Here is a 56084-nt window from a genome sequence, read left to right as displayed (position 1 = left end):
CTCCTCGTCGGCCGGGTGGGACTTGCCCGCGATGACGATCTGGATCGGGTGCTGCGGGTGGGTGAGCAGCGCGCGCAGACGCTCGGGGTCGTGGAGCATCAGGGTCAGCCGCTTGTAGGTCGGCACCCGCCGCGCGAAGCCGATGGTGAGCACGTCCGGGTCCAGCAGCTCGTCGAGCCAGGCCGGCGGGAGGCCGCCCGGGTTCTGCTCGCGCCAGGAGCGGGCGGCCCGGCGGCGGGCGTCCCGCACCAGCTGCTCCCGCATCGCCCGGCGCGCGGCCCACAGCTCGGTGTCGCCGAGCGAGCCCGAGGCCCAGCCGGCCCGCGTCGTGTCGTCGGTGCCGAGCCGCTCCTCCGCGAGCCGCCGGAGGATCGGATCGGTCCAGGTGGCCGCGTGGACGCCGTTCGTCACCGAGCCGATCGGCACCTCCGCCGTCTCGAAGCCGGGCCAGAGGCTCGAGAACATCGAGCGGCTGACCTCGCCGTGCAGCGTCGAGACGCCGTTGGAGCGCTGCGCGAGCCGCAGGCCCATGTACGCCATGTTGAACGCCGTCCCGGAGTCCCCCGGCTCGGCGCCCAGCGCGAGCACGTCCTCGACCTGCACGCCCGGGAGCAGCTCCGTGGAGAAGTACTCCTCGATCATCCCGCGGTCGAAGCGGTCGATGCCCGCCGGCACCGGAGTGTGCGTGGTGAAGACCGTGCTCGCCCGCACCACCTGGAGAGCCTGGTCGAAGTCCAGGCCCGCGCCGATCAGGCCGGAGATGCGCTCGAGCCCCTGGAAGCCGGCGTGCCCCTCGTTGGTGTGGAACACCTCCGGGAGGACGCCGCCCGAGACCTCGGCCCAGAGTTCGAGCGCGCGGACCCCGCCGATGCCCAGCAGCAGCTCCTGCAGCAGGCGGTGCTCGCCCCCGCCGCCGTAGAGGCGGTCGGTGACGGAACGGAGCGAGTCCTCGTTCTCGGGGATGTCGGTGTCGAGCAGGAGGAGGGTCACCCGGCCGACCTCCGCGCGCCAGACCCGGGCGTAGAGCGCGCGTCCCTCGGGGAGCGCCAGCACGATGCGGGCGGGCGAGCCGTCGGCGAGACGGACGACGCGCAGCGGCAGCCCGTCGGGATCGAGCGAGGGGTAGGACTCGAGCTGCCAGCCGTCGGCGGAGAGCTTCTGCGAGAAGTAGCCCGACCGGTAGAAGAGGCCCACGCCGGTGAGCGGCACGCCCAGGTCCGAGGAGGCCTTCAGGTGATCGCCGGCGAGGATGCCGAGTCCGCCGGAGTACTGGGGCAGCGCCGCCGCGATGCCGAACTCCGGCGAGAAGTAGGCGATCGAGCGCGGGGCGGACTCCGGCAGCGACTGGTACCACCGCGGCTCGGTGCGGTAGCGCTCCAGCTCGTCACGGAGGCGCCACGCCTCGTCGACGAAGCCATGGTCCCCCGCCAGCTCGGCGAGGCGCTCGGGGCTCACTGCTCCGAGCAGAGCGGTGGGGTCCGCTCCCCCGCGCCGCCACAGCTCCGGATCGACCCGCTCGAACAAGCGCCGGGCGGGCTCGTGCCAGGCCCAGCGGAGATTGCCCGCCAGATCGCCCAGAGCCGAGAGCTCGGGCGGGAGGACGGAGCGGACGATGAAGCGGCGGATCGCCTTCACGGCACCCCTCGACTCTCTGCGGACCCCGGAGCGCCCGGTCGCGGAGCACCGGGGCGGTCGCGCTCGGTCACCCTAGCGGACCCCGACCACCGCGGATCGGCCGGACGCGGACCCGCCGCGACCCTCCGGCACGCGCTCCCCGGGTCCGTTTGCACAGGCCCGAGCGCGGGCGCAAGCGTCGTGTGCGAGCCGCCGCCGGTCGCTACTGTCGTGACGTGGCTCAGATACCTTTCGGCAAGGCTCAGAACGGCAAGGACGCACGGCGAGCGGGTCGCGGACGCGCACCCCAGGAGGCGTCGGCGCCTCCCGAGACGGCCGCTCCGGCGCCCGCCGCCGCCCCCGAGGCGACTCCTGCTCCCCCCGCGGCCGACAGTGCTCCTGCCGCCCCGGTGACCGCGGACGCACCCGAGGCGTCGCCGGCGCCCGCGACGACCGGGAGCGGCTACCGCGTCCGCGCCGAGCGCCTGCCGATCATCGACCCGCAGCCCCGGCTCGAGGACGACCGCTGGCCCGCGAAGGCGTTCGTCGGCGAGGTCGTCCCCTTCGCCGCCACGGCCTTCCGCGAGGGGCACGACCTCATCGGCGTCGACCTCCTGCTGCGCTCGCCGTCCGGGGCCGAGTCGGAGCACCGCATGTCGCTCCTCGCGACCGGCACCGACCGCTACGGCCGTCTCGTGGCCCTCGACGAGGAGGGCGACTGGAGCTACCGCATCCGCGCCTACGCCGACGACTGGGCGACCTGGCTCCACACGGCCGAGGTCAAGATCCCGGCCGGCCTGGACATCGACGTCACCTTCGCCATCGGCGAGGGCCTGCTGCGCAGCGGCGCCGACGACTCCGCGCGGCCCGAGGGCGAGCGCAGCCTGCTCTCCGACACCGCCGCCCGCGTCGGCGACACCACGCTGAGCGCCGAGGAGCGCCTCGCCGCGGCGACCGGTCCCGCCGTTCACGGCGCGCTCGACGCCCGCCCGGTGATGAGCCTCACGAGCGTCTCGGAGCCGCGCACCGTCCACGTCGAGCGCACCCGCGCCGGCGTCGGCGCCTGGTACGAGTTCTTCCCCCGCTCCGAGGGCGCCGTGCGCCACGAGGACGGGACCGTGACCAGCGGATCCTTCCGCACCGCGATCGACCGCCTTCCCGCGGTGGCCGCGATGGGCTTCGACGTGCTCTACCTGCCGCCGATCCACCCCATCGGCCGCTCCTTCCGCAAGGGCCCGAACAACACGCTCGACGCCGGCGAGAACGACCCCGGCTCGCCGTGGGCGATCGGCTCGGCCGAGGGCGGCCACGACGCGATCCACCCGGACCTGGGTACCGAGGACGACTTCCGCGCCTTCCACGCCGCGGTCGAGGCCGCGGGCCTCGAGCTCGCCCTCGACTTCGCCCTGCAGGCCTCGCCCGACCATCCCTGGGTCACCAGCCACCCCGAGTGGTTCACGACGCTCCCCGACGGCTCGATCGCCTACGCCGAGAACCCGCCGAAGAAGTACCAGGACATCTACCCGATCAACTTCGACAACGACCCCGAGGGCATCCGTCAGGAGTCGCTGCGGGTCCTGCGGCACTGGATCGACCTGGGCGTGCGGATCTTCCGCGTCGACAACCCCCACACGAAGCCGCTCGACTTCTGGGAGTGGATCATCCACGAGGTCAACGCCGAGCACCCCGAGGTCGTCTTCCTCGCGGAGGCGTTCACCCGCCCCGCGATCATGCGCGCGCTCGGCAAGGTCGGCTTCCAGCAGTCGTACTCGTACTTCACCTGGCGCAACACCAAGGAGGAGCTCGGCGAGTTCTTCACGAGCATCTCCCACGAGACGGCCGACTACATGCGGCCGAACCTCTTCGTGAACACTCCGGACATCCTCACCGAGTACCTCCAGTACGGCGGCCGCTCGGCGTACAAGGTGCGGGCGGCCCTGGCCGCGACCGCGTCGCCGCTGTGGGGGGTCTACGCCGGCTACGAACTGGTCGAGAACGTCGCTCGCCCCGGCGCCGAGGAGAACATCGACAACGAGAAGTACGAGTACAAGACGCGCGACTGGGCCGGCGCCGAGGAGTCGGGCCGCTCGCTGGCGCCGTACATCACGCGCCTCAACGAGATCCGGCGCTCGCACCCCGCGCTCGGGCAGCTGCGGAACCTGCACGTGCACGGCAGCGACGACGACGCGATCCTCGTCTACTCCAAGCACCTGCAGGCCGCGTTCACGGGTACCGGGACCGACGACACGATCATCGTCGTCGTCAACACCGACCCGCATTCGGCCCGCGAGACCACGGTCCACCTCGACCTGCCCGCGATCGGGCTCGACTGGAGCGCGACCTTCGAGGTCGAGGACCTGATCACCGGCGCCGTCTGGACCTGGGGCAGCGACGACTACGTGCGGCTCGACTCGTTCGTCGAGCCCGTGCACATCCTGAGCGTGAAGGCGGACGAGCGATGAGCGGAACCACCCCCGAGGGCACGAGCCCGGCCGAGGAGGCGGGCCTCGGCGCGCACGCCGAGACGGTCCCGACGACCGGCACCAGCTCGGCGACCACCTCCGGCCACGGCGCGCACATCGCCGACGCGGCGCTCGACGCTCGACAGCACCCCGGAGCGGAGGGCGAGAACGCGCGCAGCTACGCGGTCGAGACTGTCCCGGAGGCGCCTCAGCCGGTCGCGGCCGACGACGCCGTGACCGTCGAGCCCGACGCCGACGACACGGACGCCGCTCCGGTCGGCAGCGGGGCCGAGGGCGACCTGCCCGACGACACGGACGCCGCCGATTCCGTCGCAGCGGACAGCGCCGCTCCCGTCGAGACGACCGCGGACCCCGCGTCCGCTTCGGGCCCCGTCGACGGCACCGCTGCGATCGCGCTGCCCGACATCCCCGAGTGGGTGCTGCAGCAGCTCGCCACCGGCAGCAACGCGCTCCCCCACGACGTCCTGGGCCAGCACCTCGTCGCGGCCCCCGGCGTCTCCGACCCGGTGACGGTCGTCCGCGTGCGCCGCCCGCTCGCCGAGAAGGTCGCCGTGGTGCTCGCCACCGGCGCCCGCGTCGAGCTCAGCCACCTCAGCGACGGGATCTGGCAGGGCTTCCACGTCCTCGGTCCGCAGGCGTACACCGTCGAGGCCCGCTACGGCGGCGGTGGCGAATGGACCGCGGAGGACCCCTACCGCTTCTCGAAGACGGTCGGCGACTTCGACCTCTACCTCATCGGCGAGGGCCGCCACGAGCGCCTCTGGGAGGCGCTCGGTGCCCGCCACCGCGAGCACGAGGGGGTCTGGGGCACGAGCTTCGCCGTCTGGGCCCCGCACGCCCAGGCCGCTCGGGTCGTCGGCGACTTCAACGACTGGAACGGCGAGGGCCACTCCCTCCGCAACCTCGGGACGACCGGGGTCTGGGAGATCTTCGTCCCGGGCGTCGAGCCCGGAGCCTCCTACAAGTTCGACCTGCTCTCGCGCGACGGCCACTGGGTCCGCAAGGCCGACCCGATGGCCCGCGCCACGGAGGTGCCGCCTGCGACCGCCTCGAAGGTCCCCGTCTCGCACCACCAGTGGGGCGACTCCGGCTGGATGGAGAAGCGAGCCTCGGTCGATCCGCACACGCAGCCGCTCAGCGTCTATGAGATGCACCTCGGCTCCTGGCGTCCGGGACTGGGCTACCGCGACCTCGCGGACCCGCTGATCGAGTACGTCACCGAGCTCGGCTTCACGCACGTGGAGTTCATGCCGCTCGCCGAGCACCCGTTCGGCGGCTCCTGGGGCTACCAGGTCACCGGCTACTACGCCGCCTCGAGCCGCTTCGGCACGGCCGACGACCTCAAGTACCTGATCGACCGTCTGCACCAGGCCGGCATCGGCGTCATCGTCGACTGGGTGCCCGGGCACTTCCCCAAGGACGACTTCGCCCTCGCCCGCTTCGACGGCGAGCCGCTCTACGAGCACCCGGACTGGCGCCGCGGCGAGCAGATGGACTGGGGCACCTACGTCTTCGACTTCGGGCACACCCAGGTGCGCAACTTCCTCGTCGCGAACGCCCTGTTCTGGCTCGAGGAGTTCCACGTCGACGCCCTGCGGGTGGACGCCGTCGCCTCGATGCTCTACCTCGACTACTCCCGCAAGGAGGGCGAGTGGCTGCCGAACCAGTACGGCGGACGCGAGCACCTCGAGGCGATCAGCTTCCTCCAGGAGGTCAACGCCACGGCCTACAAGCTGCACCCCGGCATCATGATGATCGCCGAGGAGTCGACGAGCTGGCCCGGCGTCACCCAGCCCACCAGCTCCGGCGGCCTCGGCTTCGGGCTCAAGTGGAACATGGGCTGGATGCACGACTCGCTCGACTACATGGCGAACGATCCGCTGTGGCGCCAGTACCACCTGGGCGAGATCACCTTCTCGTTCGTCTACGCCTTCAGCGAGAAGTTCGTCCTGCCGATCAGCCACGACGAGGTCGTGCACGGCAAGGGCTCGCTGATCCAGAAGATGCCGGGCGACCACTGGCAGCAGCTCGCGAACGTGCGCGCCTACCTCGCCTTCATGTGGGCGCACCCCGGCAAGCAGCTCCTCTTCATGGGCCAGGAGTTCGGCCAGTACTCCGAGTGGAGCGAGGAGCGCGGTCTGGACTGGTGGATCCTCGATCAGCCGAGCCACCGCGGTCTCTGGAGCCTCGTCGGTCAGCTGAACCGCGTGTACCGCGACTCGCCGTCGCTCTGGGAGCTCGACCACGAGCAGTCGGGCTTCGAGTGGATCGACGGCGGCGCGGCGGCGGCCAACGTCGTCTCGTTCCTGCGCAAGGACAGCGAGGGTCGCCCGATCGCCGTCATCGCCAACTTCTCGGGTTCGCCCGTGCACGGCTACCGCGTGAGCCTGCCCACGGCCGGCCGCTGGGAGGAGCTCGTCAACACGGACGCCGAGATCTACGGCGGCAGCGGAGTCGGGAACTTCGGAGCGGTCGAGGCTCGCGAGGAGCCGTGGGCCGGCCGCCCGGCTTCCGCCGAGCTGGTCCTGCCCCCGCTGGCCGTGCTCTACCTGCGACCCGCCGACTGATCGGTCCCCGCACGGAAGAGGCCGCCCGCCGCGACGATCGTCGCGAGCGGGCGGCCTCTCGGCGTTCCGGCCGGCGTCAGTAGAGCAGGCCGGTGAGCCGGGCCCGAGCCTTGGTGACGCGCGGGTCGGTCTGACCGACGATCTCGAAGAGCTCCAGGAGACGAGCCCGGACGGCGGCCTTCCCCTCGGCGTCGAGGCGCGGGAACATCGAGAGCAGCCGGTCGAAGGCATCCTCGACGTGGCCGCCAGAGACGTCCAGGTCGGCGACGGCGAGCTGCGCGTCGAGGTTCGACGGCTCGGCTGCGGCGGTCGAGCGGATGTCGTCGAGCGTGCGGCCCTGGAGGCGGGCCAGCAGCCGCACCTGCGCGAGACCGGCGACGGCGAGGTCGTCGCGCGGGTTCTGCGCGATGGCGGTCTCGTACTCGGTGATCGCCGCGGCGTAATCGCCCCGGTCGATCGCGTCGTAGGCCTCCTGGTGGTGCGGCGGCAGCGGCTCGGGCTCGGGCTCGCCGCCCTCGGCGGGAGCGGCTCCCTCCACCGGCACCGTGCCCGTCACACCGTTCTGAGCGGCGAGCTGGAGGACCTGCTCGAGCAGGTCACGCAGCTGCTCCTCGGCGACGAGGCCGCTGAACAGGGGCACCGGGCGGCCGCCGATGATCGCGGCGACCGTCGGCACGGACTGCACCTGGAACGCCTGCGCCAGCTGCGGGCTCGACTCCACGTCGACCCCGACGAGCACGAACGCGCCGGCGTACGAGACGACGACCTTCTCGAGCAGCGCGGTCATGCTCTGGCTCTGGTCCGACCAGGAGCCGCGCAGGTCGACGATCACCGGCACGCGCGAGGAGAGCTGGACCACCTGGTCGAACTCGGCGTCGCCGGCGGTCAGCAGCAGCGGATTCGCGCCGGGCGCGCCTCCGGGAGCGGCGGGCGCGGCCGGGGCGCCGGCGGAGGCGGCGGGCGGGGTGCGGCGGTTCACCAGCGACGAGAGGTCGACGGCGCCGCGGAGGCTTCCAGGCAGGGGCGGGACGGTGCTCACGGCAGCTGCACCACCGAGACGAGTCCCTGGCTCCATCCGAGCATCACGATCTTCTCCTCCGATCCGACGGGCGGTACGTAGAACAGCAGTTGGTATCCGTAGGTGGTCTCGATGCCGGTCGTCGACTTGTCCGTGCCCAGCAGGGTCTGCGAGGCGCCGGAGGTCGAGACGGTCGAGCCCTCGGCAGTGGGGCGGACGGTCGACGTCTCGGCGATGCTCGCCGCGACCAGGGCCCCCGAGTCGTTCGTCGCGAGCGCGATCGTCGGCGACGTGCCGGCGGCGTTCGAGAACTCGATCGAGGCGGTGTCCGGCAGCGCCTCGCGGTCGGCGTTCTTCTTGTCGACGCCGACCTGCCCCCGGAGGGTGTCGCCGTCGGCCGCGAAGAGCTCGGCGTACTGGCTCGAGTCGCCGTTGGCGAGCACGTCCGCGTACGCGGAGCCGACGGTCTGCGGGGCGAGCTTCATCAGGCGCGAGTCGGGCGCCACGATCGACGTGCCGACGGTGACGGGCGCGACGTCGGGGATGCGCGCGTTGGCCTCGAGCGAGATGGCGTAGTCGACCTTGTAGTCGACGCGCGGGCTCGCCTGGCTCATCATCAGCGCGATCGGGGCCTGGGTGGAGTCCGTCGAGTTCTGCACGACGGCGGTCACCAGGCGCGGCCACGACTCCGTGTCCTGCGGGAGCACCAGGCTCACCGGGGAGGCCGGGATCGTCTGCGGCGGGTCGATCGTCCCGCCCTTGGCGACGACGTCGTAGTTGGTGGTGCGCTCGGTGAGCGCCTCGCCCTGGAAGCGCTCGGCGAGGATCCCAGCGTCCCGGGCGGCGTCGGCGCGCGACGCGACATCGGCGACCTCGGCGACGACGGCCTCCGCCTGCTGCGTGGTGACCACGGGGGTCGGCTCGGCCGAGACCGGCTCTGCCCCCGCGGTCGCCGTGGCGGACGCGGTCGGCGCCTCGCTCGCGCCCGCGGCGAGATCCGGCCAGTAGTCGGAGCTGCAGCCGGAGAGGAGGACCGTCGTCCCGAGGACGACGGGCAGCACCAGGGCGGCCCGGCGGCGCGAGGGCGCCGGCGACGCCGTGGAGGCCTGGATCCCGGCACGCGGCCGGGGGCGGCGGGCGCCGCGGGGGATCCGACCCTGCGGTCCCTTCCGGCGCGGGCCGTGCTGGCGGCGCAGGTGGACGAAGGCCCAGATGTAGAGGACGAGGCCGAGGAGGAGGAACACGGCTCCTCCGAGCAGCAGCGGGCCGGCGAGGGGCGTCGCGGTGTCCACGGGCCAGCTGACGCGCACGGAGTCGGCTGCCGGCGCGGTGCCGTCGCTCGCGATGAGGATGGAGACGTCCTCCGGCACGTCGAGCGCCAGGGTCACGCTGCCGCTCCCCTCGAACTCCTCGAGCCAGAGGTCGGAGCCGCGCGGATCGACGACCGCCGCGTCGGCGGTCTCGACGTCGGAGGAGAGCTGGACGCGCTCGCCCGTCTCCTCCGCGGAGGTGAGGGTGTCGTCGGCGCGCTCGTAGCCGATGGCGTCGTAGCTCGAGCCGCCCACCCAGCCCAGCACGTCGGAGGTCCGGGCGTAGGCGACGACGAGGTCGCCGCTGCCCTCGACCGTGATCGTCTGGCGTCCCGGGTTGGCGCCCAGGGTGCTGCCGTCGATCACCGCGTAGGGAGTGGAGGAGTCGAGCGCGGTCTCGGCGGTGAGGGACTCCGGAGGAGCCCAGACCGTCCGCTGACCGATGCCGAGCACGATCATCGCGGCAGCGATGACGGTGGCGATGATGGCGAAGACGAACCGCACGAAAGTACTCCTCCTGCGTTGCCGGATCGGGGTGACGGCCGGGGCCGGCTCGGGGTACGCAGCCGGACCGGGGCGCGACGGCAACAGACAAAGACAGTCCACGATAGCCGATGCCCTCGCTCCGATGCCCGGGAGAAGCCGAGAGTGCGGCCCGGGCGGCGCGCGGTGCGGGTGTCGCCCCGGCCGCGGCCTCCGCGCTGAATACACTTTCCGAGTGCCGCGAGCCCCACCGCGGTCCTGCTCTGAAGGAGACGACGTGGCGAACGACGAGGCCGAATTCACCCAGGTGTTCCGTGGCTACGACCGGGACGAGGTCGACAAGGCCGTCCAGGGCCTGCGCCGCGAGCTCATCCACTCGAACACCCAGGCGGCCGAGAGCGGCCGCGAGGTGAAGCGCCTGTCCTCCCGGATCGAGGGCCTCGAGAAGGAGCTGCAGCAGGTCGGCACTCCCACCTACGCCGGCCTGGGCGCCAAGCTCGAGCACACCCTGCGCGTGGCCGAGGAGCAGTCCGAGCGGATCATCGCCCAGGCCGAGAACGACGCCTCCGCCCTCCGCCGATCCACCCGCGACGACGGCGACCGCATCCTCCAGGAGGCGCGCGACGAGGCCGAGCGCCTGGTGACCGAGGCGCGCCGCCGTGCTGACCGGACCCGCGACGAGTCCGAGGCGCAGGCCGCGGCGACGCTCGGCAAGGCCGCCGACGACCGCGACGTGATGACCCAGGACGCCGTCCGCGAGGCCGCCGCGATCCGCGGCACCGTGGCGACCGAGGCCGCCGAGACCCGCGCCACCGCGAAGCGCGAGGCCGCCGCGATCCGCTCCGAGGCCGAGCGCGAGGCTGCGGAGATGCGCGCCGTCGCTGCCCGCGAGATCGAGGTCGCCCGCGCCGAGGCCGCCCGCCTCGCCCAGGCCAACGAGCTCCTGCGGGCCGAGGTCGCCTCCGAGGTGGACCGGCTCCGGGCGGCCGTCGAGGCCGAGGTCGCCCAGGCGCGCGCGGCGGTCGAGGCCGAGGTGCTCTCGACCCGCGCCGCGCTCGACGCCGAGGTCGCCGCAGTCCGCGCCGAGGGCGCGCGCGAGATCGCCGACCAGCGCACCCGGCTCACCCAGGAGCGCGCCGAGGCCGTCGCCGTGCTCGACGCCGAGCTGGCGGGCCTGCGCGCCGCGTCCGCCGACGAGGCCGCTGCGCTCTCGCGCGAGGTCGAGCAGGCCCGGATCGACCTGGTGGTCGAGCTCGCCGCGCGCCGCGAGGAGGCCGACCGCGACGACCTGCTCCGCCACCAGGAGGCCGTCGCGCAGACCCAGCGCTACCTCGACGAGTCGAACCTGCAGCTCGCCGACGCCATCCGACGCGCGAACGACAAGCGCCTCGAGGCGGACGCCCTCCGCAGCGACGCCCTCGACGACACGACGCGACTGCGCCGGAAGGCCCAGGACGACTCCGACGCCCTGCTCGACGACGCGCGCGACCAGGCGCAGAAGCTCGTCGCGGACGCGGAGCGCCGCAGCCGCGAGCTGATGGACACCGCCGAGCGGCGCCTCGACGAGATCCGCACCGAGCGCGACGCGATCGCCGGCTACGTGTCGGGACTGCGCGGGCTCATCGGCCACATCGACGGACTCGCGGACGACAGCGACGGCGACGGCTCCGACGGCAGCGGCTCCGACGGCGACGGCTCCGACGGCGGCTCGTCCGGCCGCTAGGCGGTCGCTGGGCGGGCGGGCTCAGCCGAGCTCGCCCGCCCACTCCGTCGGCAGCGGGGATGAGGCGGGCGCGACCACGCGCACGATCTCGTCGAGGACCCGGCGGGTCTGCGCCTCGCCGACCCAGAGGTGCTTCCCGCCCTCCACGGCCACGAGGTCCAGCTGCGGCACGCTCGCGAAGCGCTCGGCGGCCGCCTCCGGCCGCAGGTAGTCGTCGAACTCCGGGACGAGCGCCACGAGCGGTCGGCCGTCCTCGCCCCAGGCGGCGACCTCCTCCGCGCTCGTGCGGTGCAGCGGCGGCGAGAGCAGGATCGCTCCCTCGACGGGGTGCTCCCTCCCCCACTTCAGCGCGAGCTCGGTGCCGAAGGACCAGCCGACCAGCCAGGGGTGCGGCAGTCCGCGCTCCGCGACGAGCGCCAGGGCTGCGGCGACGTCGGCGCGCTCCTCGGTGCCGTGTCCGAACGCGCCCTCGCTCGTGCCGCGCGGCGACGCGGTGCCGCGGGTGTTGAAGCGGAGGACCGCCAGATCGGCGAGCGCGGGCAGGCGGGCGGCGGCCTTCCGCAGGATGTGCGAATCCATGAAGCCGCCGTGGGTGGGCAGCGGATGCAGGGTGACCAGGGTCGCGACCGGCTCGTGCTCCAGGGGCAGCGCGAGCTCCCCGACAAGGGTCAGCCCGTCGGCGGTGTGCAGCTCGACGTCCTCGCGGCGGGCGGGGAGGTCGACGCCTCCGCGGATCTCGTGGGTCATCGTGCTCCTCGGATTCTCCAGCAGTGCGTGTGCCAGTGACGGCGGCCGGCCAGGTCGGCCGCGTCGCCGAGCGCGCCGTCGGCCCGCCAGGTGACCAGGTGCGGCTGGCCGATGTCGATGGTGAGCCCGCAGCCCGGGCAGAGGTAGTTCTTCACGGCCCGCGCTGCGGAGACGGGCTGGACGTTCCACTCCCGGCCGGCGTGGGACTCGGTGCGCCGGAAGCCGGCGAGCATCTGCGAGAGGTCGCGCTGCTCGTCGTCGTCGTCACGGCGGCCGCCCCGGGGTCTGTTGCTGCGCGGCATCCCCCCAGTCTAGGAGGCCGCCGCCGTGCCCCTCCCGTCAGTGGGAGCTGTCGTCCATCTCGAGCCGGGTCTCCTCGGCGTCGAGCATCAGCTGCGCCCGCCGCAGCGTCCGCGAGGAGTAGACCCCGCGCCCCCGGGCGTCCAGCAGCGCCTCCCGCTCGGCGAGCAGGACCGCTCGGCGCAGCCGCAGGTACTGCGCGTGCGGGCCGAGCGGCGCGTCCTCCGCGCGGCCGACCTGCTCCCACGCCACCTGCGAGCGGGTCAGAGTGTCGCGGCGCACGCGCTCGAGGACGCGCTCGCCCGCCTCGCCGTCGGGCAGCTCAGCCACTGCCTCGGGGAGGGCCTGGATGCCCGTGGCCGCGACCTCGTCGAGCAGCGTCGCGAGCTCGCGGCGGTCGGCCTCTCCGTCGGTGCCCTGGATGCCGGTGAGCCGGATCAGCGCGGGCAGCGTCGCACCCTGCAGGAGCAGCGTCACGACGGCGACGGTGAAGGCGATCAGGATCAGCTGGGAGCGGTAGGGAGTCTCGTCCGGCAGCGACTGGGCCGCGGCGAGCGTGACCACGCCGCGCATCCCGGACCAGGACAGGACGACTCCTCCGCGCCAGCCGAACGCCTCGCTCGTGGTCGCGGCCAGATCGGTCTCGCGCCGGAGGTAGAGCCGCTCCGCTCTCACCTGCCGCCGCCGGAAGCGCTCGTCGCTGGTGGCGCTGTTGCGCAGTCGCATGAGGCCCACCGCCAGCCGCCGGTTGATCCGCTCCGCCCGCCGACCGGAGCTGCGCAGCCACAGGAGCAGCGGCCACACGAAGAGGGCCCGCAGCATGATCAGGATGACCACGGTGGCCAGACCCAGCAGCACCGCGGTGCCCACTCCGAACTCGCCCGGGTCCACGACCCCGGAGACGATCGCCTTGATCTCGGCGCCCATGAGCAGGAAGACGCCGTTCTCGAGCAGGAACTGCGCCGTCCGCCAGTTCACCCGCTCGCTGATCCGCGACTGCGGCGAGAGGAAGCGCGCGCTGTTGTGCCCCGTGTAGATCCCGGTGACCACGACGGCGAGCACCCCGGACGCGCCCAGCTCCTCGGCCGGGATGTAGGCCAGGAACGGCACGGCGAAGGACACGGCGGTGTCGAGCACCGGGTCCCGCAGCGTCGAGCGCACGAAGACGGTGAGCACGCCCATCACCAGTCCGAGGACGATCGCCATCAGGACGGAGTAGACGAAGAGGACCCCCACCTCGCCCACGTCGATCGCGTCGGTCGTGACGGAGGCGCCGACCACGGCCGCCGCAGCCGTCGCGGCGCGCAGCAGCACCAGCGCCGACGCGTCGTTCACGAGGCTCTCGCCCTCGAGCACCGTCACCAGGCGGGGCGGGAGTCCGAGCTTCTTGCCGATCGAGGTCGCTGCCACCGCGTCGGTCGGGCTCACGACGGCGCCCAGAGCGATCGCTGCGGGCAGGCTCAGATCGGGGAACACGAGGTAGAGGAAGCCGCCCACCACGAGGGCGGTCACGACGACCAGCAGCACCGAGAGCCCGAAGATCGAGCGCAGGTTCCGCCGGAAGTCGGTGAGGGGCACCTGGATCGCGGCCGAGTACAGCAGCGGCGGCAGCACGCCCGCGAGGATCAGCTCAGGCTCGACCTCGATGTCCGGGACCCCGGGGAGGTAGGACGCGCCGATACCGATGACGACCAGGAGCAGCGGTGCGGCGATCCCGAGGCGGCTCGAGAACCGCGCGACGGTGACGACCGTGATGATCCCGACGACCCCGAGCAGCGCGTAATCCACGGCACCAGGGTAGCGAGAGCCTCAGCCCGCCGGACGCGGTGCCGAGCGGAGGGGAACGATCAGTACCAGCCGACCGACTCGGAGTGGGCCCAGGCACCGCAGGGAGAGCCGTAGCGGCCGGAGATGTAGCCGAGGCCCCAGGTGATCTGGGTGCTCGCGTTGGTCGCCCAGTCGGAGCCGGCCGACGCCATCTTGCTGCCGGGGAGTGCCTGCGGGATGCCGTAGGCACCGCTGGACTTGTTCTCGGCGTAGACGTTCCAGCCGGACTCGCGGTTCCAGAGGAGGACGAGGCAGTCGTACTCGCTGTCGGCCCAGCCGCGCTGCACGATCATGTCGTACGCGATCGCCTTCGCGGATCCGGGATCCGGAGCGGCGGCGCGCTGGACGGGAGCGGCGGTCTCGGCCTCGGCGGAGCCCGACTCCTCCTCGTCGACGGTCGCGGAAGCGGTCTGAGTCTCGGTCGGAGTGGGCGTCGGGGTCGGAGTGGGCGTCGGCTTCGGCTTCGCCTCGGCGCCGAACGAGTCGCGCTGGACGGTCCGCTCGACGGCGTCCGCGACGACGAGCCGCTGCGCGGAGTCGCCGTTGAAGCGCGCCGGGGCCTGGTAGTAGGGGGAGGCGACCGCGCCGCTGGACGGATCGACGACGTTCACCATGGCGAACGCGATCGACGCCGTGAAGGCCAGCACCGTCACCGGGATCCGAGCCCAGGAGCGCCGCACCGGGGTCTGGTGCGGGACCGCCGGGCGACCGCTGGTGCGGTTCGCGGGCGTGTGGGCGACGGAGGTCTGAGGATGCTGAGCCACGATTACGAAAGCATAACGGACGATGACCTGATCGGCCAGCAGATCCGGCTCCGGTCAGCGGACCGCCAGCATCACATCGACGACCGTGTCGAGCAGCAGGTCGACCTGCGCCTCGGCGTACCCGCCGCGCTGCGGGGCGAAGGAGACGGTCCGCACGTCGTCCACGGTCAGCACCGATCCGTCGCGGAAGTACCCGGAGATCCGGTCGGAGAAGGCGTCGACCTGGCGGATGTTGTAGCCCGTCGTGAGAGCGCCGGCCCGGGTGAACCGCTCGCGGGGAGCGCGGGCCAGCCGGTTCACGATCTCCTGGGCCGTCGACCGCGCGTCCGCGAGCCACGCCTCCTCGCCCCGGGCCGCGATCGCGTACTGGCGCTCCCGCAGGGCGAAGGCGTCCTCGAGGCGCTCGAGCGCCGCATCGACGTGGGGCGCGGAGTAGCCGCCCTTGCGCAGGGTGAACGCGGTGTGGCGCAGGTCGGCGGCGCGGAGGTCCGCCGGTCCCCCGGAGAGCTGCGAGTAGGCCTCGCGCGCCGATGCGAGGAAGGAGTCGACCTCGGCCGTGTCGTAGCCGGGACGGGACTCGCGGGCTCGGGGGAAGGGAGCGGTCATCCCGACATCATGCCAAGCCGCGCGCCGGGAGCGGAATCGGCACGCCCCGGTGAGGCGCCCGCTCAGTGGGCGAAGACGAAGTACAGCACGTAGGCCGCGGCGGCCGACGGCAGGATCGAGTCCAGCCGGTCGAGGACTCCTCCGTGGCCGGGCAGCCAGGAGCTCATGTCCTTGATGCCGATGTCGCGCTTGATCAGCGACTCGGCGAGGTCGCCGAGCGTCGCGGTGAGCAGCACCACCGCCCCGAACACCGCGCCGACCCACCAGGGCTGGCCGAGCATCAGCAGGGCGAGCAGGACGCCGACGCCGATCCCCGCGACGGCCGCACCGGCGAACCCCTCCCAGGTCTTCTTCGGGCTGATCCGCGGTGCCATCGGGTGCTTGCCCCAGGTGAGTCCGCTCACGTAGGCGCCGGTGTCGACGACGATCACGAGCACCAGGAACGCGAACGCCCAGAGCTGGCCGCCGGGCTCGGCGACGAGACGGATCGCGAAGGCGCCGAGGAAGGTCGTGTAGCCCTGGACGAACGCGCCGAGGCCGATGTCGAGGGCGAGGTCCCTCCGGCTGGAGGCGGTGCGCCGGAAGAGCTGCTCCCCCAGCCGCCAGAGGCCGACGAGGACGGATCCGCCGAGGACCGTGGCCCACGCGGCGCCGAGGCCGCCGTAGTAGGCGGCCGGCACGGCGACGACCGCCACGATCCCGGTCGGGATGCGCGGGATGTCCCGACCGGCGTGGCGCAGAGCGTTCGAGAGCTCCAGCGCCGCGAGCAGCACCACCACCCCCGCGAGCACCATGAAGAGCTCCTTGACCAGGAGGAGGCTGACGACCATCGCGCCGCCGCCGAGGAGTCCGATCGCGGTCGCCGACACGAGGTTCCGGCCGGAGCGCGCGGTCAGGCGGTCGTTCGTCGCCTCGAGCTGGGCGCGGGTCGCCTCGAGCTGGCGCTCGACGTCGGCCCGGCCCTGCTGGGCGCGCGCACGCAGCGCGTCGCGGGTGACCATCCGGGATCCCCGGGCACCCGGGACGTGCGGAGACGGTCTCTTCTCGCCGCCCTCGGGTCCTTCGGGGATCTCGGGCACCGCTACACCTCGAGCAGTTCGGATTCCTTGCGCTTGAGCGCCTCGTCGATCGCGTCGACGTGCTGCTTCGTGAGCGCCTCGAGCTCCTTCTCGCCGCGGGCGAGCTCGTCGTCGCCGATGTCGCCCTTCAGCGCGTCGAGGTCGTCCTTGCCCTTGCGGCGGATGTTGCGCACCGCGATCTTGGCGTCCTCGGCCTTGGTGCGGACGATCTTGACGAACTCCTTGCGGCGCTCGGCGGTGAGCTCCGGCAGGGTCACGCGGATGATCGTGCCGTCGTTGGTCGGGTTCGCGCCGAGGTTCGGCATGTCCCGGATGGCCTGCTCGATGTCGCGCAGCGAGCCCTTGTCGTAGGGCGTCAGGACGAGCGTGCGGGCCTCCTGGTTCTGCATCGAGGCGAGCTGCGACAGCGGCGTCGGGGTGCCGTAGTAGCTCACCAGCACCTTCTGGAACATGCCGGGGTTCGCGCGTCCGGTGCGGACCGTGGAGAAGTCCTCCTTGGCGACCTCGACGGCCTTGCCCATCTTGGTCTTCGCATCGGCCAGTACATCCGAGATCACAGGGAGCTCCTTAAGAGAGGGAAGTGGTCAGTCTAGTTCGAGACGAGCGTGCCGAGCTCGGCGCCGCGGATGGCCTTCGCGACGTTGCCCGAGGGCTCCATGCCGAAGACCTGCATCGGCATGCCGTTGTCCATGCAGAGGCTGAACGCGGTGGAGTCGACCACCTTGAGGCCCCGCTGGAGCGCCTCCTGGTAGGTCAGTGCGTCGAGCTTCTTCGCGTCGGGGTTCGTCCGCGGGTCGGCGTCGTACACGCCATCCACGCCGTTCTTGGCGACGAGGACCACGTCGGCGTGCGTCTCGAGCGCGCGCTGCGCGGCGACCGTGTCGGTCGAGAAGTACGGGAGTCCGGCGCCGGCGCCGAAGATGACGACGCGGCCCTTCTCCATGTGCCGGATCGCCCGGCGGGGGATGTAGGGCTCCGCGACCTGCGTCATCGCGATCGCGGACTGCACGCGCGTCTCGGCGCCCGCCTGCTCGAGGAAGTCCTGGAGGGCGAGGGCGTTCATCACCGTGCCCAGCATCCCCATGTAGTCGGCCCGGCCGCGGTCCATGCCGCGCTGCGAGAGCTCGGCTCCGCGGAAGAAGTTGCCGCCGCCGACGACCACCGAGATCTCCACCTCGGTCGCGGCATCGGCGATCTCGCGCGCCAGGGCGCTGATCACGTCCGGGTTCACGCCGAGCGTGCCGGCTCCGAACGCCTCCCCCGACAGCTTCAGAAGCACCCTGCGGCGCTTGCCGGTCGTCATCGCATCCGTCTCCGTCATGGACGTTTCCTCCCGTAGACCCGTACAAACCTATCCCGCGCGGAGCGGGCCCCGCGACCACGCCCGGGGCCGCCCCGGGCAGAGCGAAGGGAGCCCGGGTCGACTGAACGACCCGGACTCCCTCCTGCAGTGCTGTTAGGCGCCGACCTTGAAACGGGCGAAGCCCGACACGGTCAGGCCCGCGTCGCTCAGGACCTTGCTGACGGACAGCTTGTTGTCCTTCGCGTAGTCCTGGTCGAGCAGCGCGACCTGCTTGAAGTACGCGTTCACGCGTCCCTCGATGATCTTCGGCAGGGCGGCCTCGGGCTTGCCCTCGCCGCGCGAGATCTCCTCGACGATGCGGCGCTCGTTGTCGACCTCGGACTGCGGCACGTCCTCGCGCGAGAGGTAGGACGGGTTCGCGAACGAGATGTGCTGGGCGACGGAGCGCGCGGTCTCGGCGTCCTCGCCCGCGTAGCCGACGACCACGCCGACCTGCGGGGGCAGGTCCTTGTTCGTCTTGTGGAGGTAGATCGCGAAGTGCTCGCCCGAGACGGAGGCCACGCGGCGCAGCTCCACCTTCTCGCCGAGGATTGCGGCCTCGTCGTTGATGAGGTCGGCGACGGTCTTGCCGTCGGCGGGGGCCGCGAGGGCCTCCTCGACCGTGGTGGAGCCGGCGGCGACGACCGCGGCGAGCACGGCGTCGGCGAGGGCGATGAACTTCGTGCCCTTGGCGACGAAGTCGGTCTCGCACGCGAGCTCGATCATCGTGGCGACGCCGTCCTTCTCGGCGGCGGCGACGAGGCCCTCGCTCGTCGAGCGGTCGGCGCGCTTCGCGTTGCCCTTGGCGCCCTTGAGGCGGAGGATCTCGACCGCCTTGTCCAGGTCGCCGTCGGCCTCGACGAGCGCGTTCTTCGTGTCGACCATGCCGGTACCGAGCTGCTCGCGCAGCGTCTTGACGTCAGCGAGGCTGAAATTTGCCATGTTCTCGGAACTCCTCTTGGTTCGGAAACCCTGTGGCGCCGTCACTCGCGGCGGGCTCACGGGAGGAGCCCAGCACGCCGAGGTGACGGCGGTTCTTACTCGTGGTGAACGTGCACCGACCGAGCGGGGGCCGGACGACCGCGGGTGCGGCGTCCGACCCCCGTCACGGAACGGGGTGTCAGGCGGTGGCGGTCTCGTCGGTCGAGGTCGCGGCGGCGTCGGCCTCGGGGGCCTCCTCCGCGGCGGGGGTCTCGGCCTCGACGACGGCCTCGTCGGCGGTCTCGGCCTCGGCGTCGGCGACCTTCTCGGTCTCCGCGCCGGCCTGCTCGTTCGGCTCCTGCACGTCGGCGGCGGGCGCACCGGTGGAGAGCAGCTCCTGCTCCCACTCGGCCAGCGGCTCGACGGCGGAGACGTTGCCCTCGGCCTCGGGCTTCTGGTGGCGCTGGATGAGGCCCTCGGCCGCGGCGTCGGCGACGATGCGGGTGAGCAGGCTCACCGAGCGGATCGCGTCGTCGTTGCCCGGGATCGGGTACTGGACCTCGTCCGGGTCGCAGTTCGTGTCGAGGATGCCGATGACCGGGATGCCCAGCTTCTTGGCCTCGTCGATCGCGAGGTGCTCCTTCTTGGTGTCGACGACCCAGAGGGCCGACGGCGTCTTCGAGAGGTTGCGGATGCCGCCGAGCGACTTGTGCAGCTTGTCGAGCTCGCGCTTCTTGATGAGGAGCTCCTTCTTGGTGAAGCCGCTCTTCGACGTGTCGTCGAAGTCGAGCTCCTCCAGCTCCTTCATGCGGGCGAGGCGCTTCGAGACCGTCTGGAAGTTGGTCAGGAGGCCGCCGAGCCAGCGCTGGTTCACGTAGGGCTGGCCGACGCGGGTCGCCTGCTCCGAGATCGCGTTCTGCGCCTGCTTCTTGGTGCCGACGAAGAGGATGGTGCCGCCGTGGGCGACCGTCTCCTTGACGAAGTCGTAGGTCTTGTCGATGTAGGCCAGCGACTGCTGAAGGTCGATGATGTAGCTGCCCGAGCGCTCGGTCAGGATGAAGCGCTTCATCTTCGGGTTCCAGCGACGGGTCTGGTGCCCGAAGTGGACGCCGCTGTCGAGCAGCTGGCGCATGGTGACGACTGCCATGAGTCGTTCTCCTTGTCTCGGGGCCCGGGCGCACGACGGCGCCGAACTCCCGTTCGGTTGTCTGCGACGGCCGGTCGGCACGTCGCCCTGGCGCCCGGCGCACTCCCGCCCCGGCCGCGTGAGCGGAAAGGGACCGTGGGGAGCGGAGGCCGAATGGGCGCGCGTAGTCACCCCGACGAGCGAGGTGCTCCGTGGAGTCTAGCACCAGGACGGCCGCCTCCCCCGCTGCTGCGGGAGGGCGGCCGTCGGGGCGCGGGAGGCCGGTGCTACTTGCGCGCCGACTTCATCACGGTGCGGATGTGCAGGGTGTCCATCTCCTCCAGCGAGCGGCCCTTGGTCTCGGGCACGAACATGAAGACGAACACGAACGAGATCGCCGCGAAGGCGGCGTAGAGGCCGTAGGCCAGGGTGAGCGACACGTCCTGCGAGAGGATCGGGAACGTCACCGTGATGGCGAAGTTCGCGATCCACTGGGCCGAGGCCGCCAGGCCGAGCGCGGCCGCTCGGATCCGGTTCGGGAAGATCTCGCCGAGGAGGACCCACACCAGCGGGCCCCAGGTCGCACCGAAGAAGACGACGAACGCGTTCGCCGAGACGAGGGCGATCGGCCCCCACGCGCCGGGCAGCGAGACGTCCTCTCCGCTGATCGTCGACTGGCTGAAGGCGATGGCCATCAGTGCGAGCGAGACGGCCATGCCGGCCGATCCGACCAGCAGCAGCGGCTTCCGGCCGACCTTGTCGACCAGGAAGATCGCCACGAAGGTGACGACGACGTTCACGACCGAGGTGAAGACCGAGATCGCGAAGGAGTTGGACTCGTCGAATCCGACCGCGCTCCAGAGAGAGGTGGAGTAGTAGAAGATCACGTTGATGCCCACGAACTGCTGGAACACCGACAGCAGGATGCCGACCCAGACCACCGGGAGCAGGCCGAGGGCGGGGCCGCGGAGGCTGGAGCGCTTCGCGTTCTCGGAGTCCTCGTCGATCTTCTTCTGGATGTCCGCGAGCGCCTCGTCGACCTCGTCGCGCGGCGTGACCGTCGCGAGCACCGCGCGGGCGTCCTCGGAGCGGCCGCGGGTCGCGAGGTAGCGGGGCGACTCCGGCAGGGTCAGGGCCAGGAGGCCGTAGATGACCGCAGGCACGGCACAGGCGATGAACATCCAGCGCCACGCGGCGACGCCGAACCAGAAGGGCTCGGAGGCGCCGTCCGCGCCGTTCGCGATGAGGGTGTCCGAGAGCAGGGCGGCGAAGATGCCGAGCGTGATCGCCAGCTGCTGCAGCGACGCGAGGGCTCCGCGGATGGCCTTGGGCGCGATCTCCGAGATGTAGGTCGGAGCGATCACGGAGGCGATGCCGATGCCGAGGCCGCCGACCACGCGCCAGAGCACGAGGTCCCAGACCGCGAACGCTGCGCCGGCGCCGATGGAGGAGATGAAGAAGAGCCCGGCGCCGAGCAGCATGACCTTGATGCGGCCCCAGCGGTCGGCGAGGCGGCCCGCGAGGTACGCGCCGAGTGCGCAGCCGAGCAGCGCGGAGGCGACGGCGAAGCCGATCAGCGCGGCCGAGAGCTGGAACTCGCCCTGCACCGCCTCCACGGCACCGTTCACCACCGACGAGTCGAAGCCGAAGAGGAAGCCGCCGACCGCCGCCGCGATCGCGAGGCCGATCACCTTCCTCTTCAGCTTCGCCGCCGAGGGGTTCGGGATGTCCGCTCTCCCGCTGGTCGTGTCAGATCGTCCGCTGGTCATGGTCGTCTCCGATTCTCGCCGCCGGTGGGGGCGGGGTGCCGCTCCCGAGCCGGATCACCGGCACGTTACTCCTCGCCGCGGCACCGCCGGGACGGGTTGCGCTCTCCCCCGGCCGATGTCCTCCCTCCACAGCCGGGCCCGTCGCGCTCTCCTCCCCTGATCCGCTCGGCCGACCACCGGTCCCGGACCGGCTCCAGGAGGGTGGCCGCATGCTCCGATCCCGACTCCTGCGCCCGGGCGTGTTCGCCCTCGCCGCTCTGCTCGTCGGGGCGCCTCTCGGCACCTCGCCCTCCGGCACCTCGTCCCCCGGCCGGTCCGACCCGCGGTGGACCTCACCCGTCGCGGGCTTCTCCGTCGTGGAGCCGTGGGGCGCGCCGGCCCACCGCTACGCCCCCGGGCACCGCGGGATCGACCTCGCGGCAGCGGCCGGGCAGCCCGTGGTCGCCGTCGCGGCGGGCACCGTGTCGTTCTCGGGCAGGGTGGTCGACCGGTCCGTGGTGAGCATCGTGCACGCGGACGGTCTGGTCTCGACGGTCGAGCCGGTCGACGGATCGGTGACGGCGGGGCAGGTCCTCACCGCGGGCCAGCCCGTCGGATCAGTGGGTGCGGGCGGCCACTGCGACGGGAGGTGCGTGCACCTCGGCGTCCGCGAGGGTGGCGACTACGTCTCGCCGATGCGGTTCTTCGGCGGGATCCCCCGGGCGGTGCTCCTGCCGATGGACGACATGGCGCAGGGTGTTCAGCGAGTGGCGCGGAAGGGTGCGTCCAGCGACTCGCGCGTCCGGTCAGGCGCGGGGGTGGGCGAGGCGGTAGGCGTCGCGGATCCGCTCGGTCGAGACGTGGGTGTAGATCTGCGTGGTGCCCAGGCTCGCGTGGCCGAGCAGCTCCTGGACGGCGCGGAGGTCGGCTCCGCCGTCGAGCAGATGGGTCGCCGCGGTGTGGCGGAGGGTGTGCGGACCGGACGGTCCGGAGCCCTGCCCGCCGTCGAGGAGCCTCGCCACCACGCCGTAGACCGTGCGCGGGGTGAGGCGCGCGCCCCGCCGTCCCAGCAGCAGGGCCCCGCTCCCGTCGCCGGTGGCGAGAGAGGGTCGGGCGCGCTCCAGGTAGTCGACGAGCGCCTCCTTCGCGGGGACGCCGAACGGGACGACCCGCTGCTTGGCGCCCTTGCCGGTGACGAGCACGGTGAGCCGGCCGAGATCGACGTCGCCCAGGTCGACGGCGACCAGCTCGGAGACGCGGATGCCGGAGGCGTAGAGCAGCTCGACGATCGCAAGGTCCCGCAGCGCCACCGGGTCCTCGGTCGCGCCTCGCGCCGCGACCGTGTCGAGCACCTGTTCCGCCTGCGGGAGCGTGAGGACCCGCGGCAGTGTCCGTCCCGACTTGGGCGTCTTGAGGCGTGCGGCGACGTCGACGGGGAGCCGCTCGGTCCGATGCGCCCAGGAGGAGAAGGAGCGGACGGCCGCGGTGCGCCGGGCGAGGGTCGCGCGGGCGATCCCCGACTCCGACTCGCGCCAGAGCCAGTCGCGCAGCAGCTCGAGGTCGAGCTCGGCGGTGAGGAGCCGCCCCTTCTCCTCCGTGTGGGCGATCAGGCGCGCCAGGTCGGAGCGGTAGCCCTTCGCGGTGGCGGGCGAGAGGGACCGCTCATCGAGGACGTACCGGAGGAAGTGCTCGACCGAGTCGGCGAGCGTCTCGCCGGTCATGATCCGTCCGGCATCCGCGACCAGAGGTCGATGCGCCCCTGCTCGTCGAGCCCCTCGAGCCGCTCGATCAGGTCGGTGCCGAACCGCGTCGCGATCGGGGCCGGTGCCGTCGGCACGAACGAGGCGGCCACCGTCTCCGGGTGGACGTGGACGAGCGAGAGGCTCTGCGCTCCGTCGACGCCGGCGAGCTCCCGCTCGGGCGCTCCGAGGTCCATCGTGTAGCTGGTGGCGCCGGCGACGAGCACGGGCACGCCCGCGAAGGTCGCAGCCGTGGGGTAGTGCAGGTGGCCGCCGAGGATCGCGCGGACGTCGGTTCCGCGCACCACCTCCTCGAGGCGGTCGATCCCCCGCAGCTCGAGCACGGTCATCGCGCCGAGCGGCGTGGGCAGCGGAGGGTGGTGCAGGGCGAGGATCGTCCCCAGCGGGGCCGGTGCGGCGAGCTCGTCCTTCAGCCAGGCCAGCTGGGCGTCGGTGAGGTCGCCGTGGTGGAAGCCGGGCACCGCGCTGTCGAGCGCGATGAGCCGGAGCCCGCCGAGGTCGACGACCTGGTCCACGGGTCCCGCGCCCGCCGGGTCCTGCTCGAGGAGCACCCGCCGGAAGGCTCCGCGCTCGTCGTGGTTGCCCATCACCCAGACGATCGGGCAGCCGAACCGCTCGCCCACGGGGTCGAGCTGCTCGCGCACGCGCCGGTAGGCGTCCTCCTCGCCGCGGTCCGCGACGTCCCCGGTCACCACGATCGCGTCCAGGCGTCCGCCGCGCTCGGCCAGCCGGCCGACCGCCTGCGCGAGGCGGGCGACCGTGTCGACCTTCCCGTAGAGCGGAGCGCCGTCGGCCAGCAGGTGCGTGTCGCTCAGATGCGCGATGACCCTGTCGGCGGCGCGGAAGTGCCCGAGCTGCGGGCGCTCTCCGCCGTGTCCTGCTGCCGTAGCGTCCATGCCGCTCCCCTCGCCGATGCCCCTTCAGCGTAGGGCGGACCGCCGACAGCGCCGCGGCGGCGGGGCCGCTCACCCGGGCGCCCGCTCCCAGTCCCCGTCCTCGGAACGGTGGACGCGTCCGTCTGCGAGGAGCGCACCCAGCGCCGACAGTGCCGAATCGAGTGATTCCCCGGAGAGCCGGGCGACGGTTGCGGCGTCACAGCCTCCTTCGGATTCGACGACGGCCAGGACTCGCGCCTCAGCCGCGGTCAGCGCTCGGCACGATCCGTCGGCGTCGCCGACGGCGAGCAGTTCGAGCACATCCGCCGGCGAGGTGACGCAGGTCGCCGCGTACTCGCGGAGGAGCCGGTGGCAGCCGGCGGAGGAGGCACTGGTCACCGGGCCCGGGACCGCGCCGAGGGGGCGGCCCAGGGCAGCCGCGTGGCCGGCGGTGTTGAGGGAGCCGGAGCGGGCGCCGGCCTCGACGACGACGGTGCCGGACGTGGAGGCCGCGATGAGGCGGTTGCGCTGCAGGAATCGCCAGCGGGTGGGCGTTGTGCCCGGCGGGACCTCCGTCGCGACGGCACAGCCGGGAGTGGCGATGATGCGGTGGAGGAGGTCGGCGTGAGCCGTCGGGTAGAGGCGGTCCGCTCCCCCGGCGAGGAAGGCGACCGTCCTGCCTCCCGAGCCGAGGGTGGCACGGTGGGCGACCGCGTCGATCCCGAAGGCACCGCCCGAGACGACGGAGACGCCTCGCGCCGCGACGCCCGCGGCGAGCTCGGCGGCCACGTGCTCGCCGTAACCGGTCGCAGCGCGGGCGCCGACGAGGGCGAGGCGGTGCGGCGGATCGAAGGCGGCGGGATCACCGCGCAGCCAGAGCAGGAATGGCGCGTGCGGCCCGAGGTCGTCGAGCGACTCGGGCCACACGGGAGCCCCGGGCAGGAGCAGCCGGGCGCCGAGTCGCTCGGCGATCTCGAGACGTCGGAACAGGAGCCTGCGGTCCAGGCGCGGTCGCCAGCGCGCCAGCCCCGACTGGAGCGCGGCGACCTCGGAGTCGAGGGGCGCGAGCGCCGCGCCTCCTTCGTCGGAGGGAGCGCGATGCGGGGGCGCGAGGATCTCCTCCGCGGACGACGAGGACACGACGTGGGCGAAGGCCTCGGCCGCGCCGACCCTCTCGATGAGGAGGGCGGCGACGGAGTCGCCGGGCTCGGTCAGAGAGTTCCAGCCGCACCGGGCAGCAGCGTCGACGAGTGCGCTCCGAGCGCAGCCGGACTCACCCGAAGGCTCGCCGTCGGCAGCCGAGTCCGGATCGGCTGCGCCGCTCGGCAGCAGTCGGCGAACAGCATCGAGCTCCGCGCCGTCGAAGAGCGCGTCGGGCCGGATCACGCGGCACCCCCACGGAGGACGAGCGCGCGCGCGAGGTGGGCTGCTGACGGCCGGTCGGCTGCGTCGAGGTCCGCGAGCGTCCAGGCCAGGCGCAGGACCCGGTCGTAGCCGCGCATGGTCACCAGACCTCGCTCCAGAGCCCGGTCGAGCGTGCGGGACTCGGCACTGGTCGGGCGCACCGCGTCCGAGCGCAGCCAGGCGCCGGAGACCTCCGAGTTGAGCGTCCACGGCGTGGAGGCGAGGCGAGCCGCTGCGAGGGACCGCGCCGCGGCGACATGGGCGCGGGCCTGCGCCGTCGACATTCCGGACGTGTCTCGACGTGCGGCCAGCTGAGCCGCGCTGATCCGGCGGACCGTCAGGCGGATGTCGACGCGGTCGAGCAGCGGTCCGCTGAGCCGCGCGAGGTAGCGGCGGCGGACCGAGGGAGCACAGGTGCAGGTCTCTCCGGGGATGCCGAAGCGGCCGCACGGGCACGGGTTCGCCGCGAGGACGAGCTGCACCCGCGCGGGGAACTCGGCGACGGCGTTCGCGCGGTGGATCCGGATCACTCCGGATTCGAGCGGCTGGCGCAGCGCGTCGAGGGCGACGGACGAGAACTCGGGGGCCTCGTCGAGGAACAGCACGCCCCTGGTGGCGCGGGCGACCGCGCCGGGACGGATGCGGCCGCTGCCCCCGCCGACGATCGCTGCGGAGGAGGCCGAGTGGTGCGGACTCTCGAACGGCGGCCTGCGCACCAGCGCGCCACCGGTCGGCGCTCCGACGAGCGAGCGCATGCAGGTGGCCTCGAGCGCTGCATCGTCGTCGAGGTCGGGGAGGATGCCCGGCAAGCGCGAGGCGAGCATCGTCTTCCCGGCGCCGGGAGGCCCCAGCAGGAACACGTGGTGCCCGCCCGCCGCCGCGACGACCATCGCCTCGGCCGCCTCCTCGTTCCCCACCACGTCGGAGAGGTCGAGGCGGGCCTCCGGCTCGGACACCGTCTCAGACGGCGGCGCGGCCTCGGGGAGCACCGGCACTTCCCACTCGGCTCCGTGCCAGACGGCGGCCGCCGCCAGCGAGGAGACCGCGATCACCTCGACGCCGTCGACCAGCTCCGCCTCGAGCCGGTCCTCGACGGGGACCATCACGCGGCGCCTGCCCTCGCGGGCGGCCGCGAGCACCGCGGGCAGCACGCCCGGGACGGAGCGCAGCCGGCCGTCCAGGCCGAGCTCCCCGATGTGGACGACCGCGGCGACCGACTCCGCATCGACCTCACGGAGCGACGCGAGCGCGGCCAGCCCGATGGCGAGATCGAAGGCGGAGCCGTGCTTGGGCATCGCGGCCGGCGAGAGGTTCACGGTGATCTTGTACTCGGCGATGGTGCTGCCGGAGTTGATCGCCGCCGAGCGCACCCGCTCCTTCGCCTGCGCGAGCGCGGCGTCGGGCAGGCCGATGATCACCATTCCCGGGGTGCCGTCGGCCGAGTGCGCCTCCACCCCGACCACGGCTCCCGCGAAGCCGACGAGACCGACCGCCGAGGTCCTTCCCAGGCCCATCAGGCCACCGCCCGCAGGTGCCGGATCTGCGACGGGACTCCCCCGGGCGCGACGATGCCGACCGCGTCGATCCGCAGGTGGCGGGAGCGCTCGTGGTGCTCGTCGGCCCAGGCGTAGGCGAGTCGCCGCAGGCGCTGCGCCTTGGCCCGCGTGATGGCCTCGACCGGAAGCCCGAAGCGCGTCGACGAGCGCGTCTTCACCTCCACCACGACCAGTGCCGACCCGTCGCGGGCGACGATGTCGAGCTCGCCGTCGCGGACCCGCCAGTTGCGGTCGAGGATCTCGAATCCGTTGTCTCTCAGGTGCGCCGCCGCGATCTCCTCGCCGCGCCGCCCCAGTTCGTCCTTGTCCATGCGTCCTCCTGCCGGAAGCGTGCCGGAGCAGAGAGGAGCGTCGGACGGCCGGGAGGGGATCCGGGGAGAAGAGGGCCGAGGAGGCGGGTGGGGAGGGACGTCGGGCCGGGGTCTTCGGACGCCGCCGGGGGCGGCTATGCGACCAGCAGGAGGAATCCGCGTTGCCTGAAGACGAGACCCGCGGAGCCGCGCATCCGAGAGAGCTCCGGAGCGGGGTGGGGCTCCGGGCACCGGGTCTCGATGCGCCGTCGGAGGCGGCTACGCGACCAGCAAGGGGTCCGGAGCCTGCCGCGACAGCGTCCTACTCGTCGAGCGCGAGCTCCTTGGGGAGCTCGAACTCCTTGCGGGAGAGCTCCTCGACGTTGACGTCCTTGAAGGTCAGCACGCGCACCGACTTCACGAAGCGGTCGGAGCGGTAGACGTCCCAGACCCACACGTCGCGCATGGTCAGCTCGAAGTAGAAGTCGTGCTCGGTGTCGCGGCGGACCAGGTCGACCTCGTTCGCCAGGTAGAACCGGCGCTCGGTCTCGACGACGTACGAGAACTGCGAGACGACGTCGCGGTACTCCCGGTACAGTGCCAGCTCGACCTCGCGGTCGTAGTCCTCGAATTCGTCCTCATCCATCGTTGGACAATCCTACGCCGAGCCGACGGGCACGAACGCCGGGAGCGGCTCCTCGACGCTCTCCCGCGACTTCGACAGCCAGGTCACCCGGTGCAGCGGGGACGGGCCGACCCGCTCGATCCCCGCCCAGTGCGCGGCGCTGCCGTAGCCCTTGTTGCTGTCCCAGGCGTAGTCGGCGAAGTCGTCGTGGTGGCGCACCATCTGACCGTCCCGGCCCACCTTCGCGAGCACGGAGGCGGCGGAGACGGCGGCGCAGTCGCGGTCGGCCTTCACGCGGGTGACGATCGTCAGCTCGGCCGCCCACTCGCCCAGCGCGGGCGTCAGCCAGTCGTGAGCGCCGTCGAGGAGGACGACGGCGGTGGCGAGGTCGACGCCCTGGTCGGCGAGGCGCTCGATGCCCCTCGACGCGGCGCGGCCGAGGCCGGCGATGATCCCGGTCTCGTCGATCTCGTCCGCCGAGGACTCGCCGATCGCCCAGGCGGAGACCCACTTCGCTACTCCCGGCAGGAGCGCCTCGCGGCGGGCGGGAGCGAGCATCTTGGAGTCGCGGAGCCCCTCGGGGAAGCGCCCGCAGCGGCTGCCGATCGACACGACGCCGACCGAGACCGGACCGGCGATCGCGCCGCGGCCGACCTCGTCGCAGCCGATGACCGTCTCGTAGCCCTGCCGGAAGAGGCGCCGCTCCTGGGTCAGCGTCGGCTCGGCGACGACCACCTAGCCCTGCCCGCTCTGCGCGTCGTCCGAGCCCTCCTCGGAGGCCTCGGTGTCGACTCCGCGGAACACCGACGGGTAGTCGTCGAGCCACGCCCACTGCTGCACGGGCCAGGTCACGAGGATCGCGCGGCCCACGACGTTGTCGATCGGCACGAAGCCGCCGCCCGGCTTGTCGGTGTTGTAGCGGGAGTCGGCGGAGTTGTAGCGGTTGTCGCCCATCACCCAGAGCGAGCCCTCGGGCACGACGACGTCGAAGGGGGTGGCCGAGACGGCCTGCACCCCGTCCGGCAGCTTCACGTAGGGCTCGTCGATCGGGTTGCCGTTGATCTCGACCTGGCCGAGCGGCGTGCAGCAGGTCACGTGGTCGCCGGGCAGGCCGATGACGCGCTTGATGAGGTGGTCGTTGCTGTCGGGAGCGGTGAGGCCGACGAGCGCGAGGGCGGAGTCGACCGCGGCCTGGAACGGCGGCACGGAGGGCTCGGAGCTCGGCGAGAGCCATCCGCCGGGATCGCGGAAGACGACGACGTCGCCGCGCGAGATCGGCACGACTCCGGGCACGAGCTCGTTCACGAGGATCCGGTCGTTCTCGACGAGCGTCTGCTCCATCGAGGAGGAGGGGATGTAGAAGGAGCGGATCAGGAAGGTCTTCACGAGGAAGGAGACGAGCACCGCGACCACGAAGATGATCAGCACGTCGCGGAGGAAGAGCAGGACTCCCCGGCGCTTGCGCGGGCGCTTCTCGGACGGATCCGCCGAGTGGCGGGCGTGGTCCTCGCCTCCGGGGAGGCGGACCGGGGCCGTGCTGTCTGTCATCGCTCGCCGTCGCCCCTACTGTGCATCACCGGGTGGACTCCCCGGACGGATCGCCCCCGAGAAAGGGAGGAACCCCGGTCCATCATAGGTGGACCGGGGTTCCCGAGAAGTCGTGCGGATGCCGCTCAGGCGTCGCGCTTCTCCTTGATCTTGGCCTTCTTGCCGCGCAGGTTGCGCAGGTAGTAGAGCTTCGCGCGACGGACGTCACCGCGGGTGACGACCTCGATGTGGTCGATGACCGGCGAGTGCACGGGGAACGTGCGCTCGACGCCGACCTGGAAGCTCACCTTGCGGACGGTGAAGGTCTCGCGGACGCCCTCGTTGGAGCGGCCGATGACGACGCCCTGGAAGACCTGGATGCGCGAGCGGGAGCCCTCGACGATGTTGACGTGGACCTTGACGGTGTCGCCGGCGCGGAAGTCCGGGACATCGCTGCGGAGGGACGCCGCATCGACGGAATCGAGGATGTGCATGCTGTATCGCTCTCCGTGCCCGCCACAGGTCGAACACCGTTTCGTTGATGGAAGTCGGTCGTGCCCACGTCGTCGCGGCTCCCCTGTGGCAGAGCCTGCGCGAGGCACAAGCGATCATTCTGCCATGCCGCCTCGATCCGAGTCAAAGCAGGGTCGTGAGGAGGGCAGGGTCACCCGGAGGTCAGAGGCGCGCAGAGGGCGGATCCGTCTAGAGGGCCGAGCCGTGGAGCAGGGCGGGGCCTCGCAGTGGGACAGCGCCTCGCGGGACGCCCGACCCCTCAGAGGACGATGGTCTGCCCGTCCTGCGGGCGCTCCGGATCGAAGCCCTCGCCGGCGACCGGGCGGTGAGCGCCCTCGGCCTGCACGGACGCCGCCTCCGAGAAAGCGAGGAGAGTGGCCCTCGCGTCGGCGAGCAACCGCCACCCCGAGTGCCAGAAGGCCGCCACTCCGAGGACCACCGAGAGCAGGCCCAGCGCCCAGGCGCCGGGCGGGAAGAAGCCGAAGGCGATCAGGGAGAGGTGCCAGGCGCCGACCACGGCCACGTCGCCCCACGCGGGAGTGCGCGTGGGCCGAACGGTCACCCGGAATGCGACGATCGCGGCCACAGCCGCCAGCGCGACCGCCAGAATGGGGAGGGCGATCACCAGGCCGAGCACGGTCCAGCCGCTCGATCCTCCGAAGACCCCGTAGCCGAGGAGGATCCACAAGGGCAGCACGATCGCCGCCGGGAACTGCCAGGAACCGAATGCCCGTCGCGTGCGCATGCACCGACCGTACCCACCACCGCTGAGCGACGGCTCAGCGGACCCCGAGAGGATCAGGATGATCGAGCTACGCACCCCCGCCGAGATCGAGGAGATGCGTCCCGCCGGCCGCTTCGTCGGCGAGGTACTGAAGGCCACCTCCGCTGCCGCCGCGGTCGGCGTGAACCTGCTCGAGCTCGACCGGCTCGCCCACGACATGATCCGCACGGCCGGCGCCGAGTCCTGCTACATCGACTACCACCCCTCCTTCGGCGCGAGTCCCTTCGGCAAGGTCATCTGCACCTCCGTCAACGACGCGGTGCTGCACGGCCTGCCCTTCGACTACCGGCTGAGGGACGGCGACCTGCTCACCCTCGACTTCGCCGCCTCCGTGAAAGGCTGGGTCGCCGACTCGGCCATCAGCGTCGTGGTCGGGACGCCGCGCGAGGAGGACCTCGCCCTCATCGACACCACCACCCGCGCGCTCGAGGCCGGCATCGCCGCCGCGCAGCCCGGGAAGAAGATCGGCGACATCTCCGCGGCCATCGCGGCCGTCGCACACGCCGAGGGCCTGTCCATCAACACCGACTTCGGCGGCCACGGCGTCGGCCGCACGATGCACGGCGATCCGCACATCCCCAACGACGGACGCGCCGGCCGCGGCTACCCGCTCCGCCCGGGCCTCGTCGTCGCGATCGAGCCGTGGTTCCTGCAGACGACCGACGAGATCTACACGGACAAGGACGGCTGGACCCTCCGCAGCCGCGACGGCTCGCGCGGCGCCCACATGGAGCACACGATCGCCATCACCGAGACGGGGAACATCGTCCTCTCCGCGCGGGACTGACCAAGCGGTGGACAGTATTGCTATCCGATAGCGATACTGTCCACGTGCGAATCTCGGAGCTCAGCCGCAGCAGCGGCGTCAGCCTGCCCACGATCAAGTACTACATCCGGGAGGGGCTGCTGCCGCCGGGCGACGCCGCCGGCCCCCAGCGGGCGGAGTACGGGGACGCCCATGTCGCCCGCCTGACGCTGCTCCGGGCGCTCATCGAGAGCGGCGGCGTCGGTATCGCCGGCGCGAAGCGGATCACGGCCGCGCTCGACGCGGGCGTCGGTCCGACAGCAGCGTTCGAGGTGGCGCAGGACGTGGTCTCCGTGAGCGCCGACTCGACCGCGTCCGCCACCGAGGCGTCGACGCGGCGGATCGCCGAGGCCGCGGGCTCCGACCACTGCGGCCACCCTGCCGTCGCGACGGCGGCACGGGCGCTCGACGCGCTCGAGCTCTCCACCGGACCGATGAGCGCCGGCTGGCTCGAGACCTACGCCCGCGCCGCCGCCCTCGTCGCCTCCGCCGACCTCGACGAACTGCAGGCCCGCGAGAGCGTGAGCGAGCAGGCTGCCGTCGCCGCCGTCGGCACCGCGCTCGGAGACGTGGTGCTGCAGTCGCTCCGGCGCGTCGCCCAGGCGCGCGAGACGCAGAGCCGCTTCGGCTCGACGGAGGTGCCCCGATGAGCGCCGCGACCGAGACGCCCGCGCGCACGGCCTCCGCTGCTCCGCACCGGCCGCTCCTGGTGCTCGCTGCCGCGATGGCGGTCGGCGCCCTCCTCTGCGCGATCGCGCTGGTCGTCGATCCCCGCGAGCTCGGCGGGCAGCCGCTCTGGGGCAAGCCGCTGAAGTTCTGCCTCTCGATCGCGCTGTACGCCGTGACGCTCGCCTGGCTGATCGGGCTCGTGCCCCGCCGGCGCCGCCTCGCCCGAGCGCTGGGCACGGTCGCGGCGGTCGGTCTGGCGGTCGAGATGGTCGTGATCGGAGGCGCCGCCCTGGTCGGCGAGCGCAGCCACTTCGACGTCTCCACTCCCCTGCACGCCGCGCTCTGGGCCTCGATGGCCGTCTCGATCGTGGTGGTCTGGCTGGCGACGCTGGTCCTCGCCGCCCTCCTGGCGCGGGTGCCGCTCGGCGACCCTGCGCTGACGCTCGCCGTCCGCGTCGGACTCGTGATCGGGCTCGTCGGGATGGCCCTCGCGTTCCTGATGACGGGGCCCTCGCCCGGCCAGATCAGCGACTACCAGGGCGTCGTCGGTGCGCACGCCGTCGGAGTCGCGGACGGCGGACCCGGCCTCCCCCTCCTGGGCTGGAGCACCACGGGGGGCGATCTGCGCATCCCGCACTTCGTCGGGATGCACGCTCTGCAGGGGCTCCCGCTGCTTGCGCTGCTGCTCGGACGGCTGGCACCCCGGATCCCCGTGCTGCGCCTCGGATGCATCCGGCTGCGGCTCGTCGCACTGGCCTCGGCGGGCTGGGCGGCCGCGGTCGCCCTCACCTGCTGGCAGGCGCTGCGCGGACAGGCGCTGACCGCACCGGACGCGCTGACCCTCGCCGTCGCTACTGTGGCCGTGATCGCCCTCGCCGGAGGGACGATCCTCACCCTCGCACGAACGGAGGCCCGCGCATGAGCCGGCTGCACCGCGGCTGGACGCCGCTCGGGATCGTCTACCTCGTCCTCGCCCTCGCCGGGCTGATCGGGACCTGGACCTGGAACGTGCGGGCGATGCAGGAGGGCGCGGACGTGCTCGCCGGCCTCGCCGCGGGCGGGCCGTGGGTGTCGTCGTTCTCGACCGACCTGCTGGTCGTCGCGATCGCGGCCGTCGCCTTCATGGTGGTGGAGGGCCGCCGGATCGGGATGCGCCGCGTGTGGATCCTGGTGCTGCTCGCGCCGCTGGTCGCCCTCGCGTTCGCGTTCCCCCTCTTCCTCGCCCTCCGCGACCGGCACCTGGCCCTCGCGGCCCGGTGACCGTGCGGCGCGGGGCTAGGGAAGCAGTTCGGGGCGGACGCGGCGCGTGCGCTCGACGCTCTGCTCGTGGCGCCAGGCGGCGATCGCCCCGTGGTTGCCGCTGAGGAGCACCGGAGGGACGTCGAGGCCGCGCCAGGAGGCCGGCTTGGTGTAGCTCGGGTACTCGAGCAGCCCGTCGGAGTGGCTCTCCTCGACCAGGCTCGCCGGATTGCCGACCACGCCCGGGACCAGGCGTCCGACGGCCTCGATCATCGCCATCACGGCGACCTCTCCTCCGTTGAGGACGTAGTCGCCGAGGCTGATCAGCCGGACCCGCGCGCGCTCGGCGGTGTGGTCCACGACGCGCTGGTCGATGCCCTCGTAGCGGCCGCAGCCGAAGACGAGGGTGGACTCCTCCGCGAGCTCGCGGGCGGTCGCCTGGGTGAACAGCTCGCCCGCGGGCGACGGGAAGATCACGACGGGGTCGTCCGCGCCGTCGAGGATCGTGTCGAGCGCCTCGCCCCACGGCTCCGGTCGCATCACCATGCCGGCGCCGCCGCCGTAGGGCGTGTCGTCGACGGTGCGGTGGCGGTCGTGGGTGAAGTCCCGCAGGTCGTGCACGCCGAGCTCGATCAGCCCGCTCTGCCGAGCACGGCCGAGCAGGCTGATGTCGAGCACGCCGAAGAACTCCGGGAAGATCGTGACGATGTCGATCCTCACGACCGGGGCTCCTCCTCGGAGGCGGCGTCGGAGGCGGCCGGGGGCTCGTCGTCGGCGGGCTCCTCGAGAGCGGAGTCCGCGTCATCGGAGGCGTCCGGCGCGTCGGCGTCCGCAGGCGCGCTCAGCGCCGGGTCCGCGAGGTCGACACCGCTGAGGTCGACCGCGGCGGGCTCCTCCTCGGGAGCCTCCTCGAACAGGCCGATCGGAGGCGTGACCGTGACGATCCCGGCCGCGGCGTCGACGGAGGGGACGATCGCGTTCACGAACGGCACCATCACCTCGCCGGAGGGGGTACCGACGATGAGCAGGTCCTGCGCGGGGAAGTGGTCGACGCGGCGGACGGTGCCGACCTCGACACCGTCGCGGACGACCTTCATGCCGACCAGCTGGTAGTCGTACCAGGAGTCGTCCTCGCCCGGCTGGGTCTGCACCTCCTCGTCGATCCAGAGGATCGCCTTCAGGAGGGTCTCAGCGGCGTTGCGGTCGTCGACGCCTCGGAAGAACGCGACGGGGTGGCTGTTGTACCAGCGCAGCTCGACGAGCTCGAGCTTCTTGCCGTGCCACTCGGAGGTGCGCGGGACCTGCAGCGTGAACGTGGATCCGGGGGTGAAGCGCTTGTCGGGCTCGTCCGTGTAGAGCTCGAGCTTGATGGCGCCCTTGAGCCCGTGTGCCTTGGTGAGTCGGGCGACGCGGAGCTGCGTCGTGCCCGGTCCGGTGACCGACACCTCTACTTGTCGGTGTCGACGACGTCGACGCGCACGCGGCGCCCGTCGGCGAGCGCGGCGACGAGAGTGCGGACGGCCTTGGCGGTGCGACCGGAGCGTCCGATCACGCGGCCGAGGTCCTCGGGGTGCACGCGCACCTCGAGGACCTCTCCGCGCGGGGAGCTCGTGGCCACGACACTGACCTCATCGGGGTTCTCGACGATCCCCTTGACGAGGTGTTCGACGGCGGGAGCGAGCACTGACTACGCCTCGGTGGAGGTCTCGTCGGCGGTGTCCTCGACCGGAGCGGCCTTGGCCGGAGCCTCGGACTTCGGCTTGAGGACGGGCTTCTTCTTCGCGTCGACGACGAACGGAGCCTTGGGCTCCTTCACCTGGACGGTGCTGACGGCGTCGGCGTCGCCCTTGAAGCGGCCCCAGTCGCCGGTCAGCTTGAGGATCGCGGCGACCTGCTCGGTCGGCTGCGCGCCGACTCCGAGCCAGTACTGCGCGCGCTCCGAGTCGACCTGGATGAACGAGGGCTGCTCGGTCGGGTGGTACTTGCCGATCTCCTCGATCACGCGGCCGTCGCGCTTGGTGCGCGAGTCGGCGACGACGATGCGGTAGTAGGGCGCCCGGATCTTGCCGAGGCGCTTCAGACGAATCTTGACAGCCACAATTCTCCTGTGTGGTCGTTGACCGGTGTCCGGTCGATGATGGATGAACTGAGCCGTGAGCGTGGGGGCACACCCGGCGGAAGCTCGAGGGGGTTTCGTCGGCGGTGAGTAGAGGGTCGACCGCCTCGGACCCGACGGATCATTCTGCCAGAAAAACCGCCCCGGTGCGGGCCCGGCACGCCGCCGCCCAGCGGCACCCTCGCGGGAGCGGGCCTCGCGGGACCGGGAAGGCCTCCGCCGGGGCTCGGCGTCCGCCCCGGCCGCAGGTGGCAGGATGGCGAGGCGCGTCCCGATCGGCGGACGCCCGGATCCGATGAGGACCACGCCATGGAGATCAGCTTCGCCGCATCAGACCGCTCCACGCTCGGGATCGAGTGGGAGGTCGCGATCGTCGACCGGCAGACGGGCGATCTCGCCAACGTCGCCGATGTGGTGCTGGAGGCGCTCCGCAGCGACGACGGCGCCCCGCACCCGCACATCACCGGCGAGCTCCTGCGCAACACGGTCGAGCTGGTCTCCGGCGTGCACACCTCCGTCCGCGACGCGGTCGCCGATCTGCAGGACCAGCTGCGGCAGGTGCGCGAGATCACCGACCCCATGGGACTCGACCTCGTGTGCTCGGGCACGCACCCGTTCGCGCAGTGGTTCGACCAGGCCATCACGGACAAGGAGCGGTACCACCGCCTCATCGACCGGACCCAGTGGTGGGGCCGGAACATGATGATCTGGGGCATCCACGTGCACGTCGGCGTCGAGCACCGCGACAAGGTGCTGCCGATCCTCAACTCCCTGCTCGACTACTACCCGCACCTGCAGGCGCTCTCGGCGTCGAGCCCGTTCTGGGGCGGAGTCGACACGGGCTACGCCTCGAACCGCGCGCTGATGTTCCAGCAGCTGCCGACGGCGGGCCTGCCTCCGCAGTTCGGTGCCTGGGCGAACTACGAGGAGTACGTCGACGACATGATGCGCACCGGCGTCATCGACGACCACACGGAGGTCCGCTGGGACATCCGCCCCTCGCCGCAGTGGGGCACCCTCGAGATGCGCGCGTGCGACGGCCTCTCCTCCGCGGAGGAGATCGGAGCGGTCGCCGCGCTGATCCAGTGCCTCGTCGAGCACCTCTCGTCGCGGCTGGACGCGGGCGAGGACCTTCCGACGATGCAGCCCTGGTACGTGCGCGAGAACAAGTGGCGCGCGGCCCGCTACGGGCTCGAAGCCGAGATCATCCTCGACGCCGCCGGAGCGGAGCGGCTGGTCACCGACGACATCCGCGACCTGCTCGTCACCCTCGCACCGGTCGCCGAGCGTCTCGACTGCGTGAAGGAGCTCGGCGACGTCGAGCTGATCCTGGTCGCGGGAGCGAGCTACCAGCGCCAGCTGCGGACGGCGGCGGCGAACGACGGCGACCTCAAGGCGGTGGTCCGGGCGCTCGCGGGCGAGCTGCGCGACGGGCTCCGGGATCCCCGCTCATGACGCGTCCCGTCCTCCTCGCCGCAGCCGCGATCGGCGCACTGGCCCTCGGCCTCGCCGGCTGCTCGTCCTCGACGACGACCGGCCCGGCGACCGCGTCCCCCGCCGGCACCGCCACTCCCCTCCCGACCGTCACCGCCGATCCGCTGCCGCTCTCGATCGGTGGCTCCCTGCCCGCCGGCTCCCGAGTGACGATCGTCGGCGACAGCATCGTGCGCGGTCTGACGGTCGATCCGGAGCAGGCCTGGCCCGCACTCGTCGGCGACGACCTCGGCTGGGAGGTCACGAACCTGGGCTGCGACGGCGGCGGCTTCATCGAACCGGGCGACTGCGGCGTCGCGATCGGCGACCGCGCGGAGGAGATCGCCGACACCCGGCCCGACGCGATCGTGCTGATCGCCAGCAGCAACGACCTGGGCTGGGATCCGGAGGACGTGGACGCCGCGATCGGGCCGGCGGTGGACGCGATCGTGTCCGCCTCGCCCTCGGCCCGGCTCATCGCGCTCGACTCGGTCTGGGGCCCCGACCCGCGCCCCTCCGATCTCGACGAGTACGACGCGGCGCTGGTCGAGGCCGTGACGGCCGCCGGCGGCGGTGCGCTGGAGTACCCGGACCCCCTCCGCGAGGACGGGCTGCTCGGCGAGGACGGCGTGCATCCCACCGTCGAGGGCCAGCGCGCCCTGGCCGACGCCTTCGAGGTGGCGGCCGAGAAGTCCGGCCTCGCCCGGGCGGTGCCGACCGGCCAGAAGGCGACGGACGCGCCGGCGGCCTGACTCCGACGCGGGGCGCCGCCGTGACGGCGCCCCGCCGGGTCAGCGCGCGGTGCTGTTCCGGCCGTCGCGCCAGCCGAGCAGGTCGCGCACGGGCGCGAGGTCGATGTCCGGACCGGTGATGCCGAGCGTGAACAGGCGGGCGCCCAGGTCGTACTGCTGGTCGAGCACGTCGAAGGAGGCGTCGCCGACACCGCCGCGCACGCTCGCGCCGGTCGAGATCTCGATCGCGGCCGGGTCGCGGTCGACGCGGCCGCACCACTCCGAGAGCACGCCGAGCTTGCGCTCGAGCGTCGGGACGTCCGAGAAGCTGTGCCAGATGTCGGCGTGCTCGGCGACGATCCGCAGCGTCTTCTTCTCGCCGCCGCCGCCGATCATCACCGGGATGTCGCGGGTGGGCGCCGGGTTGAGCATCGACCACCGACTGCGGATGCGCGGCATCGCCTCGGAGAGCTCGTCGAGGCGGGAGCCGGGAGTGCCGAACTCGTAGCCGTACTCCTCGTAGTCGCGCTCGAACCAGCCCGAGCCGATGCCGAAGATCAGACGGCCCTCGGCGCCCTTGGCGCTGATGTGGTCGACCGTGCGCGCCATGTCGGCGAGGAGGTCGGGGTTCCGGTAGCTGTTGCAGGTGACCAGCGGGCCGAACTCGATGCGGCTGGTCTGCTCGGCCCAGGCCGCGAGCATGCTCCAGCCCTCGAAGTGCAGGCCGTTCGGCTCTCCCGAGAGCGGGAAGAAGTGGTCCCAGTTGAAGGCGATGTCGACGCCGAGGTCCTCGAGCTCGGCGAGCGTGTCGCGGATGACTTCGTAGGGGACGTGCTGCGGTGCGATCTGGACGCCGATGCGGACGGGGCGCGCGTGTGCGGTTGTCATGCCCTCACGCTAGCGAGCGGTGCGCCTCACGGGGATCCCCGCTGCGGCCCCCGGAGGGACGGCGCGCTACTCCCCCGCCGGGTCCGGCGACGCCGAGGGCGCCTCGTCGCTCGTGGAGCGGGCGAGCTTGACGACGGTGGCCCCCTCGTCGTCGAACAGGCGGAGCCGTCCGCCGTCGAGCGAGGCCATCGCCGCCTCCGAGAAGATCATCGGCAGCGCGACGCCGTCGCAGGCGATCAGCGTGCTCGGCCCGGCCGAGACGGTGAGCGCGCCCGCCTGGTCGATCGACCACTCGCCCTGCGCGCCGTTGCAGCCGTCGGAGCCCGTCCAGGTCCCGTCCTCCGCGATCAGGAGGAACGGCACGTCGGGCGCGTCGTAGGAGACGCCCGTCACCCAGCGGCCGACCAGGTCCTCCGGGGAGGGCGCCGTCATCGCGTCGACCCCGGAGCCCTCGGCGCAGCCGGTGAGCCCGAGCACGGCCGCGAGGACGAGGACCCCGCCCGCGCGTCCGGCCGCGACCCGCCTCATCGCCCGAGGAGCTTCTGCAGCTGCTCGAGCTCCTCCGGCGTGGGCTGGGCGCCCTTGCCGGCGCCGCCGCCCAGGCCGAAGCCGGAGCCGCCCGCATCGCCCGGGCGGGGCCCGGAGGTGATCGCCGCGTTCTCGGCCGCGCGCTTGGCGGGGTTGCCGGACTTGCTGCTCTTCTTCTTCTGCGGCTTCGGGCGGCCCTGGTAGCCGGCGCCGGGCACGGGGCCCATGCCGGGGACCGAGGGCATGCCGCCCTTGGCGACCGTCTTCATCATCTTGGCGGCCTGCTCGAAGCGCTGGACGAGCTGGTTGACGTCCGTGACCGTCATGCCGGAGCCGCGGGCGATGCGCAGGCGCCGCGAGCCGTTGAGCAGCTTCGGGTTGACCCGCTCCGCCTTCGTCATCGACTGGATGATCGCCTCGGTGCGCACGATCTCGCGCTCGTCGAACTGGTCGAGCTGCTCTCGCATGCCCTTCGCGCCGGGCAGCATGCCGATCATCTTCTTGATCGAGCCCATGTTGCGCAGCTGCTGCATCTGGCCGAGGAAGTCGTCGAGGGTGAACGTGTCCCCCATGATCTTCTCGGCGATCTTGCGCGCCTCGTCCTCGTCGAACGCGGACTGGGCCTGCTCGATGAGGGTCAGCACGTCGCCGAGGTCGAGGATGCGGCTCGCCATGCGGTCGGGGTGGAACTGCTCGAAGTCGTCGAGCGACTCGCCCGTGGAGGCGAAGAGGATCGGGCGGCCGGTGAGCGAGGCGACCGAGAGCGCCGCGCCTCCGCGGGCGTCGCCGTCGAGCTTGGAGAGGACGACGCCGGTGAAGTCGACTCCCTCCTGGAAGGCCTTGGCGGTCGCGACCGCGTCCTGGCCGATCATCGCGTCGATGACGAACAGGACCTCGTCGGGGTTCGTGACGCGGCGGATGTCGGCGGCCTGCTTCATCATGTCGGCGTCGACGCCGAGGCGTCCGGCCGTGTCGATGATGACCGTGTCGTACTGCTTGTCGGTCGCGAAGCGGATCGCGTTCTGGGCGACCTTGACCGGGTTGCCGACGCCGTTGCCCGGCTCCGGTGCGTAGACCGCGACCCCTGCCTGCTCGCCGACGACCTGCAGCTGCTGCACGGCGTTGGGGCGCTGGAGGTCGGCAGCGACGAGGAGCGGGGTGTGGCCGTCCTTGCCGAGGTACTTGCCGAGCTTGCCCGCGAGGGTCGTCTTGCCCGCGCCTTGGAGGCCGGCGAGCATGATGACGGTCGGCGGGCGCTTGGCGAACTCGAGCCGGCGCGACTGCCCGCCGAGGATCGCGACGAGCTCCTCGTTGACGATCTGGACGACCTGCTGGGCCGGGTTGAGCGCCTTGTTGACCTCGTCGCCGAGGGCGCGTTCCCGCACCTTGCCGGTGAACTCCTTCACGACCTCCAGCGCGACGTCGGCGTCGAGGAGGGCCCGCCGGATCTCGCGGACGGTGCCGTCGACGTCCGACGCGGAGAGCTTGCCCTTCGTGCGGAGGTTCTTGAAGGTCTCGACGAGTCGATCGGAGAGGGTGCCGAAAGTAGCCATGATGCCCGGAATTCTACCGGAGGCCCGGAGGGTCGGCGGGCGCGGCCGCCGATCGGCTCGCGATCGGCGCGATCACCGCGGAGCGGATTAACTGGTCCGGGTCCAAGAACAGGGTTAGGGTGGGCCGGTGATCGAGACACTGGTGGCGGGCGACTCCGCGGATCCCCTGGACTACACCGACGGCTGGGAGCTGCAGCGCCGCCTGCACGCCGAGGTGGTGGCGGGCTCGAGGCCGGACACCCTCGTGCTCTGCGAGCACTCCTCCGTCTACACCGCCGGCAAGCGCACCGAGGCGCACGAGCGCCCGGACGACGGCTCGCCCGTGGTCGACGTCGACCGCGGAGGGCGGATCACCTGGCACGGCCCGGGCCAGCTCGTCGGCTACCCGATCGTGCGGCTCGGCGAGCCCGTCGACGTGGTCGCCTACGTCCGCTCGCTGGAGGGGGTGCTGATCGCCGCTCTCGACGACCTGGGCGTGCAGGGGCGGCGCGTCGACGGGCGCTCGGGAGTGTGGATCCCGAGGGACGGCGGCGCCGACAAGATCGCCGCGATCGGCATCCGCGTCGCCTCGGGCGTGACGATGCACGGATTCGCCCTCAACGTCTCGAACAGCCTCGAGCCCTACGCCCGCATCGTCGCCTGCGGCATCGCCGACGCCGGAGTGACCACGCTCGAGCGCGAGCGCGGCGAGGCTCCGCCCATGGAGGCGGTGCGGGCGCGGGTGGCGGCGCGCTTCTCGGAGGCGGCCCCCGCCTTCTCCGCCCGCATCGAGGAGGTCGCCGCGTGAGCGCCGAGGCCGGCGGCCGCAAGCTCCTGCGGCTGGAGATCCGCAACGCCGAGACGCCGATCGAGCGCAAGCCCGAGTGGATCCGCACGAAGGCCTCGATGGGCCCGGAGTACCTGCAGCTGCAGTCGCTGGTGAAGAGCGAGGAGCTGCACACCGTCTGCCAGGAGGCGGGCTGCCCCAACATCTTCGAGTGCTGGGAGGACCGCGAGGCGACCTTCCTCATCGGGGGCGCCCAGTGCACCCGCCGCTGCGACTTCTGCCAGATCGACACCGGGAAGCCCGCGGACTACGACGCGGACGAGCCCCGGCGCGTCGGCGAGTCCGTGGCGCGGATGAACCTCCGCTACGCGACCGTCACCGGGGTCGCCCGCGACGACCTGCCGGACGAGGGCTCCTGGCTCTACGCCGAGACCATCCGCCAGATCCACGCCCAGGCTCCGGGCACGGGGGTCGAGATCCTGGTCCCGGACTTCACGGGCCGCGCCGAGCACCTGCAGAGGGTGTTCGACGCGGAGCCGGAGGTGTTCGCCCACAACGTCGAGACGGTGCCGCGGATCTTCAAGCGCATCCGGCCGGCCTTCCGCTACGAGCGCTCGCTCGACGTGCTCACCCAGGGCCGGGAGGCGGGGCTGATCACGAAGTCGAACCTCATCCTCGGCATGGGCGAGGAGCGGGAGGAGATCTCGCAGGCGCTGCAGGACCTCCACGACGCCGGCACCGACATCGTGACCATCACGCAGTACCTCCGCCCGACGCCGCGGCATCTGCCGGTGGACCGCTGGGTGCACCCGGAGGAGTTCGTGGCGATCAAGGAGGAGGCCGAGGACATCGGCTTCCTCGGTGTCCTCGCCGGGCCCCTGGTCCGCTCCTCCTACCGGGCCGGCCGGCTCTGGGCGCGCTCGATGGAGTCGAAGGGGCTGCCGGTCCCGGAGCACCTGCGCCACCTCGCCGACGCGGCGCTGGGCTTCTCGCAGGCCGTGTAGCCCGCCACCGGGACGGCGCCGGCGCGTCGTCCCGGGCGGGGCCGCTCAGCTGACGAGCTGCTGGGCGAAGACGTGGGGGGTGAAGCCGGTGAGGTCGCCGATGCCCTCGCCCTGACCGACGAGCTTGATCGGGATGCCGGTGCGCTCCTGGACCGCGAGGACGAAGCCGCCCTTCGCGGAGCCGTCGAGCTTGGTGATGACGAGGCCGGTGACGCCCGCGTGCTCGATGAACGCCTCGGCCTGGCTCAGCCCGTTCTGACCGGTCGTCGCGTCGAGCACGAGCAGGATCTCGGAGATCGGGGCCTGCTTCTCGATGACGCGCTTGATCTTCGTGAGCTCGTCCATCAGCCCGCCCTTGGTGTGCAGGCGGCCGGCCGTGTCGATGATGACCATCTCGACGCCGGTGTCCTTCGCGAACTGCACGGTCTGGAAGGCGACGGACGCCGGATCCTGGCGCTCCTGCTGCGGGCGGACGATCTGGGCGTCGGCGCGCTGCGCCCAGGTGGCGAGCTGGTCGACCGCCGCCGCGCGGAAGGTGTCGGCCGCGCCGACCACGACGCTCCGGCCGTAGTTGCGGAGGAACTTGGCGAACTTGCCGATGGTCGTGGTCTTGCCGACGCCGTTCACGCCGACCACGAGGATCACGGCGGGGCGCTCGCTGAGCTTGAGGGTCGTGTCGTACTTCGACAGGCGCTCCTCGAGGGACTCGCGGAGCATCCGCTGCAGGTCGCGCGGGTCGGTGGTGGAGTAGCGGGCGACCTTGGCGCGGAGGTCGTCGACGATCTCCTCGGTGATGTCGGGGCCGAAGTCGGCGGTGATCAGCGCCGTCTCGAGGTCGTCCCAGGTCTGGTCGTCGATCGTGCGCTTCTCGAACAGGCCGCGCAGTGCGCGGCCGAGCGACCAGGAGGTGCGTTCTGCCATGGGTCCAGGCTACCGGCGGGCGCGCCTCCGAGCGGTCGGGGAGGCGGGTTCAGGCCGGGGGCGCGGCGACGCGCTGGCCGACGACGGCCGAGACGCCGTCCTGCCGCATCGAGACGCCGTAGAGGGCGTCCGCGATCTCCATGGTCCGCTTCTGGTGGGTGATGACGATCAGCTGGCTCGAGGTGCGCAGGTCCTCGAAGATGCTGAGCAGTCGCCCGAGATTCGCGTCGTCGAGAGCGGCCTCCACCTCGTCCATGATGTAGAAGGGGCTCGGCCGCGACTTGAAGATGGCGACCATGAACGCCACGGCCGCGAGCGAGCGCTCCCCTCCGGAGAGGAGCGACAGCCTCTCGATCTTCTTGCCGGCCGGCCGCACCGCGACCTCGATGCCGGTGGTGAGCAGGTTCTCCGGGTCGGTCAGGCGGATGCTGCCGGTGCCGCCGGGGAAGAGGACGGGGAACACGTCCGCGAACGCCGCCTGCGTGTCGTCGAACGCGGAGGCGAACACGGTCTGCATCGTCTCGTCGAGCTCCTCGATGATGGTGAGCAGGTCGCGCCGGGTCCCGGTGAGGTCGGCCAGCTGCTCGGTCAGGAACGCGTGCCGCTGCTCCAGCGCGGCGAACTCCTCCAGCGCGAGCGGATTGACGCGGCCCAGCTGCCCGAGCTGCTTCTCGGCCTTCTCGAGGCGGCGGCGCTGCTCCTCGCGGACGTAGGGCCGCGGCTCCTGCTCCTCGTCCGTCTCGTCGGGGACGCCGACTCCGGGACCGTACTCCTCCACCAGCACGTCCTCGGCGAGCCCGAGCTCGGACGCGGCGCGCTCGAGCAGACCGGTGAGCTGCAGCCTCTTCTCGTAGATCTGCAGCTCGAGGCCGTGCACGCTCTCGGTGACGGACTGGAGCCGGTCGCGCACGCTCCCCTCCTCGCGGCGGAGCCCCTGCAGCTCGGCGTTCTGCTGCGAGCGCGCCGCCTCGGCCGCGACGAGCTCGGCCCGGGCCTGCTGGACGGAGCGGTCGACGGAGGCGAGGACGGCGGGGAGCGCGGCGGTCACCTCGGCCGCGGCGTCGCGCTGGCGACGGCGGATCACGGCGCGGCGCGCGGCCTCGTCGGCCGCGGCGCGGTCGGCGGCCAGCTGGCGGGCAAGCGCTTCCCCGCGGGACTGCTCCGCCCGCACCCGCTCCTTGGCGGTCTCGACGCCGAGTCGCGCCTCGATCTCGCGCTCGCGTGCGGTGTCGACGTCGCTCTGCAGACCGTCGCGCGCGCTCGCGTCGAGCACCGGCCGGGGCCTGGCGCGCGCGGCGTCGAGCGCCGACCTCGCCTCCTGGGCCGCGCGCTCGGCGTCGCCGACCCGGTCCGAGGCGACGGCCAGCGCCCTCGAGCCCCGGCCGTGCTCGGCGGTGGCCGCCTCGAGCTGGGCGCGCACGCCGCCGAGCCGCTCGGTGTGGGCGGCACGGGCGGCGTCGTGCTCGCGGAGGGCCGAGAGCGCGCTCGCCGCCTGCTCCTTCGCGCCGCGGAGCGCACCGGTCTGCTCGGCGAGCTCGAAGCGGAGCCGGTCGATCCCGCCCTCGACCTCCTCCAGCCGGGCGGCGGCGGAGTCGCGCTCGGAGACGAGCTCGATCCGGCTGCGCTGCCCGCCGGAGCCGGCGCTCTGCACGGCGTCGGAGACGGTCGCGCCGTCGCGGGTGACCAGGACGATGCCCGGATCGATGCCCTCTCTCAGGCGCCGCGCCGCGGCGAGGTCCTCGACCACGAGCACGCGCTTGAGGAGCGAGAGGACCCCGGCCGGCGCCGTGACGAGGTCGCCCGCGCGTTCTGCCCCCTCGGGAACGGTGAGAGCGACGTGCGGCCGGGCGGCGTCGGCGACCAGCAGCTCGACGCGTCCGAGATCGCGCTCCAGCGCGGCGTCCAGAGCCGCGTCGGCTCGGGCTGTCGACTCGACCAGCACGGCGTCGGCGACCGCGCCGAGGGCGGCGGCGATCGCGGCCTCGGCGCCCGGCCGCACCTGGATCCGCTCGGCGACCCGGCCGCGCACCCCCTCGATCCGGGCGGCGATCAGCTCGGCCGAGCCGTCCGAGACGTCGAGGGCCAGCGACAGGGCACCCGTGCGGGAGGCCAGCGCCTCGCGCTCGCGCTCCAGGGCGTGCAGCTCCTCGCGCAGCCGCTCGATCCCGGCCTCGGCGGCCGAGACCGCGGACTGGGCGAGCTCGTAGCCCTCGTCGAGGCCGCCGTCGGGGCCGCGGCCGGCGTCGTCCAGCTCGGCCTCCAGAGCGTCGAGCGCCCGCCGCGCCGCCTCCTTCCGCCGGTCGGCCGCGTCGAGGGTGTTCTGCGCGCGCAGGACCTCGCCCCGGACGGACGCGAGACGGGAGGCGGCGGTGTCGGCCTGCCCCGAGAGGGTGGAGAGCTCGAGGTCGTAGCGCGAGACGAGGGCCGCCTGCGCGGCGATCTCCTCGTCGACCGCGTCGAGGGCGGAGCGGGCGGCGACGGTCGTGCCCTGCGCCTGGACCCACGCCGACTCCGCGTCGAGGACGGCCTGCCGCAGGCGCTCCAGCTCGACCCGCGCCTCCTCCACCTGCGCCGGCGTCACGCGCGGCTGGATCTGCGGCTGCTCGGACTCGAGCTCGAGCATCGCGAGCCGCTGCCCGGCGAGGGCCGAGAGGTTGCGCAGCCGCTCCTGCACCGACTCCAGCTCGAACGAGGTGCGCCGGGCGTCGTCGACCGCGTCGCCGACCGCCTCCGCCTCGATCCGCGCTCGCCGGAGCGTCGCCTGCTCGAGCCGCTGCTGCAGGACCACCCGCTCGCTGTGCCGCTCGCTCTCGGTGCGGGCGAAGCCGTCCAGAGCGGTCCGGAGCTCGACCACGTCGTCTGCGAGCAGGCGCGCCCGGGCGTCGCGCACCACGGCGGCGATCGTCTGAGCCTGCCGTGCGACCTCGGCCTGGCGCCCGAGGGGCTTGAGCTGGCGCCGGATCTCGCCCGCGAGGTCGGAGAGGCGGGTCAGGTTCGCCTGCATCGCCTCGAGCTTGCGGAGCGTCTTCTCCTTGCGGCGTCGGTGCTTGAGGATCCCGGCGGCCTCCTCGATGAACCCGCGCCGCTCCTCGGGGGTCGCGTGCAGCACGGCGTCGAGCTGTCCCTGCCCCACGATGACGTGCATCTCGCGCCCGAGACCGGAGTCGCTCAGCAGCTCCTGCACGTCGAGCAGCCGGCAGCCGCGTCCGTTGATCGCGTACTCGCTGCCGCCGTTGCGGAAGAGGGTCCGGGTGATCGTCACCTCGGTGTACTCGATCGGCAGGGCGCCGTCCGAGTTGTCGATGGTGAGCGCGACCTCGGCGCGGCCGAGGGGTCCGCGGGTGGAGGTGCCCGCGAAGATGACGTCCTCCATCTTGCCGCCGCGGAGCGTCTTCGCCCCCTGCTCCCCCATCACCCAGGCGAGCGCGTCGACGACGTTGCTCTTGCCCGAGCCGTTGGGGCCGACGACGCAGGTGACCCCCGGCTCGAAGGCGAACGTCGTCGGCTGAGCGAAGGACTTGAACCCCTTGAGGGTCAGGCTCTTCAGGTACACCCGGCCGCCTCGCTCCCGTCCACAACGCCTCCACGGTAGCCGACGGCCGCGGCCGGGCCGGGAGGCGGAGCCCCGACCGGCCGACGGACCGCCGCGATCCCGCACCGGAACAGGCGCAGGAGGCCGCCGCGGGCGCCGGGACGTGCACACTGGGGTGGTGAACCGCACCTCCGACCCGGCGCTCCGGATCCGCGAGCTCGCGATCCCCGAGGCCGTGGGCGCCGACGGCTGGTGCGACTTCCTCGCCCTGACCGCGATCGGCGACGCTGTGGAGGCGGAGGGGACCGCCCCGGACTGTCGGGCCGTCTACACCTGGAACGCCGAGGAGAACCGACCGATGCTCGCCGTGAACGAGGCCGTCGGCTTCACCCCCGTCGCCCACGAGGGCCAGTGGAGGAAGGAGCTCTCATGACCCCGCTCGTCGAGCCCGGACCGCCGCTGACCGCCGCCGAGCGCGAGCGGTTCGCCCGGCAGATCCGCCTGACGCCCCTCGGGGAGCTCGGACAGCGGCGCCTCCGGAACGCGCGCGTGCTGATCCTCGGCGCGGGCGGCATCGGCTCGCCGGTGATCACGGCGCTCGCCGCGGCCGGGATCGGGCGGCTCGGCATCGTGGACGGTGACGTCGTCGAGCTCTCGAACCTGGCGCGGCAGACGGCGCACGACGACTCCTCGGTGGGCCGGTCGAAGGCGGAGTCGGCGGCGGCGACCGCGCGGCGGCTCTCCCCCGGCATCGACGCCCGGGCCTTCCCGGTGTCGCTGACCTCGGCCAACGTCGACGCCCTGGTGGCGGGCTGGGACGTCGTGGTCGACGGCTTCGACACCTTCGGCGCGCGCTACCTCGCCTCGGACGCGACGACGCGCGCCGGGATCCCGCACGTGTGGGGATCGGCACTCGGCTTCGACGGGCAGCTCTCGACCTTCTGGGCCGGCGCTCCGGGCGGAGGGGTGACCCTGCGCGCGCTGCACCCCGAGGCCGAGGACGCGGGCGACAGCTGCTCGACGGTGGGCGTGCTGGGCGCGCTCTGCGCGCTGATCGGCTCGGCCATGGCGGCCGAGGTCGTCAAGCTCGTGACCGGGGCGGGCGAGCCGCTGTTCGGTCGCGTCCTCGTGCACGACGCCCTCGACTCCTCCTGGGCCGAGCTCCCACTCGAGCGGCGGGTGCCGCCGGTCCCGGAGCGGCGGGCCGCGGCCGGCTCGATCACGGCGGCCGAGCTGCGGGAGCGGCTGGCCTGGCCGACGCCCCCGACCGTCGTCGACCTCCGCGAGGACGACGAGGACCGGTCCGTCGCGGTGCCCGGTGCCGTGCGGATGCCGATGTCGCGCTTCGACCCCGCCGCTCTGCCGGCCGGTCCACTCGTGCTGCACTGCGCCTCCGGGGTCCGGTCGCGTCTCGCAGCGGAGCGCGCGGCGGCGGCGGGCGTGGCGTCCGACTCGCTCGACGGCGGGATGGCGTCGTGGCGGGAGCGGTGACCCGCGCCGCGGCCTCGTGCGCCGCGGAACGGGAGGGGTGAGGCGCACCCAGCGCCCTGCCGATCGGCGACCCGGGATGTTCGGTGCTCGCAGCGGAGAGGATCCGTCCTTCTCCGCGGATCAGGGCGGAGCAGTGTCCGAAGCTGATCGGCGGTGGCGTGCTCGCGGCCACCGTTCCGAGGAGAGCACCCATGCCGACGCCTTCACCGCACTCCGCGCGGCAGGCGGCGCTGCTCGATCCTCCCGACCCGCTCGGCCCCGGCGCGGAGGCGTGATGCCTGAGGTCTGGAGTCCCGCCGAGAGGCGGCTGCGTCGGCTCGGCTGGATTCCGCGGCGCCCCCTGCCGCGAGGTGCCGTCTGCGACGCGATCGTCTCGCCGCGCCTCAGCCTCAGCCGCGCCTGGCTGCAGACCGGGGAGTTCGAGGTCCTCCCCCATCCCGGGAGGCTCCGCGTGCTCTTCAGCCTCGACGGGACCGGCCGCCTCTCCGCCCGGGGCCGCGACCACCGGCTCCCGGCCGGCAGCGCTCTCGTGACCCGCGCCTCGACGGTGCAGTACGCGGCGGCGGTCAGTCCGTGGGCGCGCTTCGAGTGGCAGCTGCGCCCCTCGGTGCTCCGCGCGAGCGAGTTCGCCTCGCTCACGGACCGGGTCCTCGCCCTCCCCGAGGCCTACTGGCGCGCACTCACCGGTGCGGCGAACACCGTCCTCACTTTCGGCGTCGAGCCCTCGGACGCGGCCTTCGAGCACTTCGAGATCGCGAGCGAGCACCTCCTGGCCTCGGCCTTCTCGGCGCTGCTGCCCTCCCCCGACCAGGAGGACCGGTCCCCCGCCGCCGTGTACGCGAACGGCACGCGCCTGATCGAGCGGCACTACCGCGACCGCTCCTTCACTGTGGAGACGCTGGCGGAGCGCCTCGGCGTGTCGGTCAGCCACCTGCACCGGGCGTTCTCGGCCGCCGGCACCACCCCTCGTCAGCGGATCGAGCGCGCACGGGCCTTCGAGGCGCAGCGCCTCCTCGACGAGCTCGGCCCACGGGCGGCGACGGACCTGGACCGCGTGGCGCGGTCGGCCGGCTTCAGCTCGCGGATCCACATGCAGCGGACCCTCCGCCGGATCGACGACGCGAGCTGACGTGGGCCGCCGCGTCCCCCGCGCCGGACGGGCTCCCGGCGAGGAGGCGGCCTGAGCGGCTCCCCCGGTCCGGCGGCGCGACGGAACGTCCACGGTCGGGCATGGAACCTCGTCGCGGCCCGTTCCGCGTCGACCGGAGGCCGGACGTTCGGCAGGATCGGCGCGTCCACCACCCCTCGCACGAAAGAAAGAATAAGGAACACCATGACGGACACCAACGCCCTGGACCCGACGGCAGCGCACTCGCGCTCCCTCCCACCGCGGATCGACTCGACCGGCGGGGGGCCCGCCCGGCGGACGATCATGTCGGGTGCGGCCTGGTCCGTCCCCGTCGTCGCCGCGGCGGTCGCGACCCCCGCGGCCGCCGCGTCCACCGGCCTCACCCTCGCCTTCGACGCCCCGGCGTACTCCTTCCCCGCCTGCACCACGAGAACGGTCTCCGTCCTCGCCACGACCAACGGCGCTCCCGCTGCCGGCGACACGGTCACCATCACTCTCCCCGCCGGCCTGACCAGCGGCGGCGCGCAGACCGTCAGGGCGACGACCGGCGCGGACGGACGCGTGAGCATCCCGGTCACGGCCGGGAACGTGGCGCAGAACGGCATCACCCTCTCCGCCGTCTCCGGCGCCGCGGGCGCGACGGCGACCGCGAGCACCACCGCGACCACGGGGACCGCCGTCCGGTACGTCACCGACGGCGGACGGACGACGACGGAGTCGAACGGCAACGTGCCCTCGGGAGCCAAGACCGTCGGACCCCGGTACTACCTGACGGAGTCGGGCGAGCTCTACCACGGCGGGGGGCGGATCGCGCGCGGCGTCACCAGCGTCCAGGGCTTCCGCGACGAGCAGAACCGCGACGTCGCCGACTTCGTCGTCGACGGCGTCTTCTACCGCTTCGTCACCGGAGAGGCCGCGCCGAAGGCCATCGGGAGCGGCGTGCCGGCCGGATCGACGGTCCATGCGCCCGCCTTCTACGTCACACCGAACGGCGAGCTGCGGCGCGCCGGCGGAGCCCTCGTGACCACCGGAGTGACGAGCGCGGACTCCTTCCGCGACCAGAGCAACAACGACGTCATCGACGTGATCGTCGGCTCGGAGCTCGTCCGCTACATCTCCTCCACGAAGAACCAGGTCTACGCCAGGAACGTTCCGGCAGGATCGACGGCCTTGGCGCCCTCGTACCACCTGACGCCGGACGGGCGCCTCTTCAACAGCAGCATCCTGGTCGCGACCGGGGTGACCAGTGCCGACGCCTACCGCGATCGACAGAACCGTGACGTCGTGGACGTGATCCAGAACGGCGCTCTCGTCCGGTACGGCGCGTTCGCGGACAGGACGCAGCCGCAGATCCGCGTCGCCTCCGGTGTGCCCTCCGACGCCACCATCTTCGCGCCGGACGCCTACGTGACCCGGGACGGCAGGGCCTTCGTCAGCGGCGTGCTGGTCGCCACCGGAGTCTCCTCGGCGTTCGGATTCCTCGACGTGCAGAACCGCAACGTGCTCGACACGATGACCAACGTCCTGTGCCCGTGACGCACGGGATCGGCCGCTGATCCGGTCCTGCCCCGCCGCACGCGGGTCCGAGGGAGGCGTCCCACGGGTCCCTGTGCGGCGGGACAGGACCAGTCCGTCCTCGGGATGCAGCGTCCTCCAGAAGCGCGGACGCACCTGCCGCGGACCGCCCGGAGCGGACGCACCGGTCCGGTCGAGGACGGCTCGTCACGGAGGGCTCTTCGGGGTCAGCCGCCGGCGAACGGCGGCAGGACGTCGACCGCGGCATCGGGACGCAGCGGCGTGGCCCTGTCCGCGGTCGACACGCCGTCGACCAGGTAGGTGCACCGTGCGAGCACGTCGGCGGCCGAGGGCGCGGAGGCGACGAGTCTCTCCTCGAGAGCGCCCAGGTCGGGCACCTCGTCGAGCTCGTCGGAACCACGGCCGAGGGCGGCCTTGGCCGCCGCGAAGTAGCGGACCCGCATGCTCATCCGCCGATCGCGCTCATCGTGCGCTCGGGCTGCACGAAGCCCGCCCGGTTCATCTCGTGTCCCGCGGGCTTGGCCCACATCGCCCCGCGCCAGAGCTGGGCGACCTCGTGGTCGTCCGCGCCCGCGCGCATCGGGCCGAGCAGGTCCGTCTCCTCGTTCGAGAAGAGGCAGCTGCGGACACCGCCCTCGGCGGTGAGCCGGGTGCGGCGGCAGTCGTCGCAGAAGTTCTCGGTGACGGACGCGATGATCCCCACCTGGCCGAGCACCTCGGACCCCCCGGCCTCGCGGACGTCGAAGAGCTCGGCGGGGGCGCCGTCACGGGGGGCCGCGTGCGGGCTGAGCGAGAAGCGCTCCGAGAGCAGCGCCCGGATGTCCGCGGCGGTGATCATGGTCGCGCGGTCCCAGCCGTGGTCGGCGTCGAGCGCCATCTGCTCGATGAAGCGGAGCTGGTGGCCTCCCGCGAGGGCCCAGGCGAGCAGCTCCGGGGCCTCGTGGTCGTTGATCCCGGGCAGGAGCACCGCGTTGATCTTGGTCTGGTCCAGGCCGGCGGGACCGAGCGCGTCGATGCCCGCGAGCACGCGGTCGAGGAACGGGCGACGGGTGACCTTCGCGAAGGTCTCGGCGCAGATCGAGTCGAGCGAGACGTTGACGCGGTTCAGGCCGGCGTCGGCGAGCGCCGCTGCCCGACCCGACAGGCCGATCGCGTTCGTGGTGAGCGAGATCTCGGGGCGCGGGTCGAGGGAGGCGACGTCGCGGATGATGTCGACGAGGTCCTTGCGCAGGAGCGGCTCGCCGCCGGTGAAGCGGATCTGGCGGACGCCGAACTGCTCCACGGCGATGCGCGCGAGGCGGAGGATCTCCTCACGGCTCAGCAGGGACGCGGGCGGCTGGAACGGCAGGCCCTCCGCCGGCATGCAGTAGGTGCAGCGCAGATTGCACTTGTCCGTCAGCGAGATCCGCAGATCGTCCGCGACGCGCCCGTAGGTGTCCAGGAGGAGCGGGGTGGCGGGGCGGTCGGCCGGGAGGACCGCGCTGCGCTGTCGGGGCCGGAAGCCCGGGATCCCCAGTGCTGTGCTCATCCGCTCACACTACGCCGCGGAACCGGGCGCGACCCGGCAAGATGGACTCGGTCCCGCCGCCGGTCGGGCTCCGCCGCTCGCGAGAGGACACGATGACCTCGATCGACCTGCACGCCGCCCGGGTGCGGGCGCTGCTCGCGCCGCTGGCCACGCGGGGCGCCCGCGAGACGCTGAGCCTGGAGCCGGCCGCCGTCGCCGCCGATCCGGGCGCGTACGACCGGCGGGTCCTCGCCCGCTCCGTCGACTCCCCGCTCGACCTGCCGCGCTTCGACAACTCGCAGATGGACGGCTTCGCGGTGCGGGCGGCCGACCTCGACGCGGCGGCGCCGGAGCAACCCGTCGCCCTGCCCGTCTCGGCGCCGATCCCCGCGGGCGACCGGGCGCCGCGGCACGAGCCCGGCACGGCGACACCGATCATGACCGGCTCGCCGCTGCCGGTGGGGGCCGACGCCGTCGTCCCGGTCGAGCGCGTCGATCCTCCGCGCTTCCCCGCGGAGGGCAGCGTCGCCTTCGCGCACCCGGTGGTGCCGGCGACCTTCGTCCGAGCCCGGGGCAGCGACGCCCGCCGCGGCGAGCTCGCCCTCCCGGCCGGCACGGTCCTCCGCGCGGCCCACTACGGACTCCTCGCCTCCCTCGGGCTGACCGAGGCGGAGGTGCTGCCGCGACTCCGGGTGCTCGTCGTCCCCACCGGCAACGAGATCCGTCCCGCAGGCGCCGTCCTCGAGGAGGCGCAGATCCACGACGCGAACGGCGCCCTGCTGGCCGAGGCCGTCCGCGAGGCGGGCGCGCTGCCCGTCGTCGCCGCCTGCACGAGCGACCGGGCCGAGGACCTCCTGGCGCTGCTCGAGGAGCACGCGGGGGCGGCCGACCTGGTGATCACGGTCGGCGGTGTCAGCGCGGGCGCCTACGAGGTCGTCCGCGACGCGCTCGCCCCGGCGGGCTCGGAGTTCGGCCACGTCGAGATGCAGCCGGGCGGCCCGCAGGGCCTCGGTCTCGTGCGCGTGGCCGAGGGGCTGCACCTGCCGGTCGTCTCGCTTCCCGGGAACCCGGTGAGCGCCCTGGTCTCGTTCGAGGTGTTCCTCCGGCCCGTGCTGCGCTCGCTCGCGGGACGGACGCCTGCCGAGCGGCCGCGGCTCCGTGCGCGCCTCGGCACGGCGCTCGATTCGCCCGCGCACCTGCACCAGATCCGCCGCGGAGTCCTCGACGACGAGGGCCTCGTGCACCCGGTGGGCGGGCCCGGCTCGCATCTGCTGGCGTCCTACGCCCGCTCCACCGTGCTCATCCACGTCCCCGTCGGGACGGACCACGCAGCGACCGGCGACACGGTCGAGATCTGGAGGATCGATGACTGAGAGCGATCGGCTCACCCATGTGCGCGGCGACGGAGCCGTGCACATGGTCGATGTGAGCGCGAAGGAGGTCACGGCGCGCACCGCCGTCGCCGAGGGCTACGTCGAGACCTCGCCCGAGGTGGTGCGGCTCCTCGAGCAGGGCGAGCTGCCCAAGGGCGAAGCGCTCGGCGTGGCGCGGATCGCCGGGATCCTCGGCGCGAAGGCGACCTCTACCCTCATCCCGCTCTGCCACCCGCTGGCGCTGGACGGCGTCGACGTGGACCTCGAGCCGCAGGACGGCCGCGTCCGGATCGAGGCGCGCGTGCGCACGACCGGGCGCACCGGCGTCGAGATGGAGGCACTGACCGCGGTCAGCGTGGCCGCCCTGACGGTCTACGACATGATCAAGGCGGTCGATCGCGGTGCCGCGATCACCGGTATCCGTGTGCTCGCGAAGGCGGGCGGGAGGAGCGGCTCGTGGACGAGCGGAGGAACCCCGTGACGCGGCGGGCGGTGGCGGTCGTCGCCTCCACCCGTGCCGCCTCCGGCGTGTACGAGGACCGGACGGGACCGGCGCTGGAGGCCTGGTTCACCACCCGCGGCTGGGAGTCCCGGGTGGTCGTCGTGGCCGACGGCGACGCGGTGGGCGAGGCGATCGCCGACGCGATCGGCAGCGGAGTCGACGTGGTCGTGACCACCGGCGGGACGGGCGTCGCCCCGAGCGACGTCACCCCGGAGCAGACCGCCCCCCTCCTGGAGCGGCCCCTGCCCGGCCTCGCCGAGGCGGTGCGCGCCAAGGGCGCCGCCCACGTCCCGACCGCCGTGCTCAGCCGCGGGCTCGCCGGCGTCAGCGGCCGCACCGTCGTGGTGAACCTCCCCGGCTCCCCCGGCGGCGTCCGCGACGGGATCGACGTGCTCGACCCGGTGATCGGGCACCTGCTCGACCAGCTCGGAGGCGGCGACCATGCCCGCTGAGCCGGTCGCCCTCGCCCGGCTCGCGGCCGAGGCCATCACGGTCGACGAGTGCGAGCAGGCGGTCGACTCCCCGACGCACGGCGCCGTCGTGACCTTCGCGGGCGTCGTCCGCGACCACGACGAGGGCCGCGGCGTGCTCCGGCTGTCCTACGAGGCGCACCCGGACGCCCCCGCCGCACTCCTCGCCTCCGCCCGCCGCATCGCCGAGCGCTGGCCCGACGTCCGGATCGCCGCCGTGCACCGGGTCGGCGACCTCGTGGTCGGCGACCTCGCCCTCGCCTGCGCCGTGGCCTCGGCCCACCGCGCGGCGGCCTTCGAAGCCTGCGCGGCACTGGTCGACGACATCAAGGCGTCGGTGCCGATCTGGAAGGAGCAGTCCTTCGTCGACGGCAGCTCGGAGTGGGTCGCGAGCCTCGGCTGATCTTCCTTCGAGCCCGTCCCCGCCGGGCTCGGCGCGGTCGGCCGGAGAGGGTGGCCACGTTTCGCAGAGCGGGGAGCGATCGCCTAGATCGATCCGCTGGCACGCGGATCGATCGTTCGGCTCGGGGGTGTTTCACACCGAGCCCGTCCCCGCCGGGCTCGGCGCAGTCGCGGTGCTCGTCCCCGAGCCCGTCCCTGCCGGGCTCGGCGCAGTCGGCTTTCCAGGGCGGCTGCGATTCGCAGAGCGGGGGACGACCGCCTAGATCGATCCGCTCACCCGCGGATCGATCGTTCGGCTCGGGGGGAGAGCGAGGGGGTGGCGGGTCGACATCGGGAGGTCGCCCACTGATCCGCAAGGTCGGGGCCCGGGGTGGGACGCAGCGGATGGCGGATCCGCCGGAGGGACGGGGAGCGGAGCCGCGGGAGGACGGGGTGGGGAAACACGGGCGTCACACGG

General features: G+C 72.9%; 54 protein-coding genes and 1 pseudogene (1 of these 55 running past the window's edge). 20 read left to right on the top strand and 35 right to left on the bottom strand.

Translation table 11 applies throughout. The features are described from left to right. Positions 1-1635 carry the 5' portion of an alpha-glucan family phosphorylase gene (gene glgP / locus C5C25_RS10210; RefSeq protein ID WP_104250540.1) on the bottom strand. The gene continues 939 nt to the left of window position 1, outside the view, so the window shows 1635 of its 2574 coding nt (coding positions 1-1635); the start codon lies at positions 1633-1635; the stop codon falls past the left edge of the window. A 470-nt stretch (positions 1636-2105) separates the two neighbouring features. Between glgP and C5C25_RS10205 the strand changes: the two genes are divergently transcribed. Continuing rightward, positions 2106-4076 (top strand): alpha-1,4-glucan--maltose-1-phosphate maltosyltransferase, encoded by a 1971-nt coding sequence (locus C5C25_RS10205; protein ID WP_258075793.1) that lies wholly within the window; start codon positions 2106-2108, stop codon positions 4074-4076. Beyond that, positions 4073-6664, top strand: a complete 2592-nt coding sequence (gene glgB, locus C5C25_RS10200; RefSeq protein WP_104250538.1) for a 1,4-alpha-glucan branching protein GlgB — start codon at positions 4073-4075, stop codon at positions 6662-6664. The genes C5C25_RS10205 and glgB overlap by 4 nt, the downstream gene beginning before the upstream one ends. A gap of 76 nt (positions 6665-6740) precedes the next feature. Here glgB and C5C25_RS10195 read toward each other — a convergent pair whose 3' ends face one another. Both C5C25_RS10195 and C5C25_RS10190 read right to left on the bottom strand, forming a co-directional pair. Beyond that, positions 6741-7703, bottom strand: coding sequence for a tetratricopeptide repeat protein (locus tag C5C25_RS10195; RefSeq protein WP_104250537.1), 963 nt, complete (start codon positions 7701-7703; stop codon positions 6741-6743). Then, entirely contained in the window at positions 7700-9496 is a 1797-nt protein-coding gene (locus C5C25_RS10190) for a hypothetical protein (protein WP_104250536.1), read from the bottom strand. The genes C5C25_RS10195 and C5C25_RS10190 overlap by 4 nt, the downstream gene beginning before the upstream one ends. A gap of 256 nt (positions 9497-9752) precedes the next feature. On the opposite strand from C5C25_RS10190, the gene C5C25_RS10185 reads away from it, so the two are divergent. Beyond that, positions 9753-11198 (top strand): DivIVA domain-containing protein, encoded by a 1446-nt coding sequence (locus C5C25_RS10185; RefSeq protein WP_104247620.1) that lies wholly within the window; start codon positions 9753-9755, stop codon positions 11196-11198. A gap of 21 nt (positions 11199-11219) precedes the next feature. Here C5C25_RS10185 and C5C25_RS10180 read toward each other — a convergent pair whose 3' ends face one another. The 11 genes from C5C25_RS10180 to C5C25_RS10130 form a co-directional block, all read right to left on the bottom strand. Beyond that, a complete protein-coding gene (locus C5C25_RS10180; protein WP_104250535.1) occupies positions 11220-11945 on the bottom strand; it encodes an alpha/beta hydrolase in 726 nt (241 codons plus the stop codon). Continuing rightward, entirely contained in the window at positions 11942-12247 is a 306-nt protein-coding gene (locus C5C25_RS10175; protein ID WP_181027199.1) for a hypothetical protein, read from the bottom strand. Before C5C25_RS10175 ends, C5C25_RS10180 begins: the two co-directional genes overlap by 4 nt. A gap of 37 nt (positions 12248-12284) precedes the next feature. After that, positions 12285-14033, bottom strand: coding sequence for a sodium:proton antiporter (locus tag C5C25_RS10170; protein WP_104250534.1), 1749 nt, complete (start codon positions 14031-14033; stop codon positions 12285-12287). 59 nt (positions 14034-14092) lie between these two features. Further along, on the bottom strand, positions 14093-14836 hold the full coding sequence (locus C5C25_RS10165; RefSeq protein ID WP_258069388.1) for a lytic transglycosylase domain-containing protein: 744 nt from the start codon (positions 14834-14836) through the stop codon (positions 14093-14095). A gap of 54 nt (positions 14837-14890) precedes the next feature. Then, positions 14891-15442, bottom strand: coding sequence for a DivIVA domain-containing protein (locus C5C25_RS10160; protein WP_104250532.1), 552 nt, complete (start codon positions 15440-15442; stop codon positions 14891-14893). 62 nt (positions 15443-15504) lie between these two features. Beyond that, on the bottom strand, positions 15505-16443 hold the full coding sequence (locus tag C5C25_RS10155) for a phosphatidate cytidylyltransferase (protein ID WP_104223892.1): 939 nt from the start codon (positions 16441-16443) through the stop codon (positions 15505-15507). Positions 16444-16523: 80 nt separating this feature from the next. Further along, positions 16524-17078, bottom strand: coding sequence for a ribosome recycling factor (frr, locus tag C5C25_RS10150; protein ID WP_104232499.1), 555 nt, complete (start codon positions 17076-17078; stop codon positions 16524-16526). 32 nt (positions 17079-17110) lie between these two features. Continuing rightward, positions 17111-17824: a UMP kinase gene (gene pyrH / locus C5C25_RS10145; protein ID WP_374952923.1), complete on the bottom strand. Its 714-nt coding sequence runs from the start codon at positions 17822-17824 to the stop codon at positions 17111-17113. Positions 17825-17977: 153 nt separating this feature from the next. Further along, on the bottom strand, positions 17978-18805 hold the full coding sequence (gene tsf / locus C5C25_RS10140) for a translation elongation factor Ts (RefSeq protein ID WP_104223895.1): 828 nt from the start codon (positions 18803-18805) through the stop codon (positions 17978-17980). 178 nt (positions 18806-18983) lie between these two features. Further along, complete coding sequence (gene rpsB, locus C5C25_RS10135) at positions 18984-19931, bottom strand: 30S ribosomal protein S2 (protein WP_104223896.1); 948 nt, start codon at positions 19929-19931, stop codon at positions 18984-18986. 266 nt (positions 19932-20197) lie between these two features. Further along, on the bottom strand, positions 20198-21679 hold the full coding sequence (locus C5C25_RS10130) for a sugar porter family MFS transporter (protein WP_104223897.1): 1482 nt from the start codon (positions 21677-21679) through the stop codon (positions 20198-20200). A gap of 209 nt (positions 21680-21888) precedes the next feature. Here C5C25_RS10130 and C5C25_RS17000 point away from each other — a divergent pair. Next, positions 21889-22341 (top strand): annotated as a pseudogene (locus C5C25_RS17000) (murein hydrolase activator EnvC family protein); the annotation flags it as partial. Positions 22342-22464: 123 nt separating this feature from the next. On the opposite strand, the gene C5C25_RS10120 reads toward C5C25_RS17000, so the two are convergent. The 10 genes from C5C25_RS10120 to C5C25_RS10075 form a co-directional block, all read right to left on the bottom strand. Further along, on the bottom strand, positions 22465-23379 hold the full coding sequence (locus C5C25_RS10120; RefSeq protein ID WP_104232497.1) for a tyrosine recombinase XerC: 915 nt from the start codon (positions 23377-23379) through the stop codon (positions 22465-22467). Continuing rightward, positions 23376-24314: a phosphodiesterase gene (locus C5C25_RS10115; RefSeq protein ID WP_104223899.1), complete on the bottom strand. Its 939-nt coding sequence runs from the start codon at positions 24312-24314 to the stop codon at positions 23376-23378. The genes C5C25_RS10120 and C5C25_RS10115 overlap by 4 nt, the downstream gene beginning before the upstream one ends. A 69-nt stretch (positions 24315-24383) precedes the next feature. Further along, positions 24384-25679, bottom strand: a complete 1296-nt coding sequence (dprA, locus tag C5C25_RS10110; RefSeq protein ID WP_258069387.1) for a DNA-processing protein DprA — start codon at positions 25677-25679, stop codon at positions 24384-24386. Further along, positions 25676-27211 (bottom strand): YifB family Mg chelatase-like AAA ATPase, encoded by a 1536-nt coding sequence (locus C5C25_RS10105; RefSeq protein WP_104250531.1) that lies wholly within the window; start codon positions 27209-27211, stop codon positions 25676-25678. Before C5C25_RS10105 ends, dprA begins: the two co-directional genes overlap by 4 nt. Continuing rightward, positions 27211-27564 (bottom strand): YraN family protein, encoded by a 354-nt coding sequence (locus C5C25_RS10100; protein ID WP_104250530.1) that lies wholly within the window; start codon positions 27562-27564, stop codon positions 27211-27213. Before C5C25_RS10100 ends, C5C25_RS10105 begins: the two co-directional genes overlap by 1 nt. A gap of 301 nt (positions 27565-27865) precedes the next feature. Further along, entirely contained in the window at positions 27866-28189 is a 324-nt protein-coding gene (locus C5C25_RS10095; protein WP_055792576.1) for a DUF2469 domain-containing protein, read from the bottom strand. A 12-nt stretch (positions 28190-28201) separates the two neighbouring features. Continuing rightward, positions 28202-28903 carry a ribonuclease HII gene (locus C5C25_RS10090; protein WP_104250529.1) on the bottom strand — a complete coding sequence of 234 codons (702 nt, stop codon included), beginning with the start codon at positions 28901-28903 and terminating at the stop codon, positions 28202-28204. Further along, positions 28904-29716 (bottom strand): signal peptidase I, encoded by an 813-nt coding sequence (gene lepB / locus C5C25_RS10085; protein WP_104250528.1) that lies wholly within the window; start codon positions 29714-29716, stop codon positions 28904-28906. It lies immediately after the preceding gene. A gap of 125 nt (positions 29717-29841) precedes the next feature. Next, complete coding sequence (gene rplS, locus C5C25_RS10080) at positions 29842-30189, bottom strand: 50S ribosomal protein L19 (protein WP_104223904.1); 348 nt, start codon at positions 30187-30189, stop codon at positions 29842-29844. Positions 30190-30467: 278 nt separating this feature from the next. Then, positions 30468-30953, bottom strand: a complete 486-nt coding sequence (locus tag C5C25_RS10075; protein ID WP_146079466.1) for a DUF4175 domain-containing protein — start codon at positions 30951-30953, stop codon at positions 30468-30470. A gap of 58 nt (positions 30954-31011) precedes the next feature. Between C5C25_RS10075 and map the strand changes: the two genes are divergently transcribed. From map to C5C25_RS10055, 4 genes are read left to right on the top strand one after another with little or no spacing between them, the layout of a single operon-like run. Then, positions 31012-31779, top strand: coding sequence for a type I methionyl aminopeptidase (gene map / locus C5C25_RS10070; protein WP_104250526.1), 768 nt, complete (start codon positions 31012-31014; stop codon positions 31777-31779). A 44-nt stretch (positions 31780-31823) separates the two neighbouring features. After that, complete coding sequence (locus C5C25_RS10065; RefSeq protein WP_104226873.1) at positions 31824-32447, top strand: MerR family transcriptional regulator; 624 nt, start codon at positions 31824-31826, stop codon at positions 32445-32447. Further along, complete coding sequence (locus C5C25_RS10060) at positions 32444-33388, top strand: hypothetical protein (RefSeq protein ID WP_104250524.1); 945 nt, start codon at positions 32444-32446, stop codon at positions 33386-33388. The genes C5C25_RS10065 and C5C25_RS10060 overlap by 4 nt, the downstream gene beginning before the upstream one ends. Beyond that, on the top strand, positions 33385-33726 hold the full coding sequence (locus C5C25_RS10055; protein ID WP_104250523.1) for a DUF2834 domain-containing protein: 342 nt from the start codon (positions 33385-33387) through the stop codon (positions 33724-33726). Before C5C25_RS10060 ends, C5C25_RS10055 begins: the two co-directional genes overlap by 4 nt. A 15-nt stretch (positions 33727-33741) precedes the next feature. Here C5C25_RS10055 and trmD read toward each other — a convergent pair whose 3' ends face one another. From trmD to rpsP, 4 genes are read right to left on the bottom strand one after another with little or no spacing between them, the layout of a single operon-like run. Then, entirely contained in the window at positions 33742-34425 is a 684-nt protein-coding gene (gene trmD, locus C5C25_RS10050; protein ID WP_104226875.1) for a tRNA (guanosine(37)-N1)-methyltransferase TrmD, read from the bottom strand. Then, positions 34422-35150: a ribosome maturation factor RimM gene (rimM, locus tag C5C25_RS10045; protein ID WP_104247631.1), complete on the bottom strand. Its 729-nt coding sequence runs from the start codon at positions 35148-35150 to the stop codon at positions 34422-34424. The genes trmD and rimM overlap by 4 nt, the downstream gene beginning before the upstream one ends. 2 nt (positions 35151-35152) lie before the next feature. Beyond that, positions 35153-35389: an RNA-binding protein gene (locus C5C25_RS10040; RefSeq protein WP_068210678.1), complete on the bottom strand. Its 237-nt coding sequence runs from the start codon at positions 35387-35389 to the stop codon at positions 35153-35155. A 3-nt stretch (positions 35390-35392) separates the two neighbouring features. Then, positions 35393-35803, bottom strand: a complete 411-nt coding sequence (gene rpsP / locus C5C25_RS10035; protein WP_104223912.1) for a 30S ribosomal protein S16 — start codon at positions 35801-35803, stop codon at positions 35393-35395. 327 nt (positions 35804-36130) lie between these two features. Between rpsP and C5C25_RS10030 the strand changes: the two genes are divergently transcribed. After that, entirely contained in the window at positions 36131-37276 is a 1146-nt protein-coding gene (locus C5C25_RS10030) for a glutamate--cysteine ligase (protein ID WP_104250522.1), read from the top strand. Beyond that, a complete protein-coding gene (locus C5C25_RS10025; protein ID WP_104250521.1) occupies positions 37273-38046 on the top strand; it encodes an SGNH/GDSL hydrolase family protein in 774 nt (257 codons plus the stop codon). The genes C5C25_RS10030 and C5C25_RS10025 overlap by 4 nt, the downstream gene beginning before the upstream one ends. A gap of 39 nt (positions 38047-38085) precedes the next feature. Here C5C25_RS10025 and C5C25_RS10020 read toward each other — a convergent pair whose 3' ends face one another. The 3 genes from C5C25_RS10020 to ffh all read right to left on the bottom strand — a co-directional run bounded on the left by C5C25_RS10020 (position 38086) and on the right by ffh (position 40994). Continuing rightward, a complete protein-coding gene (locus C5C25_RS10020) occupies positions 38086-38913 on the bottom strand; it encodes an LLM class F420-dependent oxidoreductase (RefSeq protein ID WP_104223915.1) in 828 nt (275 codons plus the stop codon). Positions 38914-38979: 66 nt separating this feature from the next. After that, a complete protein-coding gene (locus C5C25_RS10015) occupies positions 38980-39441 on the bottom strand; it encodes an META domain-containing protein (RefSeq protein ID WP_104250520.1) in 462 nt (153 codons plus the stop codon). Continuing rightward, a complete protein-coding gene (gene ffh / locus C5C25_RS10010) occupies positions 39438-40994 on the bottom strand; it encodes a signal recognition particle protein (protein ID WP_104226882.1) in 1557 nt (518 codons plus the stop codon). The genes C5C25_RS10015 and ffh overlap by 4 nt, the downstream gene beginning before the upstream one ends. Before the next feature lie 127 nt (positions 40995-41121). On the opposite strand from ffh, the gene lipB reads away from it, so the two are divergent. Both lipB and lipA read left to right on the top strand, forming a co-directional pair. Beyond that, complete coding sequence (gene lipB, locus C5C25_RS10005) at positions 41122-41781, top strand: lipoyl(octanoyl) transferase LipB (protein WP_104238539.1); 660 nt, start codon at positions 41122-41124, stop codon at positions 41779-41781. Further along, positions 41778-42764 carry a lipoyl synthase gene (gene lipA, locus C5C25_RS10000; RefSeq protein WP_104247634.1) on the top strand — a complete coding sequence of 329 codons (987 nt, stop codon included), beginning with the start codon at positions 41778-41780 and terminating at the stop codon, positions 42762-42764. The genes lipB and lipA overlap by 4 nt, the downstream gene beginning before the upstream one ends. Positions 42765-42809: 45 nt before the next feature. Here lipA and ftsY read toward each other — a convergent pair whose 3' ends face one another. Both ftsY and smc read right to left on the bottom strand, forming a co-directional pair. Then, positions 42810-43685 carry a signal recognition particle-docking protein FtsY gene (ftsY, locus tag C5C25_RS09995; protein ID WP_104223920.1) on the bottom strand — a complete coding sequence of 292 codons (876 nt, stop codon included), beginning with the start codon at positions 43683-43685 and terminating at the stop codon, positions 42810-42812. Between the two features lie 49 nt (positions 43686-43734). Then, the gene (gene smc / locus C5C25_RS09990) at positions 43735-47238 is read right to left on the bottom strand and encodes a chromosome segregation protein SMC (RefSeq protein WP_104250519.1); all 3504 of its coding nucleotides are present in this window, start codon (positions 47236-47238) and stop codon (positions 43735-43737) included. A 157-nt stretch (positions 47239-47395) separates the two neighbouring features. Here smc and C5C25_RS16950 point away from each other — a divergent pair, with 157 nt between their 5' ends. The 4 genes from C5C25_RS16950 (at position 47396) to C5C25_RS09970 (ending at position 51373) form a co-directional block, all read left to right on the top strand. Beyond that, the gene (locus tag C5C25_RS16950) at positions 47396-47650 is read left to right on the top strand and encodes a hypothetical protein (protein WP_146079465.1); all 255 of its coding nucleotides are present in this window, start codon (positions 47396-47398) and stop codon (positions 47648-47650) included. Then, positions 47647-48708: a ThiF family adenylyltransferase gene (locus C5C25_RS09980; protein WP_104250517.1), complete on the top strand. Its 1062-nt coding sequence runs from the start codon at positions 47647-47649 to the stop codon at positions 48706-48708. Before C5C25_RS16950 ends, C5C25_RS09980 begins: the two co-directional genes overlap by 4 nt. A 274-nt stretch (positions 48709-48982) precedes the next feature. Then, on the top strand, positions 48983-49837 hold the full coding sequence (locus C5C25_RS09975; RefSeq protein ID WP_104250516.1) for an AraC family transcriptional regulator: 855 nt from the start codon (positions 48983-48985) through the stop codon (positions 49835-49837). Positions 49838-50041: 204 nt separating this feature from the next. Then, positions 50042-51373 (top strand): hypothetical protein, encoded by a 1332-nt coding sequence (locus C5C25_RS09970; protein ID WP_104226888.1) that lies wholly within the window; start codon positions 50042-50044, stop codon positions 51371-51373. 206 nt (positions 51374-51579) lie between these two features. On the opposite strand, the gene C5C25_RS09965 is transcribed toward C5C25_RS09970, so the two are convergent. Together C5C25_RS09965 and moaA are read right to left on the bottom strand one after the other, a co-directional pair. Continuing rightward, on the bottom strand, positions 51580-51822 hold the full coding sequence (locus C5C25_RS09965; protein ID WP_104223924.1) for a MoaD/ThiS family protein: 243 nt from the start codon (positions 51820-51822) through the stop codon (positions 51580-51582). After that, positions 51819-52901, bottom strand: coding sequence for a GTP 3',8-cyclase MoaA (gene moaA, locus C5C25_RS09960; RefSeq protein ID WP_104226889.1), 1083 nt, complete (start codon positions 52899-52901; stop codon positions 51819-51821). The genes C5C25_RS09965 and moaA overlap by 4 nt, the downstream gene beginning before the upstream one ends. A 92-nt stretch (positions 52902-52993) precedes the next feature. Between moaA and glp the strand changes: the two genes are divergently transcribed. The 4 genes from glp to C5C25_RS09940 are packed head-to-tail and all read left to right on the top strand — an operon-like array spanning position 52994 to position 55628. Further along, on the top strand, positions 52994-54253 hold the full coding sequence (gene glp / locus C5C25_RS09955) for a gephyrin-like molybdotransferase Glp (protein WP_104250580.1): 1260 nt from the start codon (positions 52994-52996) through the stop codon (positions 54251-54253). After that, positions 54246-54734 (top strand): cyclic pyranopterin monophosphate synthase MoaC, encoded by a 489-nt coding sequence (gene moaC, locus C5C25_RS09950; protein ID WP_104232482.1) that lies wholly within the window; start codon positions 54246-54248, stop codon positions 54732-54734. Before glp ends, moaC begins: the two co-directional genes overlap by 8 nt. Beyond that, positions 54710-55207, top strand: coding sequence for a molybdenum cofactor biosynthesis protein B (locus C5C25_RS09945; protein ID WP_244229433.1), 498 nt, complete (start codon positions 54710-54712; stop codon positions 55205-55207). Before moaC ends, C5C25_RS09945 begins: the two co-directional genes overlap by 25 nt. Then, the gene (locus C5C25_RS09940) at positions 55197-55628 is read left to right on the top strand and encodes a molybdenum cofactor biosynthesis protein MoaE (RefSeq protein ID WP_104226891.1); all 432 of its coding nucleotides are present in this window, start codon (positions 55197-55199) and stop codon (positions 55626-55628) included. The genes C5C25_RS09945 and C5C25_RS09940 overlap by 11 nt, the downstream gene beginning before the upstream one ends. Positions 55629-56084: the final 456 nt, after the last annotated feature.

The sequence above is a fragment of the Rathayibacter sp. AY2B9 genome (assembly GCF_002931595.1).
In the GTDB taxonomy this organism is placed as follows: domain Bacteria; phylum Actinomycetota; class Actinomycetes; order Actinomycetales; family Microbacteriaceae; genus Rathayibacter.
The sequence above is the reverse complement of the archived record's forward strand: the minus strand, read 5'-3'. Positions and strand labels throughout refer to the sequence as shown.

Excerpts from the sequence above, each read along its gene's own strand:
- C5C25_RS10030 (WP_104250522.1), top strand. The coding sequence starts at position 36,131 with ATGGAGATCAGCTTCGCCGCATCAGACCGCTCCACGCTCGGGATCGAG.
- C5C25_RS09975 (WP_104250516.1), top strand. The coding sequence starts at position 48,983 with ATGCCTGAGGTCTGGAGTCCCGCCGAGAGGCGGCTGCGTCGGCTCGGC.
- C5C25_RS09970 (WP_104226888.1), top strand. The coding sequence starts at position 50,042 with ATGACGGACACCAACGCCCTGGACCCGACGGCAGCGCACTCGCGCTCC.
- C5C25_RS10105 (WP_104250531.1), bottom strand. The coding sequence starts at position 27,211 with ATGGGCCTGGGAAGGACCTCGGCGGTCGGTCTCGTCGGCTTCGCGGGA.
- tsf (WP_104223895.1), bottom strand. The coding sequence starts at position 18,805 with ATGGCAAATTTCAGCCTCGCTGACGTCAAGACGCTGCGCGAGCAGCTC.
- C5C25_RS10180 (WP_104250535.1), bottom strand. The coding sequence starts at position 11,945 with ATGACCCACGAGATCCGCGGAGGCGTCGACCTCCCCGCCCGCCGCGAG.
- ffh (WP_104226882.1), bottom strand. The coding sequence starts at position 40,994 with ATGGCTACTTTCGGCACCCTCTCCGATCGACTCGTCGAGACCTTCAAG.
- C5C25_RS09980 (WP_104250517.1), top strand. The coding sequence starts at position 47,647 with ATGACCCCGCTCGTCGAGCCCGGACCGCCGCTGACCGCCGCCGAGCGC.
- ftsY (WP_104223920.1), bottom strand. The coding sequence starts at position 43,685 with ATGGCAGAACGCACCTCCTGGTCGCTCGGCCGCGCACTGCGCGGCCTG.
- lepB (WP_104250528.1), bottom strand. The coding sequence starts at position 29,716 with ATGACAGACAGCACGGCCCCGGTCCGCCTCCCCGGAGGCGAGGACCAC.
- pyrH (WP_374952923.1), bottom strand. The coding sequence starts at position 17,824 with ATGACGACCGGCAAGCGCCGCAGGGTGCTTCTGAAGCTGTCGGGGGAG.
- C5C25_RS10100 (WP_104250530.1), bottom strand. The coding sequence starts at position 27,564 with ATGGACAAGGACGAACTGGGGCGGCGCGGCGAGGAGATCGCGGCGGCG.
- C5C25_RS10155 (WP_104223892.1), bottom strand. The coding sequence starts at position 16,443 with ATGGTCACCCGCGACGCGCTGCGTGCGCGCGCCCAGCAGGGCCGGGCC.
- C5C25_RS10075 (WP_146079466.1), bottom strand. The coding sequence starts at position 30,953 with ATGCGCACGCGACGGGCATTCGGTTCCTGGCAGTTCCCGGCGGCGATC.
- C5C25_RS10055 (WP_104250523.1), top strand. The coding sequence starts at position 33,385 with ATGAGCCGGCTGCACCGCGGCTGGACGCCGCTCGGGATCGTCTACCTC.
- C5C25_RS10095 (WP_055792576.1), bottom strand. The coding sequence starts at position 28,189 with ATGGATGAGGACGAATTCGAGGACTACGACCGCGAGGTCGAGCTGGCA.
- moaA (WP_104226889.1), bottom strand. The coding sequence starts at position 52,901 with ATGAGCACAGCACTGGGGATCCCGGGCTTCCGGCCCCGACAGCGCAGC.
- C5C25_RS10120 (WP_104232497.1), bottom strand. The coding sequence starts at position 23,379 with ATGACCGGCGAGACGCTCGCCGACTCGGTCGAGCACTTCCTCCGGTAC.
- map (WP_104250526.1), top strand. The coding sequence starts at position 31,012 with ATGATCGAGCTACGCACCCCCGCCGAGATCGAGGAGATGCGTCCCGCC.
- rplS (WP_104223904.1), bottom strand. The coding sequence starts at position 30,189 with ATGCACATCCTCGATTCCGTCGATGCGGCGTCCCTCCGCAGCGATGTC.
- C5C25_RS10015 (WP_104250520.1), bottom strand. The coding sequence starts at position 39,441 with ATGAGGCGGGTCGCGGCCGGACGCGCGGGCGGGGTCCTCGTCCTCGCG.
- C5C25_RS10175 (WP_181027199.1), bottom strand. The coding sequence starts at position 12,247 with ATGCCGCGCAGCAACAGACCCCGGGGCGGCCGCCGTGACGACGACGAC.
- moaC (WP_104232482.1), top strand. The coding sequence starts at position 54,246 with ATGACTGAGAGCGATCGGCTCACCCATGTGCGCGGCGACGGAGCCGTG.
- C5C25_RS10060 (WP_104250524.1), top strand. The coding sequence starts at position 32,444 with ATGAGCGCCGCGACCGAGACGCCCGCGCGCACGGCCTCCGCTGCTCCG.
- C5C25_RS10115 (WP_104223899.1), bottom strand. The coding sequence starts at position 24,314 with ATGGACGCTACGGCAGCAGGACACGGCGGAGAGCGCCCGCAGCTCGGG.
- C5C25_RS10025 (WP_104250521.1), top strand. The coding sequence starts at position 37,273 with ATGACGCGTCCCGTCCTCCTCGCCGCAGCCGCGATCGGCGCACTGGCC.
- C5C25_RS09940 (WP_104226891.1), top strand. The coding sequence starts at position 55,197 with ATGCCCGCTGAGCCGGTCGCCCTCGCCCGGCTCGCGGCCGAGGCCATC.
- C5C25_RS10160 (WP_104250532.1), bottom strand. The coding sequence starts at position 15,442 with ATGACCGCTCCCTTCCCCCGAGCCCGCGAGTCCCGTCCCGGCTACGAC.
- rpsB (WP_104223896.1), bottom strand. The coding sequence starts at position 19,931 with ATGGCAGTCGTCACCATGCGCCAGCTGCTCGACAGCGGCGTCCACTTC.
- C5C25_RS10020 (WP_104223915.1), bottom strand. The coding sequence starts at position 38,913 with ATGACAACCGCACACGCGCGCCCCGTCCGCATCGGCGTCCAGATCGCA.
- glgB (WP_104250538.1), top strand. The coding sequence starts at position 4,073 with ATGAGCGGAACCACCCCCGAGGGCACGAGCCCGGCCGAGGAGGCGGGC.
- C5C25_RS10130 (WP_104223897.1), bottom strand. The coding sequence starts at position 21,679 with ATGACCAGCGGACGATCTGACACGACCAGCGGGAGAGCGGACATCCCG.
- C5C25_RS09965 (WP_104223924.1), bottom strand. The coding sequence starts at position 51,822 with ATGAGCATGCGGGTCCGCTACTTCGCGGCGGCCAAGGCCGCCCTCGGC.
- glp (WP_104250580.1), top strand. The coding sequence starts at position 52,994 with ATGACCTCGATCGACCTGCACGCCGCCCGGGTGCGGGCGCTGCTCGCG.